Source organism: Rhizobium sp. RAF56 (assembly GCF_052113965.1).
Taxonomy (GTDB): Bacteria; Pseudomonadota; Alphaproteobacteria; order Rhizobiales; family Rhizobiaceae; genus Rhizobium.
Map to the genome: position 1 here is coordinate 227,171 of NZ_JBFRDU010000001.1, position 57,265 is coordinate 284,435.

The 57,265-nt window shown below is 61.5% G+C and carries 50 protein-coding genes (2 of these 50 cut by a window edge); 25 read left to right on the forward strand and 25 right to left on the reverse strand.

What is annotated here, in order from left to right:
- Window positions 1-2,349: the 5' portion of a DNA gyrase subunit A gene (gene gyrA, locus AB4048_RS01060; RefSeq protein WP_442200047.1), read on the reverse strand. The gene continues 423 nt to the left of window position 1, outside the view; 2,349 of the gene's 2,772 nt are visible here — the first part of the coding sequence; its start codon is at window positions 2,347-2,349; its stop codon lies beyond the left edge, outside the window.
- A gap of 224 nt (window positions 2,350-2,573) precedes the next feature.
- Here gyrA and AB4048_RS01065 point away from each other — a divergent pair, with 224 nt between their 5' ends.
- Window positions 2,574-3,203: a MarC family protein gene (locus AB4048_RS01065; protein ID WP_442200048.1), complete on the forward strand. Its 630-nt coding sequence runs from the start codon at window positions 2,574-2,576 to the stop codon at window positions 3,201-3,203.
- A 207-nt stretch (window positions 3,204-3,410) separates the two neighbouring features.
- Window positions 3,411-3,677, forward strand: a complete 267-nt coding sequence (locus AB4048_RS01070) for a hypothetical protein (protein WP_442200049.1) — start codon at window positions 3,411-3,413, stop codon at window positions 3,675-3,677.
- A gap of 166 nt (window positions 3,678-3,843) precedes the next feature.
- Here the strand turns inward: AB4048_RS01070 and AB4048_RS01075 are convergent, their stop codons facing one another.
- Both AB4048_RS01075 and AB4048_RS01080 read right to left on the reverse strand, forming a co-directional pair.
- Entirely contained in the window at window positions 3,844-4,524 is a 681-nt protein-coding gene (locus tag AB4048_RS01075) for a hypothetical protein (protein ID WP_442200050.1), read from the reverse strand.
- 127 nt (window positions 4,525-4,651) lie between these two features.
- The gene (locus tag AB4048_RS01080) at window positions 4,652-5,785 is read right to left on the reverse strand and encodes an aminotransferase (protein WP_442200051.1); all 1,134 of its coding nucleotides are present in this window, start codon (window positions 5,783-5,785) and stop codon (window positions 4,652-4,654) included.
- Between the two features lie 182 nt (window positions 5,786-5,967).
- Here AB4048_RS01080 and AB4048_RS01085 point away from each other — a divergent pair, with 182 nt between their 5' ends.
- On the forward strand, window positions 5,968-6,537 hold the full coding sequence (locus AB4048_RS01085; protein ID WP_442200052.1) for a helix-turn-helix domain-containing protein: 570 nt from the start codon (window positions 5,968-5,970) through the stop codon (window positions 6,535-6,537).
- 174 nt (window positions 6,538-6,711) lie between these two features.
- Here AB4048_RS01085 and AB4048_RS01090 read toward each other — a convergent pair whose 3' ends face one another.
- On the reverse strand, window positions 6,712-7,239 hold the full coding sequence (locus AB4048_RS01090; protein WP_442200053.1) for a single-stranded DNA-binding protein: 528 nt from the start codon (window positions 7,237-7,239) through the stop codon (window positions 6,712-6,714).
- Between the two features lie 251 nt (window positions 7,240-7,490).
- Between AB4048_RS01090 and uvrA the strand changes: the two genes are divergently transcribed.
- Window positions 7,491-10,412 carry an excinuclease ABC subunit UvrA gene (gene uvrA / locus AB4048_RS01095; RefSeq protein WP_442200054.1) on the forward strand — a complete coding sequence of 974 codons (2,922 nt, stop codon included), beginning with the start codon at window positions 7,491-7,493 and terminating at the stop codon, window positions 10,410-10,412.
- Window positions 10,413-10,423: 11 nt separating this feature from the next.
- Here uvrA and AB4048_RS01100 read toward each other — a convergent pair whose 3' ends face one another.
- A complete protein-coding gene (locus AB4048_RS01100) occupies window positions 10,424-10,810 on the reverse strand; it encodes a type II toxin-antitoxin system VapC family toxin (protein WP_442200055.1) in 387 nt (128 codons plus the stop codon).
- Window positions 10,807-11,073 (reverse strand): type II toxin-antitoxin system Phd/YefM family antitoxin, encoded by a 267-nt coding sequence (locus AB4048_RS01105; RefSeq protein ID WP_442200056.1) that lies wholly within the window; start codon window positions 11,071-11,073, stop codon window positions 10,807-10,809. Before AB4048_RS01105 ends, AB4048_RS01100 begins: the two co-directional genes overlap by 4 nt.
- A 67-nt stretch (window positions 11,074-11,140) precedes the next feature.
- Between AB4048_RS01105 and AB4048_RS01110 the strand changes: the two genes are divergently transcribed.
- Window positions 11,141-11,947, forward strand: coding sequence for a DUF72 domain-containing protein (locus AB4048_RS01110; protein ID WP_442200057.1), 807 nt, complete (start codon window positions 11,141-11,143; stop codon window positions 11,945-11,947).
- Between the two features lie 10 nt (window positions 11,948-11,957).
- Here AB4048_RS01110 and AB4048_RS01115 read toward each other — a convergent pair whose 3' ends face one another.
- A complete protein-coding gene (locus AB4048_RS01115) occupies window positions 11,958-13,433 on the reverse strand; it encodes an NAD(P)H-hydrate dehydratase (protein WP_442200058.1) in 1,476 nt (491 codons plus the stop codon).
- Between the two features lie 345 nt (window positions 13,434-13,778).
- On the opposite strand from AB4048_RS01115, the gene AB4048_RS01120 reads away from it, so the two are divergent.
- The 3 genes from AB4048_RS01120 (at window position 13,779) to hspQ (ending at window position 16,101) form a co-directional block, all read left to right on the forward strand.
- A complete protein-coding gene (locus tag AB4048_RS01120) occupies window positions 13,779-14,117 on the forward strand; it encodes a P-II family nitrogen regulator (RefSeq protein ID WP_442200059.1) in 339 nt (112 codons plus the stop codon).
- Window positions 14,118-14,183: 66 nt separating this feature from the next.
- Window positions 14,184-15,593 (forward strand): type I glutamate--ammonia ligase, encoded by a 1,410-nt coding sequence (glnA, locus tag AB4048_RS01125; protein ID WP_442200060.1) that lies wholly within the window; start codon window positions 14,184-14,186, stop codon window positions 15,591-15,593.
- Between the two features lie 178 nt (window positions 15,594-15,771).
- Complete coding sequence (gene hspQ / locus AB4048_RS01130; RefSeq protein WP_442200211.1) at window positions 15,772-16,101, forward strand: heat shock protein HspQ; 330 nt, start codon at window positions 15,772-15,774, stop codon at window positions 16,099-16,101.
- A 98-nt stretch (window positions 16,102-16,199) separates the two neighbouring features.
- Here hspQ and AB4048_RS01135 read toward each other — a convergent pair whose 3' ends face one another.
- The gene (locus tag AB4048_RS01135) at window positions 16,200-17,063 is read right to left on the reverse strand and encodes a DMT family transporter (RefSeq protein ID WP_442200061.1); all 864 of its coding nucleotides are present in this window, start codon (window positions 17,061-17,063) and stop codon (window positions 16,200-16,202) included.
- Between the two features lie 108 nt (window positions 17,064-17,171).
- Here AB4048_RS01135 and AB4048_RS01140 point away from each other — a divergent pair, with 108 nt between their 5' ends.
- Window positions 17,172-18,581 carry an aminotransferase-like domain-containing protein gene (locus AB4048_RS01140; protein WP_442200062.1) on the forward strand — a complete coding sequence of 470 codons (1,410 nt, stop codon included), beginning with the start codon at window positions 17,172-17,174 and terminating at the stop codon, window positions 18,579-18,581.
- Between the two features lie 70 nt (window positions 18,582-18,651).
- Here the strand turns inward: AB4048_RS01140 and AB4048_RS01145 are convergent, their stop codons facing one another.
- Window positions 18,652-19,305: an invasion associated locus B family protein gene (locus tag AB4048_RS01145; protein ID WP_442200063.1), complete on the reverse strand. Its 654-nt coding sequence runs from the start codon at window positions 19,303-19,305 to the stop codon at window positions 18,652-18,654.
- A gap of 264 nt (window positions 19,306-19,569) precedes the next feature.
- Here AB4048_RS01145 and AB4048_RS01150 point away from each other — a divergent pair, with 264 nt between their 5' ends.
- Entirely contained in the window at window positions 19,570-21,378 is a 1,809-nt protein-coding gene (locus AB4048_RS01150; protein WP_442200064.1) for an extracellular solute-binding protein, read from the forward strand.
- Between the two features lie 167 nt (window positions 21,379-21,545).
- A complete protein-coding gene (locus AB4048_RS01155) occupies window positions 21,546-22,217 on the forward strand; it encodes a DsbA family oxidoreductase (RefSeq protein ID WP_442200065.1) in 672 nt (223 codons plus the stop codon).
- Between the two features lie 8 nt (window positions 22,218-22,225).
- Here AB4048_RS01155 and AB4048_RS01160 read toward each other — a convergent pair whose 3' ends face one another.
- The 4 genes from AB4048_RS01160 to AB4048_RS01175 form a co-directional block, all read right to left on the reverse strand.
- On the reverse strand, window positions 22,226-22,483 hold the full coding sequence (locus AB4048_RS01160) for a BrnA antitoxin family protein (protein WP_442200066.1): 258 nt from the start codon (window positions 22,481-22,483) through the stop codon (window positions 22,226-22,228).
- Complete coding sequence (locus AB4048_RS01165; protein WP_442200067.1) at window positions 22,467-22,751, reverse strand: BrnT family toxin; 285 nt, start codon at window positions 22,749-22,751, stop codon at window positions 22,467-22,469. The genes AB4048_RS01160 and AB4048_RS01165 overlap by 17 nt, the downstream gene beginning before the upstream one ends.
- Window positions 22,752-23,438: 687 nt before the next feature.
- On the reverse strand, window positions 23,439-26,939 hold the full coding sequence (gene mfd, locus AB4048_RS01170) for a transcription-repair coupling factor (protein ID WP_442200068.1): 3,501 nt from the start codon (window positions 26,937-26,939) through the stop codon (window positions 23,439-23,441).
- Window positions 26,939-27,253 (reverse strand): FAD assembly factor SdhE, encoded by a 315-nt coding sequence (locus AB4048_RS01175; protein ID WP_442200069.1) that lies wholly within the window; start codon window positions 27,251-27,253, stop codon window positions 26,939-26,941. The genes mfd and AB4048_RS01175 overlap by 1 nt, the downstream gene beginning before the upstream one ends.
- Window positions 27,254-27,420: 167 nt before the next feature.
- Between AB4048_RS01175 and recG the strand changes: the two genes are divergently transcribed.
- Entirely contained in the window at window positions 27,421-29,526 is a 2,106-nt protein-coding gene (gene recG / locus AB4048_RS01180) for an ATP-dependent DNA helicase RecG (protein WP_442200212.1), read from the forward strand.
- Window positions 29,527-29,544: 18 nt separating this feature from the next.
- Here the strand turns inward: recG and AB4048_RS01185 are convergent, their stop codons facing one another.
- The 6 genes from AB4048_RS01185 to AB4048_RS01210 form a co-directional block, all read right to left on the reverse strand.
- Window positions 29,545-29,976 (reverse strand): plasmid maintenance toxin (PemK-like), encoded by a 432-nt coding sequence (locus AB4048_RS01185; protein ID WP_442200070.1) that lies wholly within the window; start codon window positions 29,974-29,976, stop codon window positions 29,545-29,547.
- Window positions 29,963-30,241 carry a type II toxin-antitoxin system Phd/YefM family antitoxin gene (locus tag AB4048_RS01190; protein ID WP_442200213.1) on the reverse strand — a complete coding sequence of 93 codons (279 nt, stop codon included), beginning with the start codon at window positions 30,239-30,241 and terminating at the stop codon, window positions 29,963-29,965. The genes AB4048_RS01185 and AB4048_RS01190 overlap by 14 nt, the downstream gene beginning before the upstream one ends.
- A 320-nt stretch (window positions 30,242-30,561) precedes the next feature.
- Complete coding sequence (locus AB4048_RS01195) at window positions 30,562-31,248, reverse strand: DUF502 domain-containing protein (protein ID WP_442200071.1); 687 nt, start codon at window positions 31,246-31,248, stop codon at window positions 30,562-30,564.
- A gap of 166 nt (window positions 31,249-31,414) precedes the next feature.
- Entirely contained in the window at window positions 31,415-33,241 is a 1,827-nt protein-coding gene (gene glmS, locus AB4048_RS01200; RefSeq protein WP_442200072.1) for a glutamine--fructose-6-phosphate transaminase (isomerizing), read from the reverse strand.
- 204 nt (window positions 33,242-33,445) lie between these two features.
- The gene (gene glmU, locus AB4048_RS01205; RefSeq protein WP_442200073.1) at window positions 33,446-34,807 is read right to left on the reverse strand and encodes a bifunctional UDP-N-acetylglucosamine diphosphorylase/glucosamine-1-phosphate N-acetyltransferase GlmU; all 1,362 of its coding nucleotides are present in this window, start codon (window positions 34,805-34,807) and stop codon (window positions 33,446-33,448) included.
- Window positions 34,808-34,911: 104 nt separating this feature from the next.
- Window positions 34,912-35,652: a FadR/GntR family transcriptional regulator gene (locus tag AB4048_RS01210; protein WP_442200074.1), complete on the reverse strand. Its 741-nt coding sequence runs from the start codon at window positions 35,650-35,652 to the stop codon at window positions 34,912-34,914.
- A gap of 480 nt (window positions 35,653-36,132) precedes the next feature.
- Between AB4048_RS01210 and AB4048_RS01215 the strand changes: the two genes are divergently transcribed.
- Complete coding sequence (locus AB4048_RS01215) at window positions 36,133-37,377, forward strand: alpha/beta hydrolase (RefSeq protein WP_442200075.1); 1,245 nt, start codon at window positions 36,133-36,135, stop codon at window positions 37,375-37,377.
- Window positions 37,378-37,443: 66 nt separating this feature from the next.
- Here AB4048_RS01215 and AB4048_RS01220 read toward each other — a convergent pair whose 3' ends face one another.
- Window positions 37,444-39,150, reverse strand: a complete 1,707-nt coding sequence (locus AB4048_RS01220; RefSeq protein WP_442200076.1) for a hypothetical protein — start codon at window positions 39,148-39,150, stop codon at window positions 37,444-37,446.
- 196 nt (window positions 39,151-39,346) lie between these two features.
- Window positions 39,347-39,688 (reverse strand): hypothetical protein, encoded by a 342-nt coding sequence (locus tag AB4048_RS01225; protein ID WP_442200077.1) that lies wholly within the window; start codon window positions 39,686-39,688, stop codon window positions 39,347-39,349.
- 317 nt (window positions 39,689-40,005) lie between these two features.
- On the opposite strand from AB4048_RS01225, the gene AB4048_RS01230 reads away from it, so the two are divergent.
- The 9 genes from AB4048_RS01230 (at window position 40,006) to AB4048_RS01270 (ending at window position 49,359) form a co-directional block, all read left to right on the forward strand.
- A complete protein-coding gene (locus AB4048_RS01230) occupies window positions 40,006-40,983 on the forward strand; it encodes an AAA family ATPase (RefSeq protein WP_442200078.1) in 978 nt (325 codons plus the stop codon).
- A 9-nt stretch (window positions 40,984-40,992) separates the two neighbouring features.
- The gene (locus tag AB4048_RS01235) at window positions 40,993-41,967 is read left to right on the forward strand and encodes a DUF58 domain-containing protein (RefSeq protein ID WP_442200079.1); all 975 of its coding nucleotides are present in this window, start codon (window positions 40,993-40,995) and stop codon (window positions 41,965-41,967) included.
- Window position 41,968: 1 nt separating this feature from the next.
- On the forward strand, window positions 41,969-42,481 hold the full coding sequence (locus tag AB4048_RS01240) for a DUF4381 domain-containing protein (protein ID WP_442200080.1): 513 nt from the start codon (window positions 41,969-41,971) through the stop codon (window positions 42,479-42,481).
- Window positions 42,468-43,457, forward strand: a complete 990-nt coding sequence (locus tag AB4048_RS01245; protein WP_442200081.1) for a vWA domain-containing protein — start codon at window positions 42,468-42,470, stop codon at window positions 43,455-43,457. The genes AB4048_RS01240 and AB4048_RS01245 overlap by 14 nt, the downstream gene beginning before the upstream one ends.
- Window positions 43,454-45,022: a VWA domain-containing protein gene (locus AB4048_RS01250; RefSeq protein WP_442200082.1), complete on the forward strand. Its 1,569-nt coding sequence runs from the start codon at window positions 43,454-43,456 to the stop codon at window positions 45,020-45,022. The genes AB4048_RS01245 and AB4048_RS01250 overlap by 4 nt, the downstream gene beginning before the upstream one ends.
- Window positions 45,023-45,045: 23 nt before the next feature.
- On the forward strand, window positions 45,046-46,353 hold the full coding sequence (locus AB4048_RS01255) for a BatD family protein (protein ID WP_442200083.1): 1,308 nt from the start codon (window positions 45,046-45,048) through the stop codon (window positions 46,351-46,353).
- A gap of 123 nt (window positions 46,354-46,476) precedes the next feature.
- Window positions 46,477-47,463, forward strand: a complete 987-nt coding sequence (locus AB4048_RS01260; protein ID WP_442200084.1) for a formylglycine-generating enzyme family protein — start codon at window positions 46,477-46,479, stop codon at window positions 47,461-47,463.
- Window positions 47,464-47,490: 27 nt separating this feature from the next.
- A complete protein-coding gene (locus AB4048_RS01265; protein ID WP_442200085.1) occupies window positions 47,491-48,504 on the forward strand; it encodes an HAD family hydrolase in 1,014 nt (337 codons plus the stop codon).
- A gap of 48 nt (window positions 48,505-48,552) precedes the next feature.
- Window positions 48,553-49,359: a transporter gene (locus tag AB4048_RS01270; RefSeq protein ID WP_442200086.1), complete on the forward strand. Its 807-nt coding sequence runs from the start codon at window positions 48,553-48,555 to the stop codon at window positions 49,357-49,359.
- Between the two features lie 100 nt (window positions 49,360-49,459).
- Here AB4048_RS01270 and AB4048_RS01275 read toward each other — a convergent pair whose 3' ends face one another.
- Window positions 49,460-50,245: a hypothetical protein gene (locus AB4048_RS01275; RefSeq protein ID WP_442200087.1), complete on the reverse strand. Its 786-nt coding sequence runs from the start codon at window positions 50,243-50,245 to the stop codon at window positions 49,460-49,462.
- 329 nt (window positions 50,246-50,574) lie between these two features.
- Between AB4048_RS01275 and AB4048_RS01280 the strand changes: the two genes are divergently transcribed.
- On the forward strand, window positions 50,575-52,527 hold the full coding sequence (locus AB4048_RS01280) for an elongation factor G (protein ID WP_442200088.1): 1,953 nt from the start codon (window positions 50,575-50,577) through the stop codon (window positions 52,525-52,527).
- Between the two features lie 52 nt (window positions 52,528-52,579).
- Here the strand turns inward: AB4048_RS01280 and AB4048_RS01285 are convergent, their stop codons facing one another.
- The 3 genes from AB4048_RS01285 to AB4048_RS01295 are packed head-to-tail and all read right to left on the reverse strand — an operon-like array spanning window position 52,580 to window position 56,017.
- The gene (locus AB4048_RS01285; RefSeq protein ID WP_442200089.1) at window positions 52,580-54,190 is read right to left on the reverse strand and encodes a 5-guanidino-2-oxopentanoate decarboxylase; all 1,611 of its coding nucleotides are present in this window, start codon (window positions 54,188-54,190) and stop codon (window positions 52,580-52,582) included.
- On the reverse strand, window positions 54,187-55,377 hold the full coding sequence (locus tag AB4048_RS01290; RefSeq protein WP_442200090.1) for a pyridoxal phosphate-dependent aminotransferase: 1,191 nt from the start codon (window positions 55,375-55,377) through the stop codon (window positions 54,187-54,189). Before AB4048_RS01290 ends, AB4048_RS01285 begins: the two co-directional genes overlap by 4 nt.
- A gap of 19 nt (window positions 55,378-55,396) precedes the next feature.
- Window positions 55,397-56,017 carry a TetR family transcriptional regulator C-terminal domain-containing protein gene (locus AB4048_RS01295; RefSeq protein ID WP_442200091.1) on the reverse strand — a complete coding sequence of 207 codons (621 nt, stop codon included), beginning with the start codon at window positions 56,015-56,017 and terminating at the stop codon, window positions 55,397-55,399.
- Window positions 56,018-56,328: 311 nt separating this feature from the next.
- Between AB4048_RS01295 and AB4048_RS01300 the strand changes: the two genes are divergently transcribed.
- Together AB4048_RS01300 and AB4048_RS01305 are read left to right on the forward strand one after the other, a co-directional pair.
- Entirely contained in the window at window positions 56,329-57,102 is a 774-nt protein-coding gene (locus AB4048_RS01300; RefSeq protein WP_442200092.1) for an ABC transporter ATP-binding protein, read from the forward strand.
- A 33-nt stretch (window positions 57,103-57,135) separates the two neighbouring features.
- Window positions 57,136-57,265: the 5' portion of a transporter substrate-binding domain-containing protein gene (locus AB4048_RS01305; protein WP_442200093.1), read on the forward strand. The gene runs 650 nt beyond the window's last position; 130 of the gene's 780 nt are visible here — the first part of the coding sequence; the start codon lies at window positions 57,136-57,138; its stop codon lies off the right edge, out of view.

A 57,265-nucleotide genomic window follows, 5' to 3' on the forward strand; every position in this document is an offset into this window, starting at 1 on the left:
CTCTTCGGTGACCTCTTCGCCGACCAGCGAGATCTCCTCCGCCTCGCCTGTCGCCAGGCGACGGTCGTTGGCGGCGCGCTTCAGGTACGCCGCACGCTCCCAAGGCTCGGCATCGACGTGGCTGACGATCGTCATCGAGATGATCCGGTCGCCGTCCGCCATGCTGATGCCGCGCACGCCGATCGAGTTACGGCCCGCAAAGACACGCACATCGGAGACCGGGAAGCGGATGCACTGGCCAAGCGCCGTCGTCATCAAGACGTCGTCGTGTTCCGTGCAGGTTTCGACCGACAGGATTTCGTCGCCAGCATCTTCGAGCTTCATGGCGATCTTGCCGTTGCGGTTCACCTGAACGAAGTCCGAAAGCTTGTTCCGACGTACGGTTCCGCGCGTCGTCGAGAACATGACGTCGAGATTGTCCCAGCTATCCTCGTCCTCGGGCAATGGCATGATGGTGGTGATGCGTTCGCCCGGTTCCAGCGGCAGCATGTTGATCAGAGCCTTGCCACGCGATTGCGGCGTTCCGATCGGCAGGCGCCAGACCTTCTCCTTGTAAACGATGCCGTGCGACGAGAAGAACAGCACCGGCGTGTGGGTGTTGGCAACAAACAGTCGGGTTACGAAATCCGCATCTCGCGTCGCCATGCCGGAACGGCCCTTGCCGCCGCGGCGCTGGGCGCGATAGGTCGTCAGCGGCACGCGCTTGATATAGCCGAGATGCGATACCGTCACGACCATGTCTTCACGGGCGATCAGGTCCTCGTCGTCCATTTCGAGGCCGCCATCGATGATTTCGGTGCGGCGAGGCGTGCCGAATTCGTCGCGTACGGCGATAAGCTCGTCCTTGACGATGGCCTGAATGCGCAGCCGGGAAGACAGGATGTCGAGATAGTCCTTGATCTCCTCGCCAATCTTGTTGAGTTCCTCGTCGATCTCGTCGCGACCGAGCGCGGTGAGGCGTGCCAGACGCAGCTCGAGGATGGCGCGGGCCTGCTCCTCGGAAAGATTGTAGGTGAGGTCGTCGTTGATGCGATGGCGTGGATCATCGATGAGGCGGATGAGCCCCTCAACGTCCTTCGCCGGCCAGCGGCGCTCCATCAACTGCGAGCGTGCTGTCTGTGGATCGGGCGCGCGGCGAATGAGGCTGATGACTTCGTCGATATTGGCGACGGCGATCGCAAGACCCACCAACACATGCGCGCGGTCGCGCGCCTTGCGCAGCAGGTACTTCGTGCGGCGGCTGACGACTTCCTCGCGGAACGCCACGAAGGCGCGCAGCATGTCGAGCAGCGTCATCTGCTCCGGCTTGCCGCCATTCAGCGCAACCATGTTGCAGCCAAACGAGGTTTGCAGCGGCGTATAGCGATAAAGCTGGTTCAGAATGACGTCGGCATTGGCGTCGCGCTTCAGTTCGACGACGACGCGGTAGCCCTGGCGGTCGGATTCGTCGCGCAGGTCGGAGATGCCTTCGATACGCTTGTCGCGCACCAGTTCGGCCATCTTCTCGATCATCGTCGCCTTGTTCACCTGATAGGGGATCTCGGTGATGATGATATGCTCGCGATCGCCGCGCATCGGCTCGATCGCCGCCACGCCCCGCATGATGACGGAGCCGCGGCCGGTCTCGTAGGCCGAGCGGATGCCGGCGCGGCCGAGAATTTTAGCGCCCGTCGGGAAGTCCGGTCCCGGAATGATCTGCATCACGTCGGCAAGTTCGATCGCGGGATTGTCGATGAGCGCGATGCAGCCGTCGATGACTTCCGTCAGATTGTGCGGCGGAATGTTGGTGGCCATGCCGACAGCAATGCCGCCGGCGCCATTGACCAGCAGATTCGGGAATTTTGCGGGAACGACGACCGGCTCGGATAGCGTGCCGTCGTAGTTCTCGCGGAAGTTGACCGTTTCCTTGTCCAGGTCGTCGAGCAGCGAGTGCGCGGCCTTCTGGAGACGGCATTCGGTGTAGCGTTGAGCAGCCGGCGGGTCGCCGTCGACCGAGCCGAAATTCCCCTGGCCATCGATCAGCGGCAGGCGCAGCGACCAATGCTGGGCCATTCGCGCCAGCGCGTCATAGATCGCAGCGTCACCGTGGGGATGGTATTTACCCATCACGTCACCGGTAACGCGGGCCGACTTCACGTACTTCTTGTTCCAGTCGATGCCCATCTCGCTCATCGAGAAGAGTATCCGCCGGTGAACGGGCTTGAGGCCGTCGCGCACGTCCGGAAGGGCGCGGCTCACGATTACGCTCATCGCGTAGTCGAGGTACGACCGCTGCATCTCCTCTATGATGGAAATCGGCTCGATGCCTGGCGGGAGCTTCCCGCCGCCGGGTGTGGATTGCTCAGTCAAATTGGATCACAATCTTTTCTAGAATCACTGCAGAATTTATAGCGGAAAGCCGTCTGGCGCGCTAATTTCGCCACGTCCTTTTAACAGCTTTTGCCCTGTTCTAAAGCCTCGAAATCGCATCTTTTTGTGGCAAGACGCCTTTGGGCGGCGGGCGGGCTTTGCGAAAGCTCGTTCCTCGCGTAACAATGGCATGTTTCCACGGCCCCTTCTTCTCAGGAGATCACATGGCGAGCGCGGATACGCTGATCAACGCTTTCACCACGCTGCTCGTAACGATCGACCCACCGGGCCTCGCCCCGCTCTTCCTGGGGCTCACCACAGGGATGAACCGCGCCGAACGCAAGCAGGTGGCGCTGCGAGGTTCCCTGATCGCCTTCGGCATTCTCGCCGCATTCGCGCTCTTCGGCGCCAGCGTTCTCGGTGTTCTCGGCATATCGATCGGGGCGTTTCGCATCGCTGGCGGCCTCCTGTTGTTCTGGATCGCCTTCGAGATGGTGTTCGAGAAGCGCCACGACCGCAAGGAAAAGACCTCCACGGTGGCGATCACCCGCGACCATATTCATAATATCGCGGTATTCCCCCTCGCCTTGCCGCTGATCGCGGGCCCCGGTGCGATCTCGGCGACGATCCTGCTCGCGGGCTCGCTGAAGGAGACTGTCGATCGCGCCCAGCTGATCGCCGTCCTCGCCGCCAACCTGCTGCTGCTCTCTGCCGCGCTGGTGATCGCCGAGCGCCTCGATCGCTTGCTCGGAATGACCGGGCGCGCCATCCTGACCCGCCTGCTCGGCGTCATCTTGGCGGCACTGGCCGCCCAATTCGTCGTCGACGGTGTCAAGGCGAGCATGTTCAGCTGAGGTAGCCCGAAACGGCAAGCCGGCTTTGGCGAAATATCTACGGCTAGAGCGTTTCCGTCCTTCTTCGAAACACGTAAACGCTCTATCTGTTTGTTTTTACGCAATTCCGGACGGAAAACCGCGTCACACTTTTCCTGAATTGCTCTAGATCTGGTATACTGGTCCCTCGCTCCCTCGGGTCGGGGGCGTTTTACGATGGAGGGACAGATGGCTCGCGTTCATGCACTATCGCTCGTCTTCGCCATGCTCGTGCTGTCAGCATTCGGCGCGGCAGCACTCGATCCTGCTACGGTGACCTGCAAAGCCTATAATTCGACCACGCATCAGGGCATGATCGACATAGCCGCGGCGTTGTACGCGGCCACGAGAGACGACCCCAAGCTGAGCCCGCTCACTGCAGACGAACTGGGCGACGCCCTCGACAAGGGTTGCGCCGCCAAGCCAGACGCAAAGGCAATGGATGCGCTGCATTAATCCAGCGTGCTTCCTCGTCCTACGCTGACTAGCTGCATGCCGGAGACTCACCGGCCCGCTCGCAGTGAATGCCGAGACGGAGCGGAGGTCAGAGTTGGCCAATTTCCGCAGTGACAGGAAACGTTGTGACGCGGCAGTCTCTCGCCACCGCGTCGCTCGATCACAATCAATCCAGCGGTGCCGCCGAAGACTGGGCGGCATCGGTTGGCGTGGCGGCGGGTGCCGTCCAGCTCAGATAATAGTAGGTTTCTCCGATCATCCCGAAGTAGGCGCTCGCCCCAGTCACCTTCTCCCTGTGGCTCGAATCTTCGTTGCGCACATACTTCGCGGTGCTATCCCTCTCCAGATGCTCTTTCAGGAATGTCGGCCAGTCAGTCTGATCGACCGATGTCTGCTCGGAAGGCTTGATCGTGTTGTCGGATACGTCCCACGCCTTGATCTGCGTACCGGAGACAACGTCGGTCGCAGTGAGCGTTCCGGCCTTCAGCGCCGCCAGCATGGATTCCGCCATGGCACTGGTATCCGGGTTCTCCTTCAAACTCTCCAGCTTTCCTTGGAGCGCTTTCATAAAGCTCGCGCTGGAGATGTCGTCTGCGGAGCCCTCGCTCGTATCTGCAGCAGTCGCCCCGCCAGTCGTCGCTTGGCCTTGCAAAGACTTGATCAAATCAGAGAGACTGGTTTCGTCGTCACTTCCATCGTCGTCGCTGGTGAAGAGGTAATCGGCCAGCGAGCTACTCGCATTGCTTGACGATGAGTTTCCCGAGCTACTGCCTTCAGATGCTTGCTTGAAAGCGTTGAGCGCCGTCTGCTGTGACCAAAGCCGGGCGGCGGTGAGACTGGAAATCATCGTAAGCTTCTCCATTCCTGCGATACGGGTTTTGGCGGTTTTCCCATCTTGGGCATGCGCGAAACTGACGTGTTCCGGGCTGCATCCGTTTCGCAGCGAGGCGATACTGGGCCTCGGTCCACTGGCCTCAGGCGGCAGCGGCCTGTTCCTCGCGCAGGAACTGCGAAACGCGCTTCAGCCCTTCGCGCAGGATGCTCTCACCGTTAGCATAGCCAATGCGCAGGTAGCCCTCCATGTCCATCGCGCTTCCCGGCGTCAGCATGACGCCTGTGAGGTCCAGCAGCTTGACGCAGAAGGCTTCGGAAGACATCGGCAGGTGGTATTTCAGCAGCGCCGTCGTGCCGGATTTGGGCTTCACCCAGGAGATCAGCGGTTCGTTTTCGACGAAGTCCGAAAGGATGGCGAGGTTGGTCCGGGTGATCCCCTGGCTGCGCTGAAGGATCTTTTCGCGGTTTTCCAGCGCTGTCGCGGCGAAATGATCGTCCAGCATTCCGACGCTGATCGTATTGTAGTCGCGGTGGATGGACACCGCATGGATCAGCTCTTTGCGAGCGACGATCCAGCCGAGCCTCAGGCCGGCCAGCGAGTAGGTCTTGGACATGCTGCCGGTGCTGATGCCTTTTTCATAGAGGTCTGCGATCGAGGCGGTCATGCCTTGGCCCTCCTGATCGGTGCCACGATATACCTCGTCGCACAGGATCCAGGCGCCGCAGGCGCGCGCGACCTCGACGATCTTTTCCAGATAGGGGCGGTCCATCAGAGCGCCGGTCGGATTGTTGGGATTGTTGATGGCGATCAGCCTCGTGCCGGCCGTCGCGAGCCGCCGCAGTTCGGCGAGATCGGGCAGGAATCCGCTTTCCTCGGTGAGCTTGAGGATCTGCACGTCTGCGCCATAGCTTTCAGGGATCGAATAGTGCTGCTGGTAGGTAGGAAGGACGGAGATCACCCGGTCGCCCGGCTCGACCAACGTCTCGTGCACCAGCGCATTGGCACCGATTGCGCCGTGGGTCACCGTCACGTTGTCGAGCGCCTGGCAATCGTAGAGACCGGCAATCAGCCCGCGCAGCCGGTCGCTGCCCTCGATGGCGCCATAGGTGAGCTTCAACGGCAGAAGCTCGGAAAGGATGGTGTCCGTCTTGCCGGCGATCTCCAGAAGCTCGGCCACCGTCAGCGACTCGACGCAGGTCTCGGCGAGGTTCCACTCGCACGTCGTCTCGTAGCGGTTCATCCATATCTCGACGCCGAAATCGCGGATCTTCATCTCTACTTCCTTCCAGGACGTTGGGACTCTCGAACACCGGGCAACTCGCCGCACCGATGCCGGACGGTCGGAGACACCGGAGGCTCCGTTCAGCGGGTCGCGCATAAAACCCTTCGTGGCCCGCCAACGCGGATGCGTCGAAAGCCGTTGAACGGCGGCAGCAATGAGATTAGAAGAAGGATATGAGCAATATACTGCACAGTCAAGGACGCAGCGACGTCCTCGCGCATGTTTCCGGCAATCTGCGCCGGTTGCGCATGGCCGCAGGCCTCAGCCAGACGGCGCTTGCCGAGGCTTCCGGCATCAGCCGCCGCATGATCGTGGCGCTTGAAGGCGGGGATGCGAATATCAGCCTCTCGAGCCTCGACAAGCTGGCCGCCGCGATGGGCGTCGGCTTCATCGATCTCGTGCGCGACCCGACGCGGGAAACGCGCGCCGACATCAATGAGGTCACCTGGCGCGGCAAGAGCGAAGACAGCACCGCCGTTCTCCTCGGCGCCGCGCCGGCCACGGCGGAGGCGCAAATGTGGCTGTGGTCGCTCGGACCCGGCGACCGCTACGACGCAGAGCCCGATCCGCAGGGCTGGCACGAAATGATCTACGTGACCGAGGGTACCCTGCGGCTCGACCTCTCGGGTCAAATCCGCGACTACCCCGCCGGCACCTTCGCCGTCTACAGCACGGCGCAGAGCTATTCCTACGTCAATCCGCGCGAGATACCCGCACGCTTCGTCCGCAGCGTCATCTTCTGAGATCTCGCCGTACGCGCAATGCTGGGGAGAAGGGGGGCCTTAAGTTTACAAATTCAACAGTCCCCTCCTCGTAGTGTCCGCCGAAAGGCGGCGGACAAAAAAGAGCACCGCGAAACCGTTTTTGAAACAACGGCTTGCGGTGCTCTAATTTACAAAACTAGGCTTATTCCAGCCTCAGAACGGAATGTCGTCGTCGAGGTCGCGCGAGAAGTTGCCGGCAGCGGGGGCACCGCCGCCGCGGCTGGGAGAGGATGCCGCGGGCTGGCTGTAGTCGTCGCCATAGCCGCCGGCGCTGCCTCCGAAATCACTGCCGCCGCGTCCGCCGCGGGCGCTGTCGCCACCGCCCTCGCCGCGTCCGTCGAGCATGGTCAGCGTCGAGTTGAAGCCCTGCAGCACGATTTCCGTCGTGTAGCGGTCCTGGCCGCTCTGGTCCTGCCACTTGCGGGTCTGAAGCTGGCCCTCGATGTAGAGCTTGGCGCCCTTCTTGACGTATTGTTCGACGACCTTCGTCAGGCCTTCGTTGAAGACGACGACGTTGTGCCATTCCGTCTTTTCGCGGCGCTCGCCGGAATTGCGGTCACGCCAGGTCTCCGACGTGGCGATCCGCAGATTGGCGATCGGCCGGCCGTCCTGCGTGCGCCGGATTTCCGGATCCGCGCCCACGTTCCCGATCAGAATTACCTTGTTTACACTGCCCGCCATAGCACTCACCCTACTTGCGGACCCACCCGGGTCCTCGATATTGCTTTCATCCACCTTAGACCATTGTGGCCGTTCGGCGCCATCGAAGCAGATTTCATCCACAAAGAATTTTGTTCTTTATTTGTTCTATTTTATGCCTATCATCCTGTCAACAGAATCGAAAACCTGGAGGCGTCCCCACATTTCAGCCTCGACTCGCCGCCGCGCATCACTAAATAAGGGCTGACATCCAAGGGACCTGGCTAGAGACGATGAGTGAATTGAAGACTATCTCCATTCGTGGAGCGCGTGAACACAATCTCAAGGGCATCGACCTCGACCTGCCGCGCAACAAGCTGATCGTCATGACAGGCCTTTCAGGATCCGGAAAATCCTCGCTGGCCTTCGACACGATCTACGCCGAGGGGCAGCGCCGCTATGTCGAAAGCCTGTCGGCCTATGCCCGTCAGTTCCTGGAGATGATGCAGAAGCCGGACGTCGACCAGATCGATGGTCTGTCGCCGGCGATCTCGATCGAGCAAAAGACCACCTCGCGCAATCCGCGCTCGACTGTGGGCACGGTCACCGAAATCTACGACTATCTGCGCCTGCTGTTCGCACGCGTCGGCGTCCCCTATTCGCCGGCAACCGGTCTGCCAATCGAAAGCCAGACGATCAGCCAGATGGTCGACCGCATCCTCGACTTTGAAGAGGGAACGAGGCTTTACATCCTTGCGCCGCTCGTGCGTGGACGAAAGGGCGAATATAAGAAGGAACTGGCGGAGCTCATGAAAAAGGGCTTCCAGCGCGTCAAGATAGACGGCCAGTTCTATGAAATCGCCGAAGCGCCGACCCTCGACAAGAAATACAAGCATGACATCGACATCGTCGTCGACCGTGTGGTCGTGCGCTCCGATCTGTCGGCGCGCCTGGCCGACAGCCTCGAAACCTGCCTCAAGCTCGCCGATGGCCTGGCGGTTGCCGAATTCGCCGACAAGCCGCTGCCGCCGGAGGAGACCGCAGCGGGTGGTTCAGCCAACAAGTCGCTCAACGAGACGCATGAGCGCGTGCTCTTTTCCGAAAAGTTTGCTTGCCCGGTCTCGGGCTTCACCATTTCCGAGATCGAACCGCGTCTCTTCTCGTTCAACAATCCGGCCGGCGCCTGCCCGACCTGCGACGGTCTCGGCTCGCAACAGAAGATCGACCCGGAGCTGATCGTCCCCGAACCGGAGCGGACGCTCCGCGATGGCGCGATAGCCCCCTGGGCGAAATCCACCTCGCCCTACTATAACCAGACGCTGGAAGCGCTTGGAAAACATTACGGATTCAAGATCGGCAGTCGCTGGAACGACCTGCCTGAGAAGGCAAAGGACGTCATCCTCAAGGGCACCGAGGACAAGATCGAGTTCCACTACGCCGACGGCGCCCGCTCCTACACGACGCACAAGAATTTCGAAGGCATCATCCCCAACCTCGAACGGCGCTGGAAAGAGACCGATTCGGCCTGGGCGCGCGAGGAGATCGAGCGCTATATGTCGGCGGCGCCCTGCCCGGCCTGCAACGGCTTTCGCCTGAAGCCGGAAGCACTCGCCGTCAAGATCAATTCGCTGCATGTCGGCCAGGTCTGCGCCATGTCGATCCGGCACGCGCGCGACTGGTTCGAAACGCTGCCGAGCGCTTTCAGCGCCAAGCAGAACGAAATCGCGGTTCGCATCCTCAAGGAAATCCGCGAGCGTTTGCGGTTCCTGAACGATGTCGGCCTGGAATATCTCAGCTTGTCGCGCAATTCGGGCACGCTGTCGGGCGGCGAGAGCCAGCGCATCCGCCTCGCTTCACAGATCGGTTCAGGGCTGACGGGCGTGCTCTACGTCCTCGACGAACCGTCGATCGGCCTGCATCAGCGCGACAACGCCCGGCTGCTCGAAACCCTGAAGCACCTGCGTGACATCGGCAATACGGTGATCGTCGTCGAGCACGACGAGGATGCCATCCTGACAGCCGACGACGTGGTCGATATCGGTCCGGCTGCCGGCATTCACGGCGGCGAGATCGTTGCCCACGGCACGCCGCAGGAGATCATGGCGCACCCGGCGTCAATCACCGGCAAGTATCTCTCCGGGGAGTTGGGCGTGCCGGTGCCGGCGCAACGACGCAAGCCGAAGAAGGGCAAGGACATCAAGGTCGTGGGTGCCCGCGGCAATAATCTGAAGAACGTGACGGCGGCCATACCGCTCGGCGTCTTCACTGCCGTCACAGGCGTTTCAGGTGGCGGTAAGTCCACGTTCCTCATCGAGACGCTTTATAAGTCCGCGGCGCGGCGCGTCATGGGCGCTCGCGAGATCCCTGCCGAGCACGACCGCATCGATGGGTTCGAGCATATCGACAAGGTCATCGATATCGACCAGTCGCCGATCGGCCGCACACCGCGTTCAAACCCGGCTACCTACACTGGCGCCTTTACGCCGATCCGCGATTGGTTCGCCGGCCTGCCGGAGGCGAAGGCCCGTGGTTATCAGCCTGGCCGCTTCTCCTTCAACGTCAAGGGCGGTCGCTGCGAAGCCTGCCAGGGTGACGGCGTCATCAAGATCGAGATGCACTTCCTGCCGGACGTCTACGTGACCTGTGACGTCTGCCACGGCAAGCGCTATAACCGCGAAACGCTGGATGTCACCTTCAAGCAGAAGTCCATCGCCGACGTGCTCGACATGACGGTCGAGGAAGGCGTCGATTTCTTCGCGGCGGTGCCGGCCGTGCGCGACAAGCTGCAGGCGCTGAAGGACGTCGGCCTCGGCTATATCAAGGTCGGCCAGCAGGCGAACACGCTCTCCGGCGGCGAGGCGCAGCGCGTCAAGCTGGCCAAGGAACTGTCAAAGCGCTCGACGGGCCGCACCCTATATATTCTGGACGAGCCCACCACCGGCCTGCATTTCCACGACGTCGCCAAGCTTCTGGAAATGCTGCATGAGCTGGTCAACCAGGGAAATTCCGTTGTCGTGATCGAACACAATCTGGAAGTCATCAAGACGGCCGACTGGGTAATCGACTTCGGCCCCGAAGGCGGCGACGGCGGCGGCGAGATCGTCGCGACCGGCACCCCGGAGGACATCGTCAAGGAGAAGCGGTCGTATACCGGCCAGTTTCTGAAGGATCTGCTGGAGCGGCGACCGGTGAAACGGGCGGTGGCTGCGGAGTAAAGTGCCTGCCGCTACCAGATGATATCAAGCTCGAATTCCTTGAAGGCTCTGTCCGCTGTCACCAAAGAGAGTTTTTCGAGCGTGCATTGCGCGGCGAGGAGACGGTCGAATGGATCGCGATGGCTTGCAGGCATTCTGCCGGCCATCAAGGCATGCCGATGACTGATGTCGAGACCGAGAAAGGCGCCGTCGACCATGATCTGTTCGAATTTGTCCGCAATTTCGTGCGCGAAGTCGAGCTTGCCGATGCGGACCTTCGTGCTGATTTCGAAAGCGGTGACGGAACTGATGTAGCGGGCGATATTCGGGTTCTCGACGGCGGCCTTGGCAGTTGCGCTCAATCTTGGATCCGCCGTCAACCACCAAAGCAATACGTGCGTGTCGAGAAGCAGGCTCATTTTTCACCGTCAAACGAATATTTGCCTTCCCAGGCTTCAAGTTCGTCATCGGGAAGCGGGTCGAAGAAGAAGGAATCCGGTATCTTGCCGAGCAAGTGTGCGAGACTTCCAGCACCTCGGATCACCGGCTTGGTGTCCGTCATCGGAACGAGCCGCGCGACCGGCTTGTCGCCACGCGCCAGAATGATTTCTTCGCCCGCCTCGACACGGGCGATGAGCTTGGAGAGTTCCGTCTTCGCTTTATGAATGGTCACCGTCGTCATCGTAACTTCTCTCGACATCGAATATTATGGTAGCTAACCTATTAGCTAACTTCAAGGAGGAGACTGCATGTCCAAATCCGGCGCAATCCGAACCGGTATCGGCGGCTGGACCTTCGAGGCGTGGCGGGGCACGTTTTACCCGGATAGCCTGAAGCAGAAGGACGAGCTTCATTATGCCAGCCGTCAGCTGAAGGTCATCGAGGTCAACGGCACCTATCACAGCTCGCAGAAGCCCGAGACCTTTGCGAAATGGGCAGCGGATGTGCCCGACGGTTTTATTTTTTCGCTAAAGGCGAGCCGTTTCAGCACAAACCGTCGGGTGCTGGCTGAAGCCGGAGAGTCGATCGAGCGTTTTCTCGGCCAGGGGCTCACTGAACTCGGCGACCATCTCGGCCCGATCCTATGGCAGTTCGCCCCGACCAAGAAATTCGATCCCGATGATTTCGAGGCTTTTCTAAAGCTGCTGCCGGCCAAACAGGACGGTCTGCCGCTGCGGCATGTGGTCGAGGTGCGCCATGATTCTTTCAAGGTACCGGAGTTTGTCGCACTCCTTGAGAAATATAAGGTGGCGCCGGTGCTCGCCGAGCATCACGAATACCCTATGGTTGCGGATGTAACGGCGGATTTCGTCTATGCCCGGCTGCAGAAGGGATCGGACGACATCAAGACCTGCTACCCCGAGAGCGACCTCAAGGCCTGGGCTCGCCGCCTGGAGGTCTGGGCAGCGGGCGGGGTTCCAGACGATTTACCGCTGATCGATGGCGCAAGGAAGGTGTCCAAGGAGCCGCGGGAAGTCTTTGCTTTCATGATCCATGAAGGCAAGGTCAACGCACCGCACGGGGCAATCGCGCTTCAGGCCGAGGTTGGCCAGTGAATTTTGCGGGTCATAGCGGGGTTATATGTTGAGGCAGGTCCTCGGCCGTCAGCCCCTTCCCCGCCGTCTTTCCCGCCTCTCCGTGCAGCCAGACGCCAGCTGCCGCCGCCTCGAAGGCGGGCATGCCTTGTGCCAGCAATCCTCCGACGATCCCGGCCAACACGTCCCCCGAGCCGGCGGTCGCGAGCCAGGGCGGTGCATTGGTGTTGATGAGTGCACGACCGTCGGGCGATGCGATCACCGTGTCGGCGCCTTTGTAGATGATCGCCGCATGCGCGCGCTGGGCTGCCGCGCGGGCCTTCGCCACTTTGCCAAGAGCGCTGTCGGCTGCGATATCCGGAAACAGCCGGGCGAATTCGCCCTCATGCGGCGTGAGTACGAGGCGCGTTGATCCCTCGGCGAAGGCCCCGAACAGCGTTTCGGGGTCGTCTTTAAAGGATGTAATACCGTCCGCGTCGAGGACAAGATGGCGATCGGCGAGAGCGAGGGCGAACCGACGCGCTTTCTCGCCGGTCCCAAAGCCAGGCCCGAGCACGAAACTCGATAGACGCTGATCGTCGAGCCAATGCTTGAGCGCCGCCTCGTCCTCCACAGTACGAAGCATGATAGCCGTCAATGCCGACGCGTTGACCGAAAGGGCGTCGGCTGGCGACGCAAGCGTGACGAGACCGGCGCCTGCCCTGAGGCCCGCCGCCGCGGCCATGCGCGCGGCCCCGGTCGCGGTTGCGCCCCCTGAGAAAACCACGAGGTGACCACGCTTGTATTTATGGGTGTCGCCATGCGCCGTCGGCACAGTTGCTTGCCATCGTGCAGGTCGGTTTTCCGCAAGGCTATCGTCGGCATTTGCCCGCACGATCCTCTCGGGTATGCCTATGTCGTGAACCTCAAGCACTCCGCAGTGCTCGCGCCCCGGCATCAGCAGGTGCCCGGGCTTGCGGGTCATGAAGGTCACGGTATGCGCGGCGCGAAAGGCAGCGCCGAGCACTTGACCGCTCTCCCCGTCAAGGCCGGACGGCAGGTCCACGGCAATGACCGGCACACCCGCGGTCTCGATCCGCACGATTAGGTCGGCGACGGCAGCGGGCACGGCACGAGCCAAGCCGGCGCCGAAGATGGCATCGATCACGACGTCGCCTGCATCCGGCCGGTAGGCTTCGACAGGTTCGGCGGAGACGGGGCACGCAGCGAAGGCGCGCGCGGCATCTCCCTTTAGAGAGGCGGTGTCTCCCAAATGGAAAACGGCCACATGGGCTCCGCTTTCGTGAAGAGCAAGCGCCGCCACGTATCCATCGCCGCCGTTGTTGCCTGGGCCGCAAAGCACGACGAAACGCAGTGCCTCGGGATAGATGCGAAGCGCGAGAGCGGCGACGGCGCGACCAGCCTTTTCCATCAATCCGAAAGAATCGATACCCGACATGCCGGCGTCGCGATCGACCGCCGCCATGGCTACAGGGGTTAACAAGAGATCGGCGACGCGAAGAGACATGATCCATACATTGAACAAGAAATGTGCACGAAAAACAACGGCCCCTCGCCCACGATGCGCGCCAAAATATTATGCAGATGCATAATCTATAATCGGCTCTACGCGCCCGCGTCGCGCCAAGCTTCGAAGCCGAAATCGAGTTCATCGGTGATTTCCACGATATTTTTCCATCATTTTTCGCAGATTTTTCGCGAAATGCGACGAAATTGGCCATGAAACCCGGGCCATCCGGTGGAAAACGCCCGATTTCTCATCGCGTGGCTGGCAAACTGGCACGATACCTGCATTAGTTACGGCGAGCGGGGCCTCCCCTGCTTTAACGGAGAAGCGGAGAGATATTTTCTCATGAAAAAGATCGAAGCGATCATCAAGCCTTTCAAGCTGGACGAGGTGAAGGAAGCCCTTCAGGAAGTCGGCCTGCAGGGGATCACCGTCACGGAAGCAAAAGGCTTCGGTCGCCAGAAGGGCCATACGGAACTTTACCGCGGGGCCGAATACGTCGTCGACTTCCTCCCGAAGGTGAAGGTCGAAGTCGTTTTGGCGGACGAGAACGCGGAGGCCGTCATCGACGCCATCCGCAAGGCCGCACAGACCGGACGCATCGGCGACGGCAAGATCTTCGTTTCCAATGTGGAAGAAGTCATTCGAATCCGCACCGGTGAAACAGGCGTTGACGCCATCTAACCCGCCCTCGTCCGATCCGGGCGAAGGTTTTCCAAAAATCGTCATCCAATTCAAGGAAGCATTTTTATGACGACCGCCAGTGAAATTCTGAAGCAAATCAAGGACAACGACGTCAAGTTCGTCGACCTGCGCTTCACTGACCCCAAGGGCAAGCTGCAGCACGTCACGATGGATATTGCATGCGTAGACGAGGACATGTTCGCGGACGGCGTCATGTTCGACGGCTCCTCGATCAGTGGCTGGAAGGCCATCAACGAGTCCGACATGGTGCTCATGCCAGACACCGACACCGTGCACATGGATCCTTTCTTCGCTCAGTCGACGATGGTCATCCTTTGCGACATCCTCGACCCGGTTTCGGGCGAAGCCTATAACCGCGATCCGCGCGGCACCGCCAAGAAGGCGGAAGCCTACCTCAAGGCGTCCGGCATCGGCGACACCATCTTTGTCGGCCCGGAAGCTGAATTCTTCGTCTTCGACGACGTCAAGTACAAGGCCGACCCCTACAACACCGGCTTCAAGCTCGACTCCTCGGAACTGCCGTCCAACGACGACACCGAGTATGAGACCGGCAACCTCGGCCACCGCCCGCGCGTCAAGGGCGGCTACTTCCCGGTTCCGCCGATCGACAGCCTGCAGGACATGCGTTCCGAAATGCTGACCGTTCTCGGCGAAATGGGCGTCGTCGTCGAAAAGCATCACCACGAAGTGGCGGCTGCCCAGCACGAGCTCGGCATCAAGTTCGACTCGCTGGTGCGCAACGCCGACAAGATGCAGATCTACAAGTACGTCGTGCACCAGGTCGCCAACGCCTATGGCAAGACTGCAACCTTCATGCCGAAGCCGATCTTCGGCGACAACGGCTCGGGCATGCACGTCCATATGTCGATCTGGAAGGGCGGCAAGCCGACCTTCGCGGGCGATGAATATGCCGGCCTTTCCGAGACCTGCCTGTACTTCATCGGCGGCGTGATCAAGCATGCCAAGGCGATCAACGCCTTCACCAATCCGTCGACCAACTCCTACAAGCGTCTTGTCCCGGGCTATGAGGCGCCGGTTCTGCTGGCTTACTCAGCCCGCAACCGTTCAGCTTCGTGCCGCATTCCGTTCGGCTCGAACCCGAAGGCCAAGCGCGTCGAAGTCCGCTTCCCGGATCCGACGGCGAACCCCTACCTCGGTTTTGCCGCCATGTTGATGGCCGGCCTCGACGGCATCAAGAACAAGATCCACCCCGGCAAGCCGATGGACAAGGACCTCTACGACCTGCCGCCGAAGGAACTGAAGAAGATCCCGACGGTCTGCGGCTCGCTGCGTGAGGCGCTTGAAAGCCTCGACAAGGACCGCAAGTTCCTGACCGCTGGCGGCGTCTTCGACGACGACCAGATCGACTCGTTCATCGAATTGAAGATGCAGGAAGTCATGCGGTTCGAAATGACCCCACATCCGGTCGAGTACGACATGTACTACTCGGTCTAATGGCCAACTTGAATGTCCCGGTTCGCCGGGGCATTCTCTTTCGCAGACGCGAAAGGTGAGACCCCGACCGTCTCAAGTCGGCGGGCACGGAAATGAGACAGGGATGCGAAGCAACCAGGCAAAAATCTTGATTCCGGAGGAAAAATCACCAAATAGATGTCTGAAAGGAAGTCGCGCCATGAAACAACGCAACGCAAAATTCAACATCGGCGAAGTCGTCCGGCACCGGGTTTTCCCGTTTCGTGGAGTCGTCTTTGACGTTGACCCGGAATTCGCCAACACCGAGGAGTGGTGGAACGCCATTCCCGTGGAAGTGCGTCCCTCCAAGGACCAGCCTTTCTACCATCTGTTGGCTGAAAACGACGAAACGGAATACGTCGCCTACGTCTCCGAGCAGAACCTTGTGAGCGATGAAAGCGGTCTGCCGCTTCGCAATCCACAGGTTTATCAGATTTTCGATCGAGCACCGACTGGCGAGTTCAGACCCAAGATGAGCATGGCCAACTAACAGGATGCTTGCGAACGAAAAATTATAAGGGAGCCGCGAGAGCGGCTCCTTTTCTTTGACGTCGCGGGTCCTCTTTGGGGCGGCAAACCCGCTTCCGCCTATTTGGCAAACCTGCGAGCCCCGGCCACGCAGGCAATGACGGCGACCGTCACCGCAAGCATTGCCCAGGTGACGTGTTCATGCAGCAGGGTTGCTGCAAGCGCCAGTCCGAAAAACGGCTGCAGCAGTTGCAACTGCCCCACCGCGGCAATGCCGCCCAGCGCCAGCCCGCGATACCAGAAGACGAAGCCGATCAGCATGCTGAAAAGCGAAACATAGGCGAGGCCAGCGAACGCCGGTGCCTCGATGCCGATGAATGTCGCGGGCATATAGATGAGCACTGCGGGTATCATGATCGGCAGCGACAGCACGAGAGCCCAGGATATGACCTGCCAGCCCCCGAGCGTTCGCGAAAGCCTTGCTCCCTCGGCATAGCCAAGGCCGCAGACCACGATCGCGGCAAGCATCAGCGCATCGCCTGTGGGCGAAGCGGTCAGCCCTTGCGCCACGGCGAAGCCGGCGACCAAGGTGCTGCCCAACGCGGAGAACAGCCAGAACGCCGGCTTCGGCCGCTCTCCGCCGCGTATGACCGCAAAGATCGCCGTTGCCAGCGGCAGTAGGCCGATGAATACGACGGAATGCGCCGATGTCACATGTTTGAGCGCAAGCGCCGTCAGCAAGGGAAAGCCCACGACCACGCCGAGCGCGACGACCACCAGTGATACCGTGTCGCGCCACGACGGACGCTTCTCCTTGAATATGACGAGAAGTCCCAGCGCCAGAACGCCGGCGATCGCTGCGCGGGCGACGGTGAGGAATACCGGATCGAACTGCATCACGGCGACGCGCGTGGCCGGCAGCGACCCGCTGAAGATGACCATGCCGATAAAGCCGCTGATCCACCCGGCTGCTGTACGATCCATATTTCACTCCATCATTCATTCATCCCCTTATCGGCCGCAACCCGTAGCCTTGCCAGAGACGGCATGATACAGTTTCGTCAAACTGTAATGGCCTAGGTAGCAGTACGGATGAACCAAGAGGCAATCACTGGCATGACCCGCGTGGCGATGGTCATGGCGACGATCAGGCAGCGTATCGCCGGCCGCAGCCTGACACCGGGCGCGAAGCTGCCGTCGGTTCGCCGGCTATCGGCAACATTGAAAGTGTCGACTTCCACGGTCGTCGATGCCTATGAGCGCTTGGTCGGCGAAGGAGCGATCCTGTCGCGGCCGGGCTCGGGGTTCTATGTCGCCAACCAGGCGGCGCCGCTGTCGCTGCCGGATGTCGGGACGAGGCTCGATCGCGCCGTGGACCCGTTCTGGGTGTCTCGACAATCCCTGGAGGCGGCGGACGGAGCCCTCAAACCGGGCTGCGGCTGGCTTCCACCGTCGTGGCTGCCTGAGGACGGGTTGCGCCGTGCGCTGAGGCTCCTTTCCCGCGCCGGAGGTTCGGCATTGGCGGACTACGGCTCGCCCCTGGGCTCGCCACCGCTTCGCCAGCTCATTGCCAGGCGCATGGCGGAACGCGGGATCGAAGCCTCGCCCGACCAGATTGTGCTTACGGAGTCCGGCACCCAGGCCATCGACCTCCTATGCCGCCTCCTTCTTGAACCCGGCGACACGGTGCTCGTCGACGATCCCTGCTATTTCAATTTTCATGCCTTGTTGCGGGCGCACCGCGCGAGGATCGTGGGCGTCCCGTATACGCCTTCGGGTCCGGACATCGAGGCTTTCGCACGGACGGTCGCGGAGCATCAGCCGCGCCTCTACATCACCAACGCCGCAATCCATAACCCGACGGGCGCCGTGCTGTCGCCCGTGGTCGCGCACAGGCTGCTGAAGCTCGCCGAACAGTTCGACCTCACCATTATCGAGGACGACATCTTCGGCGATTTCGAGAACGTGCCGGCGCCGCGGCTTGCCGCATTTGATGGGCTGGACCGGGTCATCCATATCGGCAGCTTCTCGAAGACCCTCTCGGCTTCGGCCCGCTGCGGCTTCATGGCCGCCAAACCGGAATGGGTGGAAGGCTTACTCGACCTGAAGATCGCAACTACCTTCGGCGGCGGACCGCTTGCGGCGGAATTGGTTCTGCATGTCTTGAGCGACGGGAGCTATCGCAAGCATATCGAGACGATGAAAGCACGGCTCGCCGAGGCGAGATCAACGGTTTCCGCGAGATTGCAGGATCTGGGGATCGTCCCCTGGCTCGAGCCGCAGGCCGGTATGTTCCTCTGGTGTCGACTTCCGGATGGTGTGGACGCCGCAGACGTCGCGCGCACAGCACTTGAAAGGGGCGTCGTCCTGGCACCCGGAAACGTATTCAGCCTGTCACAGGGCGCGACCGGGTTCATGCGGTTCAACGTGTCGCAGACACTCGGACCCCGTGTGTTCGACGTGCTTCGCGATACATTGGCGCTATCCAAGGCAAGAAGCTAATCCTTGAATGCAAAAACCCCGCGGACCGAGCGGTCCACGGGGTTCGGTATTTCAGAGGTAGGCGCGCTGCTTACTGCTGCTTAGCGGCCTTCTGCGCGTCTTCCAGCTTCTTGCGAGCTTCCTCGGCCTTCTTCTGCATGCTGTCCTGCAGGCTCTTCTGGCTTTCGGCAAGCTTCGATTCGGAGATTGCCTCGCCATCGAACGCAGCGCCGAAGCCCTGCAGCGAAATCTTGATCGGGTTCGGCGCGCGGCGGAAGTTGATCGAGGTCAGGGTCACGTCAGTGCCCTTCTTGAGGCTTGCGATCATCGCATCCGTAACCGGGATTTCAGCCGTGCATTTGTCCGGCAGGCAGACCGCATATTCGATCTTCTGGCCCTTGCCGCCATCGACCTGCATGGTGATGCCGGGCGGGATCAGGCGGGCGGAGGGGACGGAAACCTGAAGTACCTTGCGGTTGACCTTGCCTTCGATCGAGATGAGGCCGACCGCCGTCACCAGCTGGCCGCTGTTGGCCATGATCAGGTTCTGCACGATGCAGATGTCGTTGTCGTCCTGCTTGGTGCAGGTCTTGTACCAGCCGAGACGCGGAGCGCCGGGCGCGGCAGCGGCAGCGTCGCCGCCGGCGGCCTCTTGGGCGAAGGAAGCGGCTGGGGCTGCTGCGCCAAGCGTGAGAGCCAGAGCAGAAAGAGCTGCCCGCATTTTATTGTCAGTCTTGAACATCATAGCGAAATCCGCCTCCTGAAATCCGATCGGAGCAGCCTCTGCCGCTCCATGCCGTACCGGTCAAACCGCCGTCCACCTGTCGAAAGATTGAGGCGAATGCATGACCCGAAACTCCGGATCACCTGTTACATCGCACTGCGGCGGATATCCAGCATTTCTTTGGTCATTTCTTGCGCGCGCCTAAGAATTCCCCCAGTCACATGCTGGATGTGTTACTGGCGTGATAAAGTCGCGCAGAATCAACGCTTGTCCGAAAAGGATATCATGCCAGCACTTCGGGTTGCTCTCTTCCTCGCCCTTGCCGTCTGCTGCAGCGGCGTCGCGGCGGAACCTCTGCACGGAATTGCCATGCATGGCGAACCTGCCCTGCAGGCCGACTACAAGGCGTTCCCCTACGTCAACCCGAACGTCAAGAAGGGTGGTCACATCACCTATGGCGTGGTCGGCACCTTCGACAATCTCAATCCCTTCATTCTAAAGAGCATGCGCACGACCGCGCGCGGCATGTGGGATCCGCAGTACGGCAACCTCATCTACGAATCGCTGATGCAGCGCTCGCGGGACGAGCCTTTCACGATGTACGGGCTGCTCGCCGAGAGCGTTGAATGGGATGAGGCGCGCAGGTTCATCCAATTCAATCTCAACCCCGCTGCGCGGTGGTCGGATGGCCAACCGGTCACGCCTGATGACGTCATATTCTCGTTCGAGCTACTCCGCGACAAAGGCCGCGTGCCGTTTTCGGCGCGTCTGAACACTGTCGACCGCATGGAGAAGGTCGGCGATCATAGTGTCAGGTTCACGTTCAACGAAAAGGCTGACCGGGAAACGCCCCTGATCCTTGCGCTTTCGCCTGTCTTGCCCAAGCACGCCATCGATCCGGCAAAGTTCGACCAGACGTCGCTTACCGCCCCGATCGGCTCCGGCCCCTACCGGATCAAGAACGTGAACCCGGGCGAGAGCATCGTCTTCGAGCGCAATCCCGACTATTGGGCCAAGGACCTGCCATCCAAGGTCGGGCACGATAACTACGACCTTATCACCATCGACTATTTCCTGCAGGAGACGACCCTCTTCGAGGCCTTCAAGAAGGGCGACGTCGATATCTACGAGGACGGCAGCCCCGGGCATTGGGCGGCGGCCTACAATTTTCCCGCCGTCACGTCCGGCGCAGTCGTTCGCGACGTCTTCGAACCCAAGCTCCCGAGCGGTATGCTCGGTTTCGTCTTCAACACCCGACGCCCTGTCTTCGCCAATCCCAAGGTGCGCGAAGGGCTGACGCTCGCCTTCGATTTCGAGTGGGTGAACAGGAACCTGTCGTCGAACGCCTATACGCGGACGGAAAGCTACTGGCAGAATTCCGATCTGTCTTCGTTCGGCGTGCCGGCGGACGAACATGAACTGGCGATGCTCGGCCCCATCAAGGACCGTATCGATCCCGCCGTACTCGACGGCAGCTACAGGCTGCCGGTATCGGACGGTACCGGCCGCGACCGCACGGTGCTCAGAAAGGCGGTCGATCTGCTGAAGCAAGGCGGCTTCACCATCAAGAACGGCAAGATGGTCGATGCTAAGGGTCATCAGCTGGCGTTCGAGATCATGACACAGAACACCGATCAGGAGCGGTTGGCGATTGCCTTTCGCCGGTCGCTCGAACTGCTAGGCGTTGCGGTCACGATTCGCACCGTCGATGATTCGCAGTATCAGCGCCGCACGATGGCTTTCGACTACGACATGATCATCAAGTCCTTCACGTCGTCGCTGTCTCCGGGAACCGAACAAATCGGACGCTGGGGCTCGGCGGCACGCGATCGCGAAGGCAGCGAGAACTTCGCGGGCGTTGCCGATCCGGACGTGGACACGCTCGTTTCGCATATCCTGTCGGCGCACACGGCCGAGGATTTCCGCGATGCCGTGCGCTCTTTCGACCGGATGCTGATATCCGGCCACTATGTCGTCCCCCTCTACCATGTCGATCAGCAGTGGGTCGCGCGGCGCAAGCGCATCGGCCATCCTGAGGACGTGCCGCTCTACGGGTATCAGTTGCCCACCTGGTGGGATGCCTCCGCGCAGTGATTGCAAGCGCGGGCTACAGCAATCCCAGGAAAAGTGTGACGCGGCTTTCCGTCCGGAATTGCGCAAAAAACAAACGAATAGAACGTTTCGGTCTTTCGAAGAAAGACGGAAACGGGCTAAGAGCCCTAGACGGGAAATAACCGGCGACCAAAGAGAAAGGATCAGCCATGGAGCGCATAACGATCGACATCATCTCGGACGTCGTCTGCCCATGGTGCTATCTCGGCAAGGCGCGGCTCGAGCTTGCCATCGCCGAGGTGCAGGACGAAATCGGCGTCGACATCAACTGGCGCCCCTATCGCCTCAATCCGGACTATCCGCCTGAAGGTGTCGACCAGAAGAAGGCTCTCGCCGAGAAGCTTGGCGGCGCGGAGCGGGTCGCATCCGCGCACCAGAAGCTGGTGCAGCTCGGCAAAGAGGTAGGGATCGCCTTCGATTTCGACGCCATCAAGATCGGCCCGAATACACTCGACGCGCATCGCCTGATCCACTGGGCCGGAACCGAGGACCGGGAAAAACAGGAGCGGGTCGTCACGGCGCTCTTCAAGGCCAACTTCGAGCAGGGCCGCAACGTCGGCGACCACGAGGTCCTGATCGACATCGCCGCAGAGGCGGGCCTCGCCGTCCCGGTCGTCGCCTCGCTGCTGGCATCGGACGCGGATCGCGACCTGGTGGTTGCCGAAATCGGCGCCGCCAGCCAGATGGGCGTTTCCGGCGTTCCCTTCTTCATTTTCGATCAGCAATATGCGGTCAGCGGCGCACAAACGCCCGATGTGCTTGCGGGCGCACTGCGCGACATCGCGAAAATGAAGGCCGAAGCTCGAGCCAATCTAAACTGACTATAGCGCTACTTGGCCAAGTCATTCTCAAGCAGCATGCGCACATAGCGCGCGTAGGGAATGCCCCGCGCCTTCGCCTTGCGCTTCAAGGCGTCCAGCAGCGGTTGCGGCAGGCGCATGTTCAGAGAGGCCAGTTTTGGCTCGACTTCGAAACGCATGGGCTTGAAGCCTGAAAGATCATAGGCCGTCAGGTCCGCTTCCTCGACGAACCGCTCAGCCGCTTCGTCGCTGCGAAGCGAGGGCATGGGCTTAGCTTTTGCGCTCATAACCGTCGATCTCCTTCTGATGCATGTAGCGGGCACTTATGGGGCGAAGCCTGGTTTCGCCATCGATCCGGCGCAGCATGAACACCAGAAAGACATATCGCCCCGTCTCAGTCTTGCCGATGGCCCGCATGCGCGGCTCATCAGGATGCGGATCCGGCATGACTGAGGGTGTACCGAGCAGAACCTGCTCTATTTCCTCGCGCGAGACGCCATGCTTCGCGCATTTCGGCCAATTGCCTTCATCCCAATCGAAGCCCCCAACCCGCATGACGAAATACTACACATTTGTCTACACAACATCAAGGCTATTTCGCCGTTTTCGCCAAGTGCGCAGACGACCAAAGCACCCTGCAAACGGCTTTCTGGGGTCGGCTCATGTCGCAAACAGGATAACAGCCGGACATGAAACAAAGGCCTGAGAAAGCAAATTCAATCACTTAATCATTTTTTCATCCCCCTTGCTCGCAGCCATGCCACAATCCCTCCGTCCCGCCATCGGATACACCGCGAGGCGTCGCGGCGAGGTGGGGTCGGCGCTTGGGGTTGGGGAACGACGTAAGCCCCCTCCTCGAGGGTCCGCAGAAAAAGGTCTCCCTCCGGAGACGGCGGCGGCGTGGAGACGCGCCGACGGGTTTCGCTCCGGACGTGCCTGTGCGGCACACATGGTTCTCGCTGCCGATGGAGGTGGCGAGGGTCGCAGAGAGACCAGAGTTGCGGGCATAAACCGCCGAACGGGGTGCCGGAAGACGCCATCTATTTTAGTTTCACGAGGCAACTTCAGGCGCCCCGTCCGAAACGACATGCCGCTGAACCGGGGATTTCCGCCTCCGGCGGTTCCGGCATGGCTATTTGACAGTCACCATCCGCCTTGCGAAGCAGCCGTTCGGGCCAGCGTCTGCCCGCGACGCGAACGTGCCCGCTGATCGAGGTCGGAGGCTTGTCTACAGAAATTAGGTCACTTCGCCATTTCCGCCAATTGCGTCATGACGACGGCAGCGCCCTGCAGCCGCTTTTCCGGCGTCGGCAAGTCGCGGGTCAGGAACACGCTGTGGTCGGGGCGAATTTTCGCCATCGAGCCCTGCTTGGCAATATAGCCGACGAGGTTTGCCGGGTTCGGGAATTCCTTGTTGCGGAATTGCACGACCACGCCCTTCGGGCCGGCATCAAGCTTCTCGACATTGGCAATGCGGCAGAGCGACTTGATGTAGACGATCTTGAGCAGATGCTGCACCTCGATCGGCATCGGCCCGAAGCGGTCGATCAGTTCCGCGCCGAAGCTGTCGATTTCCTTCGGTTCCGCTACCTCGCCGAGGCGACGGTAGAGCGCCATGCGCAGATGCAGATCCGGCACGTAGTCATCAGGGATCATCACCGGCGTGCCGACCGAAATCTGCGGCGACCAACCGGTATCCGCGATCTCGTCCACACCCCTCACCTCGGCGACTGCTTCCTCCAGCATCTGCTGGTAGAGCTCGAAGCCGACTTCCTTGATGTGCCCCGACTGCTCCTCGCCAAGCAGGTTGCCCGCACCGCGGATATCGAGGTCGTGGCTCGCCAGCTGGAAGCCGGCGCCAAGCGTGTCGAGGGACTGCAGCACCTTCAGCCGCCGCTCGGCGGTTGCCGTGAGCACCTTGTTGACTGGCAGCGTGAAAAGCGCAAAGGCGCGAACCTTGGAGCGCCCGACGCGGCCCCTGAGCTGATAGAGCTGCGCCAGGCCGAACATGTCGGCACGATGCACGATCAACGTGTTGGCGGTCGGCACATCCAGGCCGGATTCGACGATGGTGGTCGATAGCAGCACGTCATAGCGGCCGTCGTAAAAGGCGTTCATGACGTCTTCGAGCTCGCCAGCCGCCATCTGCCCGTGCGCCACCGCAACCTTCAACTCGGGGACGTCGGATTGCAAGAAGGCCCGGATGTCCTCGATATCGGCGAGCCGGGGGCAGACATAAAAACTCTGGCCGCCGCGATAGTGCTCGCGCATCAGCGTTTCGCGGATGACGAGCGAATCGAAGGGTGAGATGAATGTACGCACGGCCATACGGTCGACCGGCGGCGTCGTGATCAGCGATAGTTCGCGCACCCCGGTCATGGCCAACTGCAGCGTTCTCGGGATCGGTGTCGCCGACAGCGTCAACACGTGCACGTCGGACTTCAGTTCCTTGAGGCGCTCCTTGTGCTTGACGCCGAAGTGCTGCTCCTCGTCGATGATCAGCAGGCCGAGATTGGCAAAGCTGATGCCGGCGCCGAGCAAGGCATGCGTGCCGACGACGATATCGGTCTTGCCGTCGGCCACTTCCTTCTTCGTCAGTGCAAGCTCCTTTGAGCCGACGAGACGGGAGGCCTGTTGCAACCGAATCGGCAGGCCGCGGAAGCGTTCGGTGAACGTCTTGAAATGCTGGCGCGCGAGCAGTGTCGTCGGCACGACGACGGCCACCTGTGCCCCGTTCATCGCCGCCACGAAGGCGGCGCGCAGCGCGATTTCCGTCTTGCCGAAGCCGACGTCGCCGCAGACGAGACGGTCCATCGGCCGCCCGGCCCCGAGATCCTCGCGCACCGCCTCGATGGCGGTCATCTGGTCCTCGGTCTCCTCATAGGGAAAGCGAGCTGAAAACTCGTCGTAGATGCCGTCTGGTGCGGCAAGCACCGGCGCATGCCGCGTCAGGCGCTCGGCCGCGACGCGGATCAGGCCGTCGGCCATGTCGAGCAGCCGCTTCTTGAGCTTGGCCTTGCGCATCTGCCATGCGCCGCCGCCGAGCTTGTCGAGTTGGGCATCACTGCCTTCCGAGCCGTAGCGCGACAGAAGATCGATATTCTCGACCGGCAGAAAGAGCTTCGCCTCGTCGGCATATTGCAGCTCGAGGCAGGCATGGGGGGCGCCGGCAGCCTCGATCGTCCTCAAGCCCACGAACCGCCCGATACCGTGTTCCGCGTGAACGACGATCGAGCCTTCGTCGAGGCCCGCCACTTCCGAGATGAAATCGGCGGCGCGCTTGCGGCGCTTCGAGCGGCGCACCATGCGGTCGCCGAGAATATCCTGCTCGCCGATGACGCAGAGGTCGCCGGCTTCGAACCCGGCTTCCAGGCTGAGAACGGCCGCGGCCGCCTCGCCTTTCCCGAGACCACCGAGATCCTTCAGCGCGCCGATCGCCTTGACGCCGCCAAGACCATGCTCGGCCAGCACCTGCAGCAGGCGGTCGAGCGAGCCCTCGGTCCAGGCCGTGATTAGAACCTTGGCGCCAGCGGAGCGCCGGTCGGCGATGTGCTTGACTACGGCGTCGAAGACGTTGACGCGCTCGGCCTCGGTGTTTTCCGTCGCTGCGCGCGCCCAGCGCAGGCCCTGCCGTGCCTCTAAATTGACGACCCGGCGCGCTTCGCCTTCATGCTCGTTGAACGGCGAGATGCGGACGGCATTCAGCCCGTCGAGCATCCCGGCAAAGGTCTTGCCGTCAAGGTAGAGCTGGCCGGGCGCCACCGGCTTGTAAGGCGTACCCTGCGCCATCTGGCCCTTGCGGGCTTCACCGGCGTTGAGACGAGCCTCGTAGTAGTCGAAAACCAGCTTCGAACGTTCTTCCGCCGCCTCGCGCGCGGTGTGATCCACCACAAGCCGGAACCCCTTCAGATAGTCGAAGGCGGTTTCCAGCTTCTCGTAGAAAAGCGGCAGCCAGTGCTCCATGCCGGCATAGCGCCGTCCCTCGGAGACGGCGACATAGAGCGCATCGTCGCGCGTCGCCGCGCCGAAGGAGGAGAGGTAGTTCTTGCGGAAGCGGCTGATAGTATCCGGCGTCAGCGTCACTTCGCTCATCGGATTCAGATCAAGAGACCGAACCTGACCAATGGTGCGCTGGCTGGCGGGATCGAAGCTGCGGATGCTTTCAAGCGTGTCGCCGAAGAAATCGAGCCGCACCGGCTCTTCGGTCCCCGGCACGAAGACATCGAGGATACCGCCGCGCAGGGCGTATTCCCCGACCTCGCGCACGGTCGCCACGCGGTCGAAACCGTTGCGCTCCAGCCGGCCTGCGATATCGTCCATGCGCACCTGGTTGCCGGGACGCGCAGAGAAGGCCAGGCTTTCGATCACGTCTTGCGGCGCCACCTTCTGCAGCATGGCATTGACAGTGACGAGGACGATACCCGCATGCGGTTTGTGGCGATGCGCGATCAGGCCGCTCAACGCCGTCAAACGGCGGGCGGACGTGTCCGAGCTTGGCGAAACGCGGTCGTAGGGCAAGCAGTCCCAGGCCGGCAGCGTCAGGACCGGAATGTCGGGTGCGACAAAGCCGAGCATCTGCTCCAGATCGGCCATGCGCTGACCGTCGGACATGACATAGGCCACCGGCTGGCCGGCGCGCGCAAGCTCGGCAAGCAGCAGCGGCTCGAGCCCGACAGGAACGTTGCCGATCGTCAGCGGCTCGACGATCGCCGCGAGTTTCTTGATGTCGAAGCCGGGGATCATCAGGCTTTCCCGAGGAGTTCGGCCGTCACCTTCTCGAAATCGGGCGAATAGGCGGCGATGCGGGCGTAGAGAGGCGTATTCAAGTGGTCGGGGACCGGCAGCGTACCGAGGATCCAGCGGACAAGGTCATTGTCCTCTTCAGCCATGATCCGCTCCAGTTCGTCGAGTTCGCCTTCCGAGAGCGTGGGCAGCTCGTTATCGGCAAACTGACCGAAGACCAGATCCATCTCGCGGATGCCGCGATGCCAGCAGCGAAACAGGATGCGCCTGCGGCGCGGGTCGAGATCGGAACTGCTGAGTGTGACGCCTGTCATCGAAGTGACCTTCCTGTTGATGCGCCTCTATAAATCATTGCCTCGAACTGAGGAAACCGGTTTTTGGCCCTCTCACGCGGAAAGTGTCAGTGGAGGGGCAACGCCCCGGTGCCTGCGACCGCTATTCGGACTTGCCAGCGCCGGCGCTGCATCGCATCTTGCGCGCCATGCGCCCTGCCGTTCTCGATCCCCTATTCGCATCCGTTTCCTCGCTGCCGGGCGTCGGGCCAAAGGCCGCCGAACTCTTGGTGAAACTTACGGATCGTGAAACGGTCGATGATTGCCGGGCGATCGATCTTTTGTTTCACGCCCCCTCCTCACTCATCGACCGTCGCGAGCAACCGGGTATCGCACGGGCGCCACAGGGCGCGATCGTCACGATCACCGGTCGGGTCGATCGCCACCAGCCGCCGCCACGCGGGCGCGCCAATATTCCCTACCGCGTCTTTCTACACGACGAGACCGGAGAACTGTCGCTGGTCTTCTTCCGCGGCAAGGCCCAATGGTTGGAAAAACAACTGCCGATCGATGAAACCGTCACCGTGAGCGGCAAGGTCGACTGGTTCAACGGCCGGCCCTCGATGGTGCATCCGGACTACATCGTGCGCGAGAGCGAGGCGGAAAACCTGCCGCTGATCGAACCGGTCTATCCGCTGACGGCGGGGCTTTCACCGAAATTCCTTCGCAAGACCATAGAAGCAGCACTCGCTCGAATGCCGGAGCTCCCTGAGTGGATCGAACCGGCGCTATATGAGAAGCAGGGCTTTTCCAGCATCGCCGACAGCTTCCGGATGCTGCACGAACCGCGCGACGCCTCCGATATCGACCCGCAAGCCCCGATGCGCCGGCGGCTCGCCTATGACGAGTTCCTGGCGGGCCAGCTCTCGCTCGCCCTGGTGCGCCAGCGGCTGAGAAAGGTGGCCGGACAGCCGGTGCGACCGACAGGCGAGATCAGTCGCAAGATACTTGATAACCTGCCCTTTTCCCCGACGCGCAGCCAGACGGCGGCGGTCGCCGAGATCCTTGAGGACATGGCGGGCACCGAGCGCATGCTGCGGCTTCTGCAGGGCGATGTCGGCTCAGGCAAGACGCTCGTCGCGCTGCTAGCCATTGCCGCGGTGATCGAGAGCGGGGGCCAGGCCGTGTTGATGGCGCCGACGGAAATTCTCGCGCGGCAGCATTTCGCGACGATCTCCAAGCTGGCTGCCTCCGCGGGTCTCGGGGTGGAAGTGCTGACCGGGCGCACGAAAGGCCGCGAGCGCGACGCGATCCTTGAACGCATCGCATCCGGCGAGGCGCAGATCGTCATCGGCACCCATGCGCTGTTCCAGGACAGCGTCTCCTACGCTAACCTCATGCTCGCCGTCGTCGATGAGCAGCATCGTTTCGGCGTGCACCAGCGCCTGCGCCTGACGGCGAAGGGCATCTCGCCGCATATGCTGGTCATGACCGCGACACCGATCCCGCGCACCCTTGTGCTTGCCGCCTTCGGCGACATGGACGTCTCGAAACTCACCGAGAAGCCGGCGGGCCGCAAGCCGATCCAGACCATCACCATCCCGACGGAGCGCACCGGCGACATCGTCGCGCGTCTTGAGAGCGCGCTTGCAGAGGGCAAGAAGGCCTATTGGATCTGCCCGCTGGTCGAGGAATCGGAAGAGTCCGACCTGATGTCGGTCGAGGAAAGGTATCAGACGCTCACGAAAGCGTTGGGAGACGGCGTCGGTCTCATCCATGGCCGCATGAGCGGGCCCGAGAAGGACGCGGTCATGATGGCCTTCAAGAACGGCGAAATCCGCCTTCTGGTCGCCACTACGGTCGTGGAGGTGGGCGTCGACGTGCCGGATGCGACGATCATGATCATCGAGCATGCCGAACGCTTCGGTCTGGCGCAACTCCACCAGCTGCGCGGGCGCGTCGGGCGCGGCGACGAGGAATCGACCTGCATCCTGCTCTACAAGGGGCCGCTCGGCGAAACCGGCCGTGCGCGCCTGTCGATCATGCGGGAGACGGAAGACGGTTTCCGCATTGCCGAAGAGGATCTGAAGCTGCGTGGCGAAGGCGAACTCCTGGGCACACGCCAGTCCGGCACGCCGGGCTTCCGCATCGCCAGCCTCGAAGCGCATGCGGACCTGTTGGAGATCGCCCGCAAGGATGCCGCCTATCTTATCGAGCGTGATCCCGATCTAACCGGCGAGCGGGGCAACGCGGTTCGCACCCTGCTCTATCTACACCGTCGCGACGAAGCGATCCGCTTCCTCAGGGCCGGATAGTATCGGCCGGAGCGCGGGCTACTCGCTCCGCTCCGTCGCCCGATGACGCTGTCCGCGCGCGATCTCCACAAAGCGGCGCTTAACCTCTTCAAACAATGCTGGCGGCAGAGGACCGTGGTAACCGCTGTCACTATCGATCGGCCGAATGTCTGGTCCTGGCCAGACAAATCGATTGCTCTCGGTCAAGACGATCCAAGATTGTTCGTCGTCCAGCCCAAGGCGGCGTTTCGTCGCTGGAGGGATCTCGATCGCGTCGCTTGGCGTGGACGGTGCCGAATGGGTGATCGGAAGAACGCGCACGATCGGCGCTCCGTCTTCCAGTATCGCTACAACGGCGAGCACCAAAACGGGGCGATCCTTGTCACCCTCCTCGCGACCTTCGAGATGCTGCCAATGCCAAAGATAGGAGTATCGGAAGATCCACCCGACCTTCACATCAGTCGGCAGCATGCTTGCCAGTCAGCAGCTCAGCGTTGAGGTGATCGAAACCCGGTTCCATTTCCGAAGTTTCAATCGCGGCGACCTCTTCATCACTCAAGCCGGCGGTCAGTTGCACGCGGCGATCACGCTTCGCCAGACGGAGGTAGTCCTCATACGCCATCAGAACCGTACGTGGCCGTCCGTTCTTGGTAATGATCACCGGTTCACGCACCGCCTGGTCCTGATAAGCGCCGAAATTCTTGGAAACCGCAGCCGCGGTTACAGTAGATGTCATCATGAGCCTCCAGTTTTCCGTAAAATACGGTATTTCCGGATTCTTTCAAGATGACCTGCCGGCCCTCTGGAGAACAGAACCGCAAACGCAAGGAGTCTTCCTTCTGTAGTAACCGCGCGACTCTTCCATGGGAGGGACGCGATTTGAACGTCGGCTGATTTTCTCGCGTCAATGGAGAAGATATCCGCGCGCCCTTCGCCAAACCATCCAGGACGAAAACATGATGGCCAGATGACAGTTGTAGTACGCAGCTCCTCAGACCGTCGCGAGCGATCGCGTCGCGTCCTTGCGAGGTCCACCGTGAAAGTGCTCAGGGAAGACTAGCTCGCGACGGGGCTGCGGTGCGGCTTGCGCGTGAGCTTTTCCTTATATTCCGGCGTCACAAGACCAGCCGAAATCAAAAGCTTTGCTCCATCCTCGGCGCTCATATCGAGGATGACGATCTTTTCGCGAGGTACGAAAACGAGGAAACCAGCCGTCGGGATCGGCGTCGGAGGCAGAAAAACGCTGACCATGTCCTGGCCCATGGCGTTGAATTTCGAAGCGATCTCACCCTTGGCGTCGGTCGAGATGAAGACGACGGACCAAAGCCCAGGGCTCGGGTATTCGATAAGCCCGACCTTCTTGAAGGAGGTGCTCTGCTCGTTCAGCACCGTTTCGACGATCTGTTTGACGCCCTTGTAGATCGTCCTCACCAGCGGCACGCGGCGCACGACCGATTCGCCGAACTGCACGATAGTCTGACCGATCAGGTTCTTGCCGAGAAAGCCGATGATCGTGATGAAGATCATCGCAATCACGAGGCCCGTGCCGGGGACCGCGAAATTCAGGTAGTTTTCCGGATCATAGCGCGCGGGAATATAGGGATGCACCCAGCTGTCAGCCCAATGGACGACCGTCCACGTCAGCCACAGAGTGATAGCGATCGGCGCGCAAATGATGAGCCCCGTCAGGAAATTATTCCTGATCCGCGCCGCCACGGACAACTTGATGAGATGATGCGACATTCGCCGTTCGTGCACTCCGTTCAGAAGCCGATCGATTCCGCCCACCTCCAGCTACTAGTGGAAGCTGCCAGAAATCGCGGGTGCGCACAACCCGATAGATGGAAAGCCGGGCGCTCCATGCGCCCGGTTCACAGCGACTTTACCGCTGAGCGGACAAATCGCCCGGCTATTCGACCGTCACCGATTTTGCGAGGTTTCGCGGCTGGTCCACGTCGGTGCCCATGAACACGGCGGTGTGATAGGCGAGCAGCTGGATCGGCAGCGCGAAAATCATCGGCGCGATGAGTTCATCGACATTTGGCAGCGTGATCGTCGCCATCGTCGGAAGCGTCGAGGCAGCAGCCCCCGCCTCGTCGGTAATGAAGATGATCCTGCCGCCGCGCGCGGCGACCTCCTGCATGTTGGATACGGTCTTCTCGAAGAAGCGATCGTGGGGCGCGATGACGATCACGGGCATGTTCTCGTCGATGAGCGCGATCGGCCCGTGCTTCAGTTCGCCGGCGGCGTAGCCTTCTGCGTGAATATAGGAGATTTCCTTGAGCTTCAGCGCACCTTCCATCGCCAGCGGGAAGCTTGTGCCGCGCCCGAGGTAGAGAACGTCCTTGTATTTCGAGAGGTCGCGCGACAACGCTTCCATCTGCGGCTGGATGAGGTTCAGCACGCTCGCCATGATGCGCGGCATTTCGGCGAGGTGCTTGAGCATCGCCTTTTCTTCGTCGGCGCTGATTATTCCCCGCGCGCAGCCGGCGCCGATCGCCAGAGACGCCAGAACGGCAAGCTGGCAGGTGAATGCCTTCGTCGACGCCACACCGATCTCGGGTCCGGCCAGGATGGGGAAGACGGCGTCGGATTCGCGCGCGATCGTCGATTCCTTGACGTTGACCACGGCGCCGATTTTCAGTCCGTTCTCCTTGCAATAGCGCAGCGAAGCCAGCGTATCGGCGGTTTCGCCCGATTGCGAAATGAAGAGCGCTGCCTGCGACGGCGACAGCGGCATTTCGCGATAGCGGAATTCGGAGGCAACATCGATTTCGACCGGCAAGCGCGCGTAGCGCTCGAACCAGTATTTGCCGACGAGCCCGGCGAGGTAGGCGGTGCCGCAGGCGGAAACCGCAAGGCCCGAGATCGCCTTGAAATCGATCCCCGTGGCATCGACGCGGATGCGGTTGCTGGCGAAATCCACGTAGTGGCTTAGCGCGTGCGAAATGACTTCCGGCTGCTCGTAGATTTCCTTCTCCATGAAATGCCGGTGGTTGCCCTTGTCGACTACATAGGCCGCGGCCTGGGAAACCTGCCGCTGGCGGCTGACCGGATTTCCGGAGAAATCAAAAATCTTAGCGCCGTCGCGCGTAAGGACGGCAAAGTCGCCGTCGACGAGGTAGGTGATCTCGTTGGTGAAAGGAGCAAGTGCGATCGCGTCGGAGCCGAGAAACATTTCGCCGCGGCCGTGGCCGATCGCAAGCGGCGGCCCGGAGCGTGCCGCCATCAGCGTATTGGGATCTTCGCGGAACATCACGAGAAGTGCGTAGGCGCCCTTCACACGGTTCAGCATCTTCAGCATCGCCGCGCGCGCCGGGATGCCCTCGCGGATGTACTTGGCCAGCAACTGCGCGACCACCTCGGTATCGGTCTGAGAGGCGAAGTCGGCACCTTCGGCCTTCAGCTCCTCGCGAAGTTCGGAGAAATTCTCGATGATGCCGTTGTGGACGACGGCGACGCCGTCGACGAAGTGCGGATGCGCATTGGTTTCGTTCGGTACGCCATGGGTAGCCCAGCGCGTGTGGGCGATACCGGTCGCGCCCGGAAGCGGTTCGTCGTGAAGACGATTTTCCAGATTGAAAAGTTTGCCCTCCGCACGACGGCGCGCCATCCGCCCCTCGTGGATCGTCGCGACGCCTGCCGAATCATAGCCGCGGTACTCCAGGCGCCTCAACGCATCGACGAGCCGCTCCGCGACCGCGTCCTTACCGACAATCCCCACTATGCCGCACATCGCGATTCTCCCGTGTCCTATCCCTATCGCAGTGCGATGCATGCACGCAGCTGCGAATATCTCATGGGCGCATGACCCGACAGCCGAGTCGACTAGGAACTTCGGATAGGGTCATGCGCCGAGTGGCGAGTTCTATCGACTTGCCGAGGTTTCTCAATAAGCTGACCGGTCACTTTCGATATCTGACCGTTACGATTGGACGGCCTATTCCTTGGCGTTTTTCGCCGCCTTCATGGCAAGCGCGCGTTCGCGGATCACGGTGGCGCGGCCGGGTTTGACTTCCTGGCGCGCCCTGCCGAGGGCAAGCGCTTCGGCGGGAACGTCTGCGGTGATGACGCTGCCGGATGCGACATAGGCGTTTTCACCGATGCTTACCGGCGCCACCAACGAGGAGTTCGAGCCGATGAAGCTGCCTGCTCCGATATGGGTTTCGAACTTGTTCACGCCGTCGTAATTGCAGGTGATGGTGCCTGCGCCGATATTGGCGTGGGCGCCGATCGTGGCGTCGCCGATATAGGTCAGGTGGTTAACCTTGGCGCCCTCCCCGACCTTGCTGTTCTTGACCTCGCAGAAGTTGCCGACCTTGGAATTTGCCGCAAGTTCAGCGCCCGGACGCAGCCGTGCGAAAGGTCCGATCTCCGCGCCGGCTCCGATGCGGGAACGCTCGATGTGGGAGAACGAGTGGATGACCGCACCGCTTTCGACAACGGCCCCCGGTCCGAAAAACACATTGGGCTCGATCACGACGTCCTGGCCGATAACGGTGTCGTAGGCGAGAAAAACGGTCTCGGGCGCGATCATGGTAACCCCGGAGATCATCAGTTCGTGACGCCGGCGCTCCTGCCACAGGCGTTCGATGACGGCGAGTTCGGCGCGATTGTTGCAGCCGGTCAGCTCGGTCTCCGAAGCGTCGACCGCGACCGCCTGGCCGCCGAGCGAGCGGGCGATCTGCACGACGTCGGTCAGATAGTATTCGCCCTTGGCGTTGTCGTTTCCAATGCGGTCGAGCAGGTCGAGTGCCTTGCGACCGTTGATGGCCATCAGCCCGCTATTGCACCAGTTGACGCGCCGTTCGGCGTCGGTGGCATCCTTTTCCTCGCGAATAGCGATAAGTTCGCCGTCCTTGACGAGGAGGCGACCGTAACCGGTCGGGCGTTCAGTATGAAAGCCGATGACGACGACGTCGTTGCCGTCAGCCAGGCCCTGGCGGGCTGCACGAAGCGGCGCCTCGGTGATCAGGGGCACGTCGCCGTAGGCGATGAGAATATCGTCGTAACCCGCGGCAATAGCCTCGCGGGCGGCGAGCACCGCATGGCCGGTTCCGAGCCGCTCCGTTTGCAGATAGGCATCGACTTTCATGCCGTCGATGCGCGCGGCGGCGGTGACGCCGTCAGCGTCACGGCCGACGACGAGTGCTGCCGTCGATATGTCCGCACGGGCGATCGCCTCCATGACGTGAGCAATCATCGGCCGCCTGCCAACGGGATGCAGCACCTTCGACATCGACGACTTCATGCGGGTGCTGTCGCCCGCGGCTAGGACGACGGCAAGGCAGGTGCGTTCCATTTCAAGCTCCGAAACATGGGGCGGCCAAGTGCCGAGACGAACGGCCGTTTCGTCGTCTCATAGCAGCAAGTCGACAAGGGGACCAAGGCGAAAATCGCGACGGATCACCTGCGTTGGGGAATGGAGGAACTCGCGAGAATCCGGTCGCGGCCTTCGATGATGACGTTTTCCATCGCCTTGCGCGCACCCGGGACGTCGCCGGCGGCGATCGCATCGACGATCAGCATATGCGTCGCGGAGATGTTTCGGTAGCCGTCGTGCGAGGGTGGCGTGCTCATGCGGAACATGCCGACCAGCGCTGCCTCGATGAGGCTGCCCACGGTGCGCATGAAGGGATTGTGGGAGGCATCGGCGACGGCCAGATGAAAATGCAGGTCGGCGACGGCGAGACTGTCCGGCGTATGCCCCTGCGCCGCCATGTCGGTTGCGAGCCGGCGCAAGACCTCGATCTCTTCAGCGTCCGCGCGCTCCGCCACCAGGCCGGCGGCGAACGGTTCAAGCGCCAGACGGATGTCATAGAGATGCAGCAGGAATTCCTGGTCGACACCGCTGTCGAAATGCCAGGTGAGGACCTCGCTGTCGAACATGTTCCACAGGTTCTTCTCGGTCACCTTCGTGCCGACACGCGCGCGCGGAACGACGAGCCCTTTCGCCGCCAGCGTCTTCATGCTTTCACGCAGGACCGTTCTCGACACCTTGAAGCGCTCGAGCAGCTCGACGTCGCCGGGAAGTATCCCGCCCACCGGAAATGCGCCAGATACGATCGCCTTTCCGAGCTCGTCGACGACCTGCGCGTGGCTGGTCCGGGTTCTTTTCTTCCGTATTTCAAGCAATTTGCCGCGCAACCAATCCCTCCAGTCCACAGCGCGGCGCGTCTTAAAGCGACGGGCACTGCAGCATTTTGAATTTGCGCATACGCCCTTCCATAATCTGAAGGACTATGCGTTAGACATATCTTCTATTAAAGCGGGACAACAACGACAGAGCGCCCACCGTTGCGAGTGAATATACAGCGGACGTATAAAGCGAAAAGGCCGTACCGGACAAGCCCGCCAGCAAAGCCGACCATGCCCACATGGGAAATTATCATACAATTGATGGCCGCGCGCGTATAGATGAAGGCGCGTGACCTAATTGCATCAGACGATGAAGAACCCGATCGAGGGTCTCTTCATAGCGGAAATTTCAGGCTATAACCGCGCTCTGCCCTACGCAGGAAGTCGTCGTAACGGTTACGTTACTTCAATGCGCCGGGCTTTTGGTAAAGGATGTGCCGCGGACTGGGATCTGGGACCTGGGACAGCGCCCAACCGTGAGAGCAGCGTATGCGTCAAAGAGCATTCCGTGCCCAAGCCATCCTTGCGATCGCGTTGCTCCTGGCTTCGTGCGCAGGCCACCCCAAGGGAGTGATGGTGCCCGTGGCGGAAGTCCGCCCGGTGCCAGGATCAAGCAAAGTCGATATGCTGGTCGCGACCAGCCGTGCTCCTTCTGGCAATCCCGCCACCCTATTTGCCGGCGAGCGCAGCCCTCGGCCATACCTGACAGCGGTGCAGATTTCGATTCCGCCCGAGACGCACCGCAAGCCGGGCGAAGTGGAATGGCCCAAACGGCTGCCGCCGAACCCTGCTACCGACTTCGCCGTAACGAAGCTCGACCAGCTGCACACCGTCGACGACGGCCGTGCCTGGTTCAAGCAGCACATCGTTGACGGTCGTGCGCTCGTTTTCGTGCATGGGTTCAACAATACCTACGAAGATTCTGTGTTCCGCTTCGCCCAGATCGTCCACGATTCCGGCGCCCAGGCCACGCCCATCCTGTTCACTTGGCCATCGCGCGCGCGCCTGTTCGACTATGTCTACGACAAGGAAAGCACCAACTATTCGCGCACCGCCTTCGAAAACGCCCTGAGAACGCTGGCCGCCGACCCTGATGTCAAGGACATCACCATCCTTGCCCATTCCATGGGGACCTGGCTTGCAATGGAATCCCTGCGGCAGATGGCCATTCGCGACGGAAAGGTCAATCCGAAGATCAACAACGTGATCCTCGCCTCGCCCGACATCGACATCGACGTCTTCGCTCGTCAGTTCACCGAGCTTGGACCGAACCATCCGAAGTTTACGGTCTTCGTCTCCCAAGACGACCGGGCACTATCGGCGTCCCGCCTCATTTCGGGCGACGTGCTGAGGCTCGGAGCCATCGATCCGTCCGCCGAACCCTATCGATCGAAACTGGAAAAGGCAGGCATCAACGTTTTCGACCTGACCAAGGTGAAATCGGGCGATAGTCTGAACCATGGAAAGTTCGCCGAAAGCCCGGAGATCGTTCAGCTGATCGGGCAGCGGCTGGTGACCGGGCAGACGTTGACGGACTCTGACGTCTCCGTCGCGCAGGGCGTGACCGCCGTTCTCGCCGGAACGGCAGGCACGGTCGGCAAGGTCGCCGGCGCGGCGATCACGGCGCCGATCGCGATCACGGAAATGCCGAGGACAGCGCCGCCGGCGAACAAGGCAAACCAGGTGGACCAGATCTTCCAGAGCGGCTCGCAGCCGGCGGAACTCACCAATTGAGGATACTCGAAGCCTTCCGACTTTCCTCATGCGAGGGGTACTGAGGCCACTGATCCCGTTAGCGCATCAGTTTTCGCGCTCGACAGCCTTCGACAGCCCAGCTTCCAACGCATCGATCAGGCTGGGTGCGTATTGCCGAGCGCGCATGGTTTGAAAATAGGCCTCGAGCTTAGCCGGATCAGCGCCGGTGATGTTGAGGGTTGCCCCGGCCTCCGTCGGGTTGCCGAGTTGCCCGCGCGCGGCGGCAGTCAGGACGTTGACGGTACCGTTGTCGGTTTCCGCCAACTGAGCCACATTCCGCAATGCGTCCTCATATCGTCCGGTACGATAGGCCTCCAGTGCCAGCGTGACGATGGCATCGGGACTGTCCTCGGTTTCCAGTGCCTCGGATTTCCGCGCCAATGCGACGCCTTCTGCCCATTTGCCGGATAGGAACACCATCAAGCCCAGCTTTGCCATAACCGCGCTGTTTGCGGGATTGAGCGACATCGCACGATAGCCCGCGGCGATCGCGGCATCCATGCGGCCGGCCTCGAAGAGGACGAGACTTTGGGCAAGCTGAGCGCGATCGGAAGAGGGCGCGAGCCGGACGGCTCTGGTGGCGATCGCCAGTGCTTCCGTCGGATCGGCGCTCGCCATCAGCATCGCCTGCATTGCGTTCGCATCGGAGGACGTGGCCGAGACGGCAAGTGTGGCCCTCAGGCAATCGGCGGCGGAGCTCTTCTGTGCTTGATCATGGGATTGAACCGCCGCCTGCGCCCACAACACGCAGCCGTTGCCGAGCGACGGCGCAGTCAGTTCCTTGCTCATCTCGACGTCGTTGATGGCGCCGCGCCGACCGGCAAGCCGGATGGCGACCTTGGCTGCAAGCGCCTGCTCGCCGGTCATGCCGAATTGGGCGCCGCCGCCATGCTCGACGCCGGAGCGCAGCACTTCGCCGGTGGCGTCGTCGGTGACGCGCCACCAGACGGAGGCGTCGCCGCCCTCTTCCGCATATTTTAGCGTAACGCGGTATGGGTGGCTGCGGGAATTGGTCGTGTTGCCAATGCTTGACGTGTAAACGACGGGCCTATCCTCCGTCGCGGATGCAAGCCGGAAGGTCTGAAACTGCGAAAGCGCGACCATGATGCCATCGTGGACGAACTGGGCGTTGGCACCTGTCGCATCGTTCGGAACCTTCATATCGACGGTGACGATGGGCTTGTCGGTCCAGACAGGTGGGCTCCACACGCCCGACTGCGGCAACCAGAACCCGATTGCGCCCGCGCATGTTACGAGGGCTGTAACAGTTACAATCGCCAGCGCCGGCGTCAGCCACAGTCGCCTATCGGTGTTCGCGCTCGCGACGGTGCCTCGGTTTCGTATTCGGTCCAGCAACGTCGGTGCGGTCGCTGGCTGTTCCGTGCAGATCGGGGAAAAGACCGGAACATAACGGCCTTTCGGCAGGTCGATGCGCACACAAGCGCCTTCCGGTCGTGAATCGTAGTACTGCGAGAGCGCTGTTCGCAGCCTCGTCGCCTCGATCCTGACGATCGGATCCAGCGTTGGATCGAAAGTCGACGGGCGGCCGAACACATCGACGGCGATGGTGTAGGCTTTTACGGACTCCGCCCTGCCCCCGAAATATTCGTTGGCAGCGAATCTCAGGAAACTCTTGTTGCGCTCAGGTGTGCGAAAAGCCGGATCGGCAAGCAACCGATCGAGTTCCCGCTGAGCGTCTTCAACGGGAACGACGCTCGCGCCGAGGACGTCCCCCGCTACACCACTCTCCATCGGCTCCCCCGCTGAAGTCGCAACTTTAGCAACAGCTTATAGAAGTGAGAATGGCAGGTAAATACGATTACGCCATGGTTGACGGGCGAAATTGTTGCATTTTCGAGACCAATATTAGCGAAACGCTATAAATAATACTGTATGATTGAAAAAAAATTCTCCTGGAGGCGGCGATGTGCGATTCCGGCACGTCCGTTTAAAACTGTTTGTGATCCAGGCTGAGACAGAGTTCCACGACCTCGCTCTCGATTTCCGAGCAGACAGTCTCGTACTCGGCGATCATCTTCGGGTTCATGGGAACCTCTTTGTAGAGACGCGACAGCGTTGCGCTGGCATCGTCGAAGGCATCGCAGAGACTTCGCAGATCAGTGTTTCGCACGCTGAGGATCTGCAGCTGACCGCGCAACGCGGGTAGCCTCAGCATCAGTTTCCATAGCCCCCTCTGCGCCGATGCGTTCTCCATGGCTTTTACCGCGTGCCGAAAGCCGATCCCCGGTAGCCACAGGGCTGCCTGTCGGCATTCATGGAAATGACTCATTAAGCCGCATTTCCTGTTCGAATGGGAGTACGTTACTGTTAAGGAGGCGGACCGCTGGCTATCTCGTGCTCTGAGTTGCGGGCCACTGTCGTGTGCGGTCGGCGAACACTACGCTGTGTTTACTGTTACGTACTTCCCTCGCGGACTATCTCCCGAAATCATGACCCTCACCGTCGAGCAATCGCCGTTCGCCACCGCTCGTAGCTACAGGCGATCTCGGAATCTGGAAAACGCGATCGGGCGAAGGCCCAAAAAGGATGCATTGACGCGCCGCGGCGCCGTCGCCGCGTCGCCGCAAGTGAAAGGCTCGGGAGGCCATGGCAGCACACGACGATATCATCGCCCTGGGGCAGCGCATCAATCAGTCGATCATCGGTCAGGCGAGCATGGTCGAGCGCCTGCTGCTCGGGCTGCTGGCGAACGGGCACCTTTTGGTCGAAGGAGTGCCTGGATTGGCAAAAACCAGAGCAATCAAAAGTTTGGCTAAGAATCTTGATGCGGAACTTTCACGCGTTCAATTCACGCCAGACCTTCTCCCCGCAGACATCACCGGCTCGGAAATCTATTTCAGCGAAGGCGGAAAGGGAGAATTCAAGTTCCAGCAAGGGCCGCTCTTCGCAAACCTTATTCTTGCCGATGAGATCAACCGTGCGCCTGCAAAGGTCCAGTCGGCGCTGCTCGAAGCAATGGAGGAGCGGCAGGTGACGGTCGGCGGGAAGAGTTACCCCCTGCCTGATCTCTTCATGGTCATGGCGACGCAAAATCCCATTGAACAGGAAGGCACCTACCCGCTTCCAGAAGCCCAGCTCGACCGGTTCTTGATGCACATTCATGTTGGCTACCCGGACGAAGCAGCGGAGGCCGACATCATGCGCCTCGTAAGAAGCGAGGAGAACGCGACGAAATCCGCAGGGGCCGCTCCAGACCGGCAGAAGCTCGACCCGAAGGCAGTCTTTGATGCGCGCGCGGAGATCGGCAAGGTTACAGTGTCCGAGCCGATCGAAAAGTATATCGTCGCCCTCGTCTTCGCGACGCGCTATCCTGAGAAGCTGGACAAGGACCTGGCGACTTGGCTCGAGGTCGGCGTCAGCCCGCGCGGCGTCATCAGCCTCGACAAAGTGTCGCGCTCCTACGCCTGGCTCAAGGGGCGGAACTACGTCACTCCGGATGATGTGAAGGCCGTCGTCAACGACGTATTCCGTCATCGCCTAATCCTGTCCTACGAAGCGCACGCCGCGAATACGACGCCGGACCAGGTCGTTGACCGCATCGTGGAGCTAGTCGCTGTCGCTTGAGGAGCTCGCATGCTGCGACCGCATATCAAGGCGAACGAGAAAGCATCGGCGGCCGAGGGCGTCTATGCGTCGGTCGAGCACCTTGTTTCGCTTGAAACGCGGGCACGCGACCTTTCCTTCATGCAGAAGGGGCCAGTACAACGGCTGCTCGCGGGGCGCATGCAATCCAGAATGCGCGGGCGCGGACTGACGTTCGAGGAATTGCGCGAATACCTGCCCGGCGACGATATCCGCACGATCGACTGGCGCGTGACCGCACGCACCGAAAAACCGGTCGTTCGCGTCTACGCCGAAGAAAAGGAGCGTCCCGCGCTCGTCGTCGTCGATCAGCGGCTCAACATGTTCTTCGGTAGCCGGCTTTCCCTCAAATCGTACACGGCCGCCGAGGCGGCGGCGCTCTGCGCCTGGCGCATACTCGGCTCCGGTGACCGCGTCGGCGGCATCGTTTTCAACGACAGCGACATCGTTGAATTGAGACCGCATCGCAGCCGGGAGGCGGTGATCGCGCTTGCAAACGCGATTTCGGCGCAGAATTGCGCGTTGACGGTCGCGGATGCAACGGAACCGTCGGTGGAGCAGCTTGACCGAACGCTGTCGATCGTCGCCAATATCGCCCACCACGACCACCTGATCATCCTCATTACCGATTTCGACGGCCACACGCCGGCCACGCGCAACGCCCTGCTGAGGCTCGCGGTTCGCAATGATGTGGTCTGCCTCCTGGTCTACGACCCCTTTCTTCTTAACTTGCCGACAAGCGGCGATCTCGTCGTCAGCGGCGGCAACCTGCAGGCCGAGCTTTCGTTTCGACAAGCTGGCCTCCGCCGCGCCGTGAGCGAGTTTGCCAGTTCTCGGGGCCGCGAATTGGTACAGTGGCAGCGGGAGCTGGGGCTGCCCATGCTGCCCGTATCGACGGCCGAGGAAACCGCGCCGCAATTGCGCCGCCTCCTGCAACAGGCCGCATGGCGGCAGAGGAGGCGCTAGCATGGCGGAGCCCGCGGCGCAGCCCGATCCAATCACCCAAGCAGCACTTCGAACGCTCAAGCATATCGCCGAGCCGCCGCCGGTCTCGTGGTTTCCGCAGACATGGGGATGGGCGGTCGTTGCCTTTCTCATCGCGGCTGTGGCAGGCATCCTGTTCGTCCGCTGGCTGAGGCGCTACCGCGCCGATCGCTACCGCCGCGAGGCCCTTCGCGAACTCGACGCGCTCGGATCGAGCCCGAACTCCCAGCAAAACATCGAGGCAGTCGCCGTATTGTTGAAGCGCGTGGCGCTTGCAGTCTATCCGCGCCAGGAGGTTGCATCGCTATCTGGCTCCAAATGGGTGGAATTTCTGAAGAGCCAAGACGGCGGCCAGTTGGGCCGACCGCTGGCGGAGATGCTGGACGACGCCGAATACAGCGGCGCCGATCATGTGTCGTCGCCGGTATCGCCGCCTGCCGAAGCGGTCGTCGCTGCCGCGCGCTGGTGGATCGAGGGCCATCATGTACGCGCTTGATCATCCTTGGCTCCTCGTGCTGTTACCGCTGCCGCTCCTCGTCTGGTGGCTGCTGCCACCCCATCGAGAGATATCGGCCTCGGTGCGCCTTCCTTTCTTCAGCAAGGTTGCGGAAGCCGCCGGCATCCGGCCGACGACAGGCGCCGTCATACCACGCAGGAGCTGGCCGCAACTCATCGTGGAAGGGCTCGCGTGGGGCCTGATCGTCCTTTCCCTGGCGCGGCCGCAATTCGTCGAACCGCCGCTGGAAAAGACCGAGCCGCAGCGCGATCTGATGCTGGCGCTGGATCTCTCTCAATCCATGGACACCAAGGATTTTCATGCGCCTGACGGCACTTTGACCAGCCGGCTCGGGGCGGTGCGCAAGGTGGTCGCCGAATTCGTGAACCGCCGTCCCGGCGACCGCATCGGCCTGATCGCATTCGGCGATGCGCCATACCCGCTGGTGCCCTTCACCATGGACCATGCGACGGTGCAATCGATGATCGCCGAGATCCTGCCCGGCATGGCCGGCCCCCGCACCTCGGTGGGTGATGCGATCGGCCTTGCCATCAAGATGTTCGATAAGAGCACGGTGCCGGAAAAAGTGCTGATCGTACTCACCGACGGCAACGACACGGCAAGCAAGATGCCGCCGGTGAAAGCGGCTGACATCGCACGACAGAAGAAGGTCGTCATCCACACTGTCGGCATCGGCGATCCGGCGGCGACGGGCGAAGACAAGCTCGACACCGCGACGCTGCAGAAAATCGCCGAGGAGACGCATGGCCGCTACTTCTTCGGACAGGACCAGAACGAGTTGGAGGCGATCTACGCCACCCTCGATCAGATCACGCCCGCCGATCAAAAGACGATTGCCTGGAGGCCGCGCGTCGAGCTCTTCTATTATCCGCTGGGTGCTGCCGTGGCACTGCTGCTTGCCTACCATCTGGCAGCGGCGCTTGGCACGCTCGTCAGAAGACGGGCGGCGCTATGATTGAGAACTTTCATTTCCTCAGGCCCTGGTGGCTGTCGGCACTTGTGTTCGCCGCCGCTTTCTTCTGGCTGGCGTCGCGCTCAACGGACATCCGGAGCCGCTGGAAGGGCCTGATCGCCCCGCATCTGCTTGACCACCTGGTTATCGACGGCGCTGGCAACGGACGTTTTCGTCCTCAGCATCTGATGGCGGGCCTGATCGCGCTTGGCGCAATCGCGGCCGCGGGCCCCACCTGGCAAAAAGAGCTTCCGCCGTTCGTTCAGGACACGGCGCCGCTGGTGATTGCCGTCGATCTATCGCAGACGATGGATGCGATCGACATCACGCCATCGCGGCTCGAACGCGCCAAGCTCAAGATCAAGGACATTCTGGCTGAGCGCAGCGGAGCAAGAACGGCGATCGTCGCTTATGCGGGCTCGGCGCATCTCGTTCTACCGCTGACCGAGGATACGGCGCTCATCGAGACCTATGTCGATGCGTTTGCGACACGCATCATGCCTATCGAGGGCAAGGATACGACGAAGGCGCTGATGGTTGCCGGCGAAGCGCTTTCGAAGGAGAGCACCGCTGGAACGATCCTCCTGATGACGGACGGCATAGAGGACAAGGCCTATCCGGAACTCAAGGCGGATCAGGCAAAGAACAACATTCTCGTGCTCGGTATCGGGACAGCCGAGGGTGGGCCGGTGAAGACCGGAACCGGTGCATTCTTGACTGGAACCGGCGGCGCCCGCCTGATCGCCAAACTCGACGTCGAAGGTCTGAGGAATCTTCGTGCCTTGACCAAGGCCGAGGTCGTGACCGTTACCGCCGACGACAGCGATGTACGCTGGGTTTCCGAGCGCATCGCTTCGCATTTCGACCAGCGCCTGTCCGACGAGGGCAATCGCTGGCGGGACGCCGGATGGTGGCTGACCATTCCGATCGGCATCCTCGCCGCCTTGTCGTTCCGACGTGGCTGGGTGGTGCGGGCAGCGGTTGCGGTGATGTTGCTTCACCCCTTTTTCGGCGCACGAGACGCGCGCGCTGCCGAATGGCATATGGTGGACGCCTGGCTGACGCCGGACCAGCAGGGACGGCGCGCCTTCGAGCGCGGCGATTTCGATGCTGCGGCCGAGCACTTTCAAGATCCGTTCTGGCGCGGGACCGCACTCTACCGCGCCGGCAAGTTCGCCGAGGCGATCGATGCCTTCGCAACCGTGAACTCGGCCGAAAGCTACTACGATCAGGGCAATGCCCTCCTCCATCTTCTGAAGTTCGAGGAAGCTGTCGCGGCCTATAAGCAAGCCCTCGCCTTGAGGCCCGACTGGCCGGAGGCGGAGGCAAACCTTGCGGTCGCCAATCGGCTGCTTGCCGTAAAAAAGGATGAGGAAGAGGAGCAGCAGCAGGAGCCCAATCTGAAACCCGATCAGGTTCAGTTCGACAAGAAAGGCGAAAAGGGCAAGGAGGGCCTCGTCAACGCCGGCGAGCAGACTTCGGAAATGTGGATGCGGAATATCCAGGTGAGCCCTGCAGACCTGATGGCACGCAAGTTCGCAATCGAAGCGGGGAACAGCCAGCAATGAGGGCGCTTTGGAGACTGCTATTGGTGGCGACGCTTGTTTCGATGTCAGCCTACGGGGTCGAGGCGGCGGGACCCTTCGCCCGCGCCGCGGTCGAAACCAAAGGAACCATTGTCCCGGGCCAGCAGATAGAGCTTTCGGTCGATGTTCTCGTACCGAATTTCTTCACGTCTCCCCCGCAGTTTCCGCTGATCGATATCGACAACGCCGTTGTCACCCTGCCCGACCAGCGCGCGCTCAATCTCAACGAAACCGTCGATGATGTCGAGTATTCCGGGATACGGAAGGTCTACGACGTCGTCCCGCAGACGGCAGGCAGCTTCACGCTGCCGGCGGTCTCCATTCCCTTGAGCTACCGGGACGACAACGGCCAGACGGTCGCGGCCACGGTCGCCATCCCGCCGATCTCCTTCCAGGTCGGCGCCAATCCAGCCAATGCGGATGGCGGCCCGGTCTTTGCCGCACAGAAAGTGGTCATCTCCCAAAGCTTCGACCGCAAGCCCGAGACCTTGAAATCAGGCGAGGCGCTGGTGCGCACGGTGACGATTTATGCCGGCAACACCCAGGCGATGATGATCCCCGCACCGGAATTTGCCGCCCCTGCCAGCGTGGAGGTTTATCGGGAAGCGCCGAGCCTTGCCGACAACGTCAAGGGCAGCGACGGCGGCACGGGTAGCAGCCGGACGGAGCGCGTAACCTACATCATCAACGAGACCGGAACCTTCCAACTGCCCTCCGTTTCGCTCGATTGGTACGACACGGCCACGCATCGCCTCGAGAAGGCGTCTGCGCCGGCGGTGACGGCGACAGTCGCCGCGGCTCCTTCGTCCGCGCAAACGATTGCTCCGCAGCTTGCGCCGGCTCGAAAGGAACCCGTTCGGTCGGTCGACTGGCGGATGATCACACTCACCGCCGTCGCCTTGATTGTTGCGGGCGCTCTGATCTATGCCCTCTTGCGGTTCGCCTGGCCGTCCGCGAAGGCCCACATCCATTCCTATGCCGAGCGCCGAGCACAATCCGAGCTGGCCTCATTCAAGCGCCTTGTGGCTGCCCTGGGGGGTGACGATGCTTGGACGGCTTACCGCGCGTTGGACGCCTGGACGAAACGGTGCGGATTTCGCTCGATCGCGGCGTGGGCTTCGACGATCCAGGACAGTCAGCTCCGTGCTCAGGTCGAGGCGTTGCAGCAAGCGCTGTTCGCAGATGGGCAGAGTGTTGCCATCCGCGTCGATTTCGCTGACCTTCGCCAGCGTATCAGGGCCGCCCGGCGGGGGCTCCTTTCACGACCGGCACGTGAAGGCGACCACAGCGCATTGCCGCGGCTCAACCCGTAGCTGGCTGCAATTTTGGCTGGCTATTGCCGAAGGACTGGCGGATTGTAACTGTTACGTACTTTGCTTTTCGGCCCGAGCGGTGATCATGTCACCCTGTGACCAATGCCTGGGAGATCTGGACGGATGACGTTGGCTTTGCAGACCGGAAAGCAGAAGCAAACGGGCGGCACAGGCAACGCCGCGCCCGTTGTAAGCGAACTCGTATGGATCCCGGGCCGCACCTTTACAATGGGCTCCGACCATCACTATCCGGAAGAAGCACCTGCCCATCCGGTTACCGTAGACGGGTTCTGGATCGAGGCCACGCTCGTCACCAACCGTCAGTTCGCAGCCTTCGTCAAGGCGACCGGCTATGTCACCTTTGCGGAAAAGGCACCCGACCCGAAGGACTATCCGGGAGCCTTGCCGCATATGTTGAAGGCAGGCTCACTCGTCTTCACGCCGCCGAAAGGCCCCCTCGTCGGATCCGATATCAGGCAGTGGTGGTCGTTCAAGTTCGGCGCCGACTGGCGTCATCCCTATGGCGGCCGTAGCGACATCAGAGGCAAGCTCGACCACCCTGTGGTTCATGTCGCCTATTGCGATGCCAAAGCCTATGCCGAATGGGCGGGCCGCGACCTGCCGACGGAAGCCGAATGGGAACTTGCCGCCAAAGGCGGGTTGGACGACGCCGAGTTCGCCTGGGGTGACGAGTTTACTCCCGACGGACAGCGCATGGCGAACACATGGGAAGGCATTTTTCCAACCCGAAACGACCGCAAGCCGGGTGCCGACCGCACGACCGCCGTCGGCTCCTATCCCGCCAACGGCTACGGCGCTCACGACATGATCGGCAATGTCTGGGAATGGACCTCTGACTACTGGTCGACGCGGCATCCTGAACCTGCTGCAAAGTCGTGCTGTATCCCGAAAAATCCACGCGGCGCGGATATCGAAGGGAGCTTCGATCCGAACGTGCCGGCGATCCGTATTGCGAGGCGCGTGCTTAAGGGCGGCTCCCACCTCTGCGCTCCCAACTATTGCCGCCGGTACCGGCCCGCCGCCCGCCATGCGGAGCCGGAAGATACCTCCACCAGCCACGTCGGCTTCCGTTGCGTCAAGCGCGCGTGAGATCAAGGGCGCAGGAGGCAAGGACCTATGACTGAGAATTCGGATGCTCGCGCGTTTCAGATAGGCACTGCCTTCCTCGCGTTTGTGATGCTTCTGCTCATCCCGTTCGCCGCCTTCGCACAGGAGGTGTTGCCGAGCTGGAACGAGGGCAAGGCGAAATCCGATATCCTCGCATTCGTCAAGACAGTCACGACCGAGGGCGGCGACGGCTATGTCGCGCCGGAAGACCGGATCGCCGTCTTCGACAATGACGGCACGTTGTGGTCCGAACAGCCCTTCTATTTCCAGCTCGGCTTTGCGATCGATCGGGTCAAGACGCTTGCTCCGAAGCATCCCGAATGGAAAAACAAGGAGCCCTTCAAATCGGTGCTCGCGGGCAATCTTGCCGGTGTCGCCAAATCGGGCGAAGCCGGCATCGTCGACCTCGTCATGGCGACCCACGCCGGCCAGACGACGGACGAATTTGAAAAGATCGTAACGGACTGGTTCGCAACAGCTCGGCACCCGAAGACCAACCGCCCCTACAAAGAGATGACCTTCCTGCCGATGCGCGAATTGTTGGATTATCTGCGGGCCAACGGCTTCAAGACCTATATCGTTTCCGGCGGCGGCATCGAATTCATGCGGCCCATGACGGAGAAGATGTACGGAATCCCACCGGAGCAGGTGATCGGCAGCAGCATTGTGACCAAATACCAACTGAACGGCGACGAGCCGGTTCTGATGCGCCAGCCGAAGGTGAATTTCGTCGACGATGGGCCAGGCAAGCCGGTGGGTATCAATCGCGGCATCGGGCGTCGACCTATCTTCGCCGCCGGCAATTCGGATGGGGACTACGAGATGCTGCGCTGGACGACTGCTGGCGCAGGCCCTCGCTTCGGGCTTATCGTCCACCATACGGACTCGGTCCGCGAATACGCCTATGATCGGAAATCCGCTTTCGGCAAACTCGACAAGGCGCTCGACGAGGCTCCGAAGCGCAACTGGCTGGTCGTGGACATGAAGAACGATTGGCGTAAGATTTATCCTTTCGATCAATAGGTGAACGCGAGCTATTGATCGAAGACGGAAAAATGCATCGAGGACATCATGCGAAACAGCCTGACCACGCTCGCAATTGCCGTCACGAGCCTTGCTGCCGCCCACGGCAACGCCTGGGGACAGGACAGCAGCGCCGATCTGGCAAAGAAGCTCTCCAACCCGGTGGCGTCTCTCATCAGCGTTCCCTTCCAATTCAACTACGACCGTGGCATCGGCCCTGATGACGGCGAGAGACTGACCGTCAATTTCCAGCCGGTCGTACCGATCTCGTTGAATGAGGATTGGAACGTCATTTCCCGCACAATCCTGCCGATCACGTGGCAGTCGGACATAGCCGGACCGTCCGGCGAGCAGTTCGGCCTCGGAGACATCACGCAGAGCTTCTTCTTTTCACCGAAGGAGCCGACGGCGAACGGTATCATTTGGGGTGTCGGCCCGGCCTTCTTGATACCGACGGCGACGGACAGTCTGCTCGGCGGCGGGAAATGGGGAGCCGGCCCGACCGTGGTCGTCCTCAGGCAGAGCGAAGGTTGGACGGTAGGCACGCTTGCCAATCATATCTGGTCGTTTGCCGGCCAGAGCGATCGCGAAGACATCAGTGCGACATTCCTCCAGCCCTTCGTCTCCTATACGACGCCCGATGCGTGGACCTTTACGCTCAACACCGAGAGCACCTACAACTGGGAAACAAGTGAATGGTCGGTGCCGGTGAACTTCACGGTCGGTAAGCTGGTGAAGTTCGGCAATCAGCCAGTCAGCTTGACGGCCGGCGTACGCTACTGGGCGGACAGCCCCGAGGGCGGGCCCTCCGGTTTCGGCGGCCGCTTCGTCGCCACGTTCCTCTTTCCGAAATAGCGTTACGGCAAACCGTTTCCACTTTTCCTGGGATCACTCCGGAAACGCGAAACGCCGGGACATGCCCGGCGCTCCACCAAAGCTCAAGATGCGACCGGCGCTAGAAATGTATGGCTAGCCCCAGGATCGGTCCCTGCTGAACGATATCCATGAGAAAGCCGTCGTTACTGTAGTCGACCCCGAGCGCGCGGTAGCCGGCAATGGCCGAGAACGTTTCGTTGAACTTGTAGCCGAGCCCTGCGCCGACGTCCCAGTCGAGATCGGCTCCGCCGGCCCCAATGAGACCCCATCCTGTTGTGAAGATATGCGGCGTGAAGAAATAGTTGCCACGGACGCCGACCAAGCCGTCGACCCAGGTGGCGCCGTCATCCCGGCTGACCCCGTCCAATACGCCGCCCGAAAACGAGATCCGCGTATTCGCCGACCAGAGCCGGGCGCCCGCGACCACGTCGAGATGGCCGTTAGGTTCGTCGATAATGGCATAGCCCGCTCCCAAGAGACCGGCGAAGGTCTTGGACGTCACCTCGACATTGTTTGTAAAGATACCCCGAGCCGTCGCATCGGCCGATAGCTTGGTGTAAATAATGTCACCGAAGAAACTGTAGCGCCCGTTGCGCGCTTCCGCGGTTGCCATGAATGCAAAATCGAGATTCGGCAGAATGTCGCTGAAGCTCTGATCCATGTGGACCGTCGGGAGCCCAAACAACCCGCTGTCGCCCGACAGGCCGGCCATCCAGAAATAGGGGGTGACGGTGAACTCCCAGCCGCTCTTGGTTTCCACCGGCTTTTGTTCCGTCACCATCGGCGTCATGTCGGCCGCCTGGACCGCCGTGCCCGTGCTCAGGATACCGCAGACGATCGCGGCATAGACGATACCGTTTTTCATGCTTGTCCCCACTCACAGCGTTCTCCGAAGCCCGTCTAGGAATCGAATTCGCCCATCCATTTTTTGTATTACGCAATCAGAATGCATCAAAGTTCTAAATTACCCATCAGTCCTATCGCCCGTCTCCTCGACGCCGACTGTCTCTTTTTTGAAACAGCGATGTCCGTTGGAGGCCGCGCGGAGCGCCTTGTAAGCGCGGGGCGATATCGCCAATTCGGCCCTATCCTTTTGGACAGCGACAAGAAAAAGCACTCGAGTCTGGCGCTTCGCCGCAGTTCAAGGCATTCTTGCCATGAATACGCGTACTCATGGCAGTGGGAGGAACGCCTATGCGCTGTTTTGCAGTACTTGGACCTTCGCAAACCGGAAAATCCACACTTGTGGCAAAGTTGGCGGCACTGGAGGGCACGGCCAGGAAGACGGTTTCGCCCTATGGGTCCGGACTGACCGAGTTCGAGTTCGGAAATGAGAGCTGGTGCGCGATAGACACGCCCGGCACCAACGAGGCCTTGGCGCAGGCACAGGATGCGCTCCTTGCGAGCGATGCTTGCATACTCTGCGTCTCGCCCGCGCCGGAGGAGGCAGTCCTTGCCGCCCCCTATCTGCGGGCGATCGAGGCTTCCGGGACGCCCTGCATCATCTTTATCAACCGAATGGACGAGCCGCGTGGACGGCTGAGGGACGTCATCGCCGCGTTTCAGGATTACACCAGCCACACCCTGCTGTTGCGGCAGGTTCCGATCCGCGAAGGCGACAAGATCGTCGGCAGCTGCGATCTGATTTCGGAGCGGGCATGGCGCTACCGCGAAGGCCAGCCCTCATCCTTGATCGCCCTCCCCGAAAACGAGATCGAGCGCGAACACGAGGCGCGCACAGAACTGCTCGAGCATTTGTCGGAATTCGACGATTGGTTGCTGGAACAGCTCATTGAAGACCGAGAGCCCGCCAGCGATGCAATTTATGCGATTTCCGCGCGCGTATTGAAGGAAAACCGGATCATTCCGGTCCTTTTCGGATCGGCGAGCCACAACAACGGCATGATGAGGCTCATGAAGGCGCTGCGGCACGAAGCGCCTGCCGTGGAGGCGCTGCGCGCACGACTTGCTGGCACCAAATTCGACGAGAACAAGCTCCTCGCCGTCAGCTTCCATGCCCATCACCGGCAGAACATCGGCAAGACCGTGATCATGCGCGCCCTCGGCGAAGGGCTCAAGCAGGGTGCTATGCTTGCCGGTTCCGGATTGGGAGCCGTCCAGGAGCCGGGCACCGGCCGTCCGCTTTCCGGCGCGGCCCAGGCCGGATACGTCTTTTCAGCAGTCAAATCCGATCATCTGCCGGCTCCCTCGGTTCTGACAGTAAATGCAGCCATGGCGCCGCCCGACTGGACGACGCCGCCCGCCCCGATGCTCGAGCGCATTCTGGTACCCGAGACCGAGCGCGACGAGACGAAGCTTTCGGCGACGCTTGCAAAACTCGTCGAGACGGATCGCGGGTTGAAGGTCATGCAGGAGGAAGGGACAGGCGCCCAGCTGGTTTGCGCCCAAGGTCCCGTGCACCTGCGCGACCTGCGCAAGACGCTTTCCGAGGTCTTCCATGTCGATGTCACCGACAAGTCACCGAGCCCGGTGTATCGGGAAACGATCTCCAAACCCTCCAACGTGCGCTATCGGCATCGCAAGCAGACCGGAGGTGCCGGCCAGTTCGCGGACGTGCAGTTGAGCGTTAAGCCGAACGAGCGCGGTGAAGGGTTCACTTTCGCCGAAACCGTCAAAGGTGGGACCGTTCCGCGCAACTACATACCGGCGGTGGAAGCGGGCGCCCGTGAGGCCATGGAGAAGGGGCCGCTGGGATTTCAGGTGATCGATGTCGACGTGACGTTGACGGATGGCCAATATCATGCGGTCGACAGCTCGGATTACGCATTCCGCGCGGCGGCGAAGATGGGGGTTCGCCAGGCACTCTCGCAGGCCTCGGCAGTGCTGATGCAGCCTGTCAGCAGGGTCGAAATCCATATTCCGTCGGTCTATTCCGGCGGGCTCGTGGCGATCGTTTCATCGCTGAAGGGGCAGGTTCTCGGCTTCGATCGGGACGAAACCGCGAAGGGATGGGACATTTTTCGCGCGCTTGTTCCGGGTAGCGCGCTCGACGAGCTCGCTCGCTCCCTGCGCTCGGCAACGCAGGGGATCGGGTATTTCACCAAGGCTTTCGATCATTTCGAGGAACTGTACGGCAAGGAGGCCGACGCCATCGTCAGCGCGCACGGCACTCCGGCCGCACCCTGACCATTCTTCGCGGCAACGAAGAATGGCCTTGGTCCAGGGTCGGATACGTCGGTCAGGCTGTCGCGCCTGCCGTCCGGGTTTGATGGATTTCGATCAGCGACGGGCCGTTTCGCGTATTTGCCTCGCGGAGCGCGCCGGCAAGTTCATCGACGCTCGCAAGCCGCCGCCCCGGCACGCCATAGGCCTGCGCCAGCAACAGGAAATCAGGAGCGGACGGCTTCACGCCTTCGGGCGTGACGCCGGTCTCGATCATGTAGTTCTCGATTTCCTGATAGCCGTCGTTATTCCAGACGAGGAAGATGACCTTGGTGCCGGAATCGGCAGCCGAGCCGATTTCCGATAGCGAGAACTGGAACCCACCATCGCCGACGAGGCAGATCACCGGCCGTTGAGGATCCGCGATCGCCGCGCCGATGGCTGACGGCGGGCCGTAGCCGAGTGCGCCGAAGCCGGTTGCGGCGTTGAACCAGCTTTTCGCGCGCGGCGCTTCGCAATAGAGGTTTCCGGCATAGACGGCCTGCGTGGAGTCGCCGACGATGATGCAATCCGGCAACGCGGCGTAGACCGCGTCCAGAACCGAGATCTCGACGCGCATCTTCGGCGTCAGCTCCGCAAGTGCCGCCTTACGCGCTGCCGCTGCCCGCTCCGCGCCATCGCGCGAAGGTGAACCTTCGGGAAGCACGTCAAGCAGGCCCGCCACGGCAGCCTTTGCCTCCGAAAGGATCGGCAGCACGGCGGGCACGCGTGCCAGCTGTGCCGCGTCGATATCGATGCGGATCAGCTGCGAAAGTTGAGGAAATCCGAAGTTCGCATTCATGTCGTAGTCGGTCTGGCCAAATTCGGTGCCGACCGCAACGACCAGGTCTGCGTCGGCGGCAAGCCGGCGGACCGCTTCGAGGCTGGGGCTCGCCGGTACGAGCAGCGGATGCCCGGCAAGCATGCCGCGGGCATTGGTGGTGGTGACGACGGGCGCGCCCAGTCGTTCGGCAAGGCGGCGGACCTCGTTCTCGGCGGCAATCGCCCCACCGCCGCAAAGGATGACCGGGCGAGACGCTGCCGCGCAAAGCGCAGCGGCTTGCCGCAGACTTGCGGCATCCGCGTTCGGACGCATCGCCTTTGCAGCACGCATGGCCGGCACGGAAATGCTGGCGCTCATGACATCCGTCGGGATCTCGATGTGCACCGGCCCCGGCCGGCCACTGAGAAGGACCGAAAATGCCTGTTCGACAACGGCCGGCAGATCATCGGGGTTGAGCAGCGTGTGCGAATAGAGAGCTACGGTCTTCATCATCCCGTGCTGATCCGGCAATTCGTGCAGCAGCCCGCGCCCATGGCCGAGCGAATCGCGGCGGTTGACGCCGGAGATGACGAGCATGGGTATGGAATCCTCGCGCGCCTGCCCCATCGCCGTGATCGTATTGGTCAGGCCCGGCCCGGTGATCACCAAAGCCACCCCCGGCTTGCCGGCGATACGAGCATAACCGTCGGCCATGAAGCCGGCGCCCTGTTCGTGGCGTGGCGTGATGTGGCGGATCGGCGACGCGGCAAGCCCTCGATAGAGCTCCACGGTATGAACGCCGGGAATGCCGAAGACGACCTCGACGCCGTTGGCCTCGAGCAACTCGACGAGCACCTCTCCGACGGTTTTCTTCACGGGGGTCATGCACGGCGCTCCTTGCGTGTGGAAATGCGGTCGGCCAGCGCCGTCACGCGCCGGCAGGCTTCGTCGATAGCCTCGTCGGGCACGGTCAGGCTGATGCGGATGAGATATCGCGCTTCGTCGCCGAACGAAGATCCGGGCATGACCGCTACCCCTTCCTCTTCGAGCAAGGCCCAGGCGAATTCTTCGCCGGTCAGACCCGTTCCACGCACGTCAAGCAGGATGAACATGCCCGCATCCGGCGGTATGGGCGCGACACCGTAGGCATCGGCCAGGCCCGAGACGATACGCTGCGCCCGGCTGCTGTAAGTCTCACGCATGCGGGCGGAGGTCTCGATCGGATTGCTGAGCGCATACGCCGTCATGTCGGCGATGAACGGCTGCACGCCGAAAAGCATCGTTTCGGATACGGCCAGAAGACGGTTGGTGAAATCGGCCGGCCCGACGGCCCAGCCGCTGCGGAATCCCGGTGCCGCATGCGACTTCGATATAGAGGAGACGACGATCGTGCGCTCCGCAAGAACTGGATTGTCGAAGGGAGACGCGAACGTCCCGTTGTACACCAGTTCCTCGTAGACCTCGTCACAGACGATCCAGAGGTCGTGTTTCAGGCAGACTTCGCCGATCGCCGCAATCTCCCGCGCCGTCAGGACGGCCCCGGTCGGATTGTGCGGTGTATTCAAGAGGACGACGCGGCTTTGCGGTGTGATCGCCCTTTCAAGGTCTTCCGCCTGCATGCGGAAGCCATGCTCCGCGCGCAGCGGCACCGTGATCTGCTCCGCACCGGTCGAGCGGATGACGCCTTCATATGTGGCGTAGAGGGGATCGCCGACGAGAACCGCGTCGCCCGCCTCGACGAGACCGAGCATCACGACGAATAGCGCGGTTTGCGTGCCAGGAAAGCAGAGCACATTGCCTGTTGTCACATCGGGCCGACGCTTGCAGTACTTTGCGGCCAATGCATCCAGCACGGCGGGCTCGCCGCGGCCGTTGGAATAGCGATAGCGGCCGGCGTTCATCGCGCGCTGGGCCTCCGCGATCAGGCTTGGATCGACCGGCATATCGGGCTCGCCGATCGTCAGCTCGATGATGTCGGCCCCTTCCTTCTTCATCTGCCGGGCGCGCAAGTGCAGCGCCCATTTGCCTGAGCCAAGATTGGCCAGGCGATCCGTGATTGATGCATAGCGCATGGCGCTCCCCCCTTACGTTTTATTCATTCGGTCCAAGCGACAGTCCCAGCAGCGACTCGGCTGAGGAAAGTGCAACTTCGACAAGTTCGGTTTCGTGAAACAGGTCACCTGCAAGGCAGCCCTCCAGCCAGAGGCCGTCGATCAAGCCGTTGATGGCGATGGCATGTCGCCGGCATTCTTCGTCGCGCGCATCGCGGCCATGCGATTTCAGGAAGACGCCGATCAGCCTTTGCAACTCGCTTCTAAAGCCGAGATAGCCTTCGCGGTGAATGGCCGCGAGCACGGGATCGACGCGCACCTGGCTGATGAACGAGGCCCAAAGCGACAAGCTGCGGCTATCGGCTATCGGCGCCGTGAGATTGCGCACGATGAACTCCCTGAGACGCACGCGCGCATCGCCTTCGACCGTCTCCGCGTTGGTCGCGAAGTTTGCCAGCACCTGCCGGTAGGCGGCGGCGATCATGTGGTCTTTCGATTCGAAATAGTGGCGGACGAGCCCTCCGGTGACGCCGGCACGCACGGCAATCTGCCGAACGGTTGCTCCCCGCAGTCCAAACTCGGCTATGCAATCCAGCGTCGCGTCGATCAGTTCTTGACGCCGCTCCGCCTCCGGCGCGCGATGAAATGAACGTCTTGTCATGAGGCATTCCGAGAGGACGAATGGGCGGCGGCAGCGCCTTGAAGGCGCGCAAGTGCGAGCAAAGGAGCAGTCGGCATATGGTGCGACCGAGCGGTCATGAACTACTCCTGTCCGGGAAATCCGTTCAAAAAGAAGGGGCTGCCAAAAAAGCGGCGACGAAGTTATTATACGCTTGAATAATACTGACACAAGTGCAACGATACCAATTATCGACAAAGCGATGGACCCAGAAGCCTCGCAGCGAAAAGAACAAGGGGAACGTCCTTCATGCGACAAGCAGGGGATATCCGTCGGCGCGGAGCAGTGCATTCATGACCGAGACGTCGCATGCCATTGCAGTCTCGGGACTGCGTAAGCGGTTTGGCCCGCTCGAGGTGCTCAAGGGTGTCTCGTTGACGGCCAAGGAAGGCGACGTCATCGCGATCATCGGCGGAAGCGGCTCCGGAAAGTCGACCTTTCTGCGTTGCATCAACATGCTTGAACTGCCGACCGCGGGCTCGGTCGCCGTCCACGGCGAAACCATCGGAATGAAGAGCGACGGCCGCGGTGGGTTGATGCCCGCCGACCGCAAACAGGTTCAACGCATCCGCAGCCAACTCGGCATGGTCTTCCAGAGCTTTAATCTCTGGCAGCATATGACGATCCTGCAGAACGTCATCGAAGCGCCCGTGCACGTGCTCGGAAAATCGAAGGCCGAGGCGACCGAGATCGCCGAAGCGCTCCTTCGCCGCGTCGGGCTCTTTGAGAAGCGCGACGCCTACCCCGCCTTCCTCTCGGGCGGCCAGCAGCAGCGTGCGGCGATTGCCCGCGCGCTTGCAATCCAGCCGCTGGTCATGCTCTTCGACGAGCCTACCTCGGCGCTCGACCCGGAACTGGTCGGCGAGGTGCTGAGCGTCATCGGCGATCTTGCCAAGGAAAAGCGCACCATGATCCTCGTGACCCACGAGATGAAGTTCGCGCGCAACGTCGCCAACCACATTGTGTTCCTGGCCGACGGTGTCATCGAGGAACAAGGCCCGCCGGAAGAGATTTTTGGAGCCCCGAAATCCGATCGCCTCAAGAGGTTCATCAGCTCCATTCACTGAATTCAAATGCTCCAGAGAAAAAAAGGGAACAGCATGAAGAAGACTTTGAAGACCCTAGCCATCGCAGCCACGCTCGGCGTCGCCTTCGCGACCGCCGCAGCTGCGGAAACCGTCAAGGTCGGCTTTGCAGCCGAGCCTTATCCGCCCTTCACCTCGCCTGATG

Bases quoted from the DNA above. Each gene is read 5' to 3' on its own strand.
- AB4048_RS01080 (WP_442200051.1), bottom strand. From the start codon at position 5,785: ATGAAGATCCGCGATTTCGGCGTCGAGATATGGATGAACCGCTACGAG.
- AB4048_RS01195 (WP_442200071.1), bottom strand. From the start codon at position 31,248: ATGTCGCATCATCTCATCAAGTTGTCCGTGGCGGCGCGGATCAGGAAT.
- AB4048_RS01230 (WP_442200078.1), top strand. From the start codon at position 40,006: ATGGCAGCACACGACGATATCATCGCCCTGGGGCAGCGCATCAATCAG.
- AB4048_RS01245 (WP_442200081.1), top strand. From the start codon at position 42,468: ATGTACGCGCTTGATCATCCTTGGCTCCTCGTGCTGTTACCGCTGCCG.
- AB4048_RS01270 (WP_442200086.1), top strand. From the start codon at position 48,553: ATGCGAAACAGCCTGACCACGCTCGCAATTGCCGTCACGAGCCTTGCT.
- AB4048_RS01085 (WP_442200052.1), top strand. From the start codon at position 5,968: ATGAGCAATATACTGCACAGTCAAGGACGCAGCGACGTCCTCGCGCAT.
- hspQ (WP_442200211.1), top strand. From the start codon at position 15,772: ATGAAACAACGCAACGCAAAATTCAACATCGGCGAAGTCGTCCGGCAC.
- AB4048_RS01285 (WP_442200089.1), bottom strand. From the start codon at position 54,190: ATGACCCCCGTGAAGAAAACCGTCGGAGAGGTGCTCGTCGAGTTGCTC.
- AB4048_RS01070 (WP_442200049.1), top strand. From the start codon at position 3,411: ATGGCTCGCGTTCATGCACTATCGCTCGTCTTCGCCATGCTCGTGCTG.
- AB4048_RS01090 (WP_442200053.1), bottom strand. From the start codon at position 7,239: ATGGCGGGCAGTGTAAACAAGGTAATTCTGATCGGGAACGTGGGCGCG.
- AB4048_RS01185 (WP_442200070.1), bottom strand. From the start codon at position 29,976: ATGCTGCCGACTGATGTGAAGGTCGGGTGGATCTTCCGATACTCCTAT.
- AB4048_RS01165 (WP_442200067.1), bottom strand. From the start codon at position 22,751: ATGCGGGTTGGGGGCTTCGATTGGGATGAAGGCAATTGGCCGAAATGC.
- AB4048_RS01140 (WP_442200062.1), top strand. From the start codon at position 17,172: ATGAACCAAGAGGCAATCACTGGCATGACCCGCGTGGCGATGGTCATG.
- AB4048_RS01120 (WP_442200059.1), top strand. From the start codon at position 13,779: ATGAAAAAGATCGAAGCGATCATCAAGCCTTTCAAGCTGGACGAGGTG.
- AB4048_RS01135 (WP_442200061.1), bottom strand. From the start codon at position 17,063: ATGGATCGTACAGCAGCCGGGTGGATCAGCGGCTTTATCGGCATGGTC.
- AB4048_RS01145 (WP_442200063.1), bottom strand. From the start codon at position 19,305: ATGATGTTCAAGACTGACAATAAAATGCGGGCAGCTCTTTCTGCTCTG.
- AB4048_RS01115 (WP_442200058.1), bottom strand. From the start codon at position 13,433: ATGTCTCTTCGCGTCGCCGATCTCTTGTTAACCCCTGTAGCCATGGCG.
- recG (WP_442200212.1), top strand. From the start codon at position 27,421: ATGCGCCCTGCCGTTCTCGATCCCCTATTCGCATCCGTTTCCTCGCTG.
- AB4048_RS01150 (WP_442200064.1), top strand. From the start codon at position 19,570: ATGCCAGCACTTCGGGTTGCTCTCTTCCTCGCCCTTGCCGTCTGCTGC.
- uvrA (WP_442200054.1), top strand. From the start codon at position 7,491: ATGAGTGAATTGAAGACTATCTCCATTCGTGGAGCGCGTGAACACAAT.
- AB4048_RS01215 (WP_442200075.1), top strand. From the start codon at position 36,133: ATGCGTCAAAGAGCATTCCGTGCCCAAGCCATCCTTGCGATCGCGTTG.
- mfd (WP_442200068.1), bottom strand. From the start codon at position 26,939: ATGATCCCCGGCTTCGACATCAAGAAACTCGCGGCGATCGTCGAGCCG.
- AB4048_RS01240 (WP_442200080.1), top strand. From the start codon at position 41,969: ATGGCGGAGCCCGCGGCGCAGCCCGATCCAATCACCCAAGCAGCACTT.
- glmU (WP_442200073.1), bottom strand. From the start codon at position 34,807: ATGGAACGCACCTGCCTTGCCGTCGTCCTAGCCGCGGGCGACAGCACC.
- AB4048_RS01110 (WP_442200057.1), top strand. From the start codon at position 11,141: ATGTCCAAATCCGGCGCAATCCGAACCGGTATCGGCGGCTGGACCTTC.
- AB4048_RS01190 (WP_442200213.1), bottom strand. From the start codon at position 30,241: ATGACATCTACTGTAACCGCGGCTGCGGTTTCCAAGAATTTCGGCGCT.
- AB4048_RS01155 (WP_442200065.1), top strand. From the start codon at position 21,546: ATGGAGCGCATAACGATCGACATCATCTCGGACGTCGTCTGCCCATGG.
- AB4048_RS01235 (WP_442200079.1), top strand. From the start codon at position 40,993: ATGCTGCGACCGCATATCAAGGCGAACGAGAAAGCATCGGCGGCCGAG.
- AB4048_RS01105 (WP_442200056.1), bottom strand. From the start codon at position 11,073: ATGACGACGGTGACCATTCATAAAGCGAAGACGGAACTCTCCAAGCTC.
- AB4048_RS01275 (WP_442200087.1), bottom strand. From the start codon at position 50,245: ATGAAAAACGGTATCGTCTATGCCGCGATCGTCTGCGGTATCCTGAGC.
- glnA (WP_442200060.1), top strand. From the start codon at position 14,184: ATGACGACCGCCAGTGAAATTCTGAAGCAAATCAAGGACAACGACGTC.
- AB4048_RS01075 (WP_442200050.1), bottom strand. From the start codon at position 4,524: ATGATTTCCAGTCTCACCGCCGCCCGGCTTTGGTCACAGCAGACGGCG.
- AB4048_RS01100 (WP_442200055.1), bottom strand. From the start codon at position 10,810: ATGAGCCTGCTTCTCGACACGCACGTATTGCTTTGGTGGTTGACGGCG.
- AB4048_RS01280 (WP_442200088.1), top strand. From the start codon at position 50,575: ATGCGCTGTTTTGCAGTACTTGGACCTTCGCAAACCGGAAAATCCACA.
- AB4048_RS01225 (WP_442200077.1), bottom strand. From the start codon at position 39,688: ATGAGTCATTTCCATGAATGCCGACAGGCAGCCCTGTGGCTACCGGGG.
- AB4048_RS01265 (WP_442200085.1), top strand. From the start codon at position 47,491: ATGACTGAGAATTCGGATGCTCGCGCGTTTCAGATAGGCACTGCCTTC.
- glmS (WP_442200072.1), bottom strand. From the start codon at position 33,241: ATGTGCGGCATAGTGGGGATTGTCGGTAAGGACGCGGTCGCGGAGCGG.
- AB4048_RS01220 (WP_442200076.1), bottom strand. From the start codon at position 39,150: ATGGAGAGTGGTGTAGCGGGGGACGTCCTCGGCGCGAGCGTCGTTCCC.
- AB4048_RS01160 (WP_442200066.1), bottom strand. From the start codon at position 22,483: ATGAGCGCAAAAGCTAAGCCCATGCCCTCGCTTCGCAGCGACGAAGCG.
- AB4048_RS01175 (WP_442200069.1), bottom strand. From the start codon at position 27,253: ATGACAGGCGTCACACTCAGCAGTTCCGATCTCGACCCGCGCCGCAGG.
- AB4048_RS01300 (WP_442200092.1), top strand. From the start codon at position 56,329: ATGACCGAGACGTCGCATGCCATTGCAGTCTCGGGACTGCGTAAGCGG.
- AB4048_RS01290 (WP_442200090.1), bottom strand. From the start codon at position 55,377: ATGCGCTATGCATCAATCACGGATCGCCTGGCCAATCTTGGCTCAGGC.
- AB4048_RS01250 (WP_442200082.1), top strand. From the start codon at position 43,454: ATGATTGAGAACTTTCATTTCCTCAGGCCCTGGTGGCTGTCGGCACTT.
- AB4048_RS01260 (WP_442200084.1), top strand. From the start codon at position 46,477: ATGACGTTGGCTTTGCAGACCGGAAAGCAGAAGCAAACGGGCGGCACA.
- AB4048_RS01295 (WP_442200091.1), bottom strand. From the start codon at position 56,017: ATGACAAGACGTTCATTTCATCGCGCGCCGGAGGCGGAGCGGCGTCAA.
- AB4048_RS01065 (WP_442200048.1), top strand. From the start codon at position 2,574: ATGGCGAGCGCGGATACGCTGATCAACGCTTTCACCACGCTGCTCGTA.